Raw genomic sequence first — 57,671 nt, forward strand, 5'->3', positions numbered from 1 at the left:
GATTGTAACAATGTTCAACTGTTTTCCTATGAGTAACCACCAGTGAGTAAATTGTGGGCTTCCACGTCCGTCATGAGAACCTAGAAGTGATAAAACTGTGTAAAACAGAGATAGAGAAGTGGTTAAGTGGCATCGGGTTGCAACTAAAACCGAGTAAAACAAGATTAGCTCATACCCTGAACATACCTGTACTCAGGAAGTCTAGGTACGTCACAACTATCTATGAAAAACGAAAGCATACTTTTACAAATGCAATCACTTACGTTTAAATTTCTTAAACTTCTGATTAGATTGAAGTTTCCTAATGTTAAGGAAATTACAAGCAAGGAATTCGCTCAATTGCTATTAGATTCTGGAAAGCCATGGCCATTAGTGCTAGATGCACGAAGTCAGACAGAATATGCGGTGAGCCATATCGAAACAGCAACACAGATAGATCCTCTTATACCTGACTTAGCAGTACTTTCTACAGTGCCAAAAAACAACCCAATTGTCGTGTACTGTTCCGTTGGCTACCGTAGCGCCAAATTAGCCCAGCAGCTTAATGAAACTGGGATGAAGTGCATTTATAACTTGAGCGGTGGGATTTTTCAGTGGGCAAATGAAGGAAGGCTTATTTTTAGACACAATCAACCTACACAGTTTGTACATCCTTACAATGCAATCTGGGGAAAACTGCTGAAAGCTCGTTACCATGCTTTGGAGCATTAAACTCAAGTTGCAAGTGACTTTTTCGCAGTCGTAAGTAAGTTTTGTAATGGGGATTTAGACCCCGCAAACACATACTTGCGGCTTGATAGAAGCCTGGGACTTAAACCCACCGAGTGAGAGTTCTTCACTTGCGAAAAAGCAACTTTGTTAAACCAATTCGCAAGCTTCAATTCTTGGTGTTGGGTAACTGCCATACTTGGGCTAAGTCAGCAATATCTATCATTTACTAATAGTATCCTGTAATATATAACCCTTGTCGCTTATCCAGTTTTTTTTGCTGCATCAAACAGTTTTGGTGGCGATATCTTTTTATGTATTGCAATGGAATGAATGGCAGAACCGCAAAATTTTTAATTATTAGTATAGCAACCGTTATGGTAACAAATACTTTGTATGAAATGTTTATAAAACGTCTCAACATTGTCCGATTTCTCTTTGGGCTAAAGCCGAACGACATCAACAAGTAGAATAGAGATAACGATAAAACCATTAAATCGATATGTCTCAAGTTTCTATTATCATTCCTACTTTAAATGAAGCAACTAACTTAGGGCGGACATTGCGCCAACTGACTTTACTTAATCCTCCTCCTGACGAAGTGATAGTTGTAGATGGTGGCAGCCAAGATCAGACGGTGACAGTTGCAAAGCGAATTTTTGAGTCATTTAATCAAACTTTGAATGTACAATTTCTTTTATCTCAACAACCAGGGCGTTCTCTTCAGATGAACTATGGAGCATCAGCAGCAACTGGAGATATTATTTGCTTTCTTCATGCAGATACTTGGGTTCCAGATGATCTAATTACCGTCATCAACAAGACTCTGGCAGAACCTACCATTGCCTGTGGCGGGTTCATTTCTCTGATGTCAGGTTCTCAAACAACTCGTTGGGGTATCTCTCTACATAATTATTTANAAAACCTATTACGCACCACTGTTATTTAAGCCTCACCTATTTTTCCGAGGATTACGTCTGTTGTTTGGAGATCAAGTAATGTTCTGTCGTCGGATTGATTTTTGGGATTGTGGCGGATTTGATGAGGCATTGCCGATTATGGAGGATGGAGATTTATGTCTAAAATTAGTTAAAAAGGGACGTATTTATCTGGTAAATCGGATTGTTCATTCCTCAGATCGTCGCGTAGCCAAATGGGGTAGCTTCAAAGCAACTGCAATTTACCTTTATATTGGCCTTTTGTGGGGGATTCGCGTTAATGCAAATTATCTTAAACAGTTTTATCAAGATATTCGCTGATTTAAGCTCCAGTCATAGTGAAGATAGGATATCCGCGTTGAGCCATTAAGGGGATAGTCTGTTTTCAAATAGGAGCGAATGTATTCGGGAACGGAGGGTGCAACCTTTAAAAAATCCTGACGATACCACTTTAAGATTTTATTACAGTAAAGTGTTTTGCTCTCAATATCATAACGGACTTTTTCAGGGTTATTTATGAAACGACGTGCATCTTCATCTAATTGCTGACTGACTTGCGACCCAAAGTAGGCTCCAGAACGTAGTAAAGGACAACCAACCGAAGCACAGACTATCGCAAAATGAATTCGTGGCTCCTGCAATTTGTCCCGTAGAATAGAGTTCTCAATTTTAGCTAAACTATAACTTTCCCCAAACATATAATAAGCGCGACGTTGGAAGAACCACAAAAAAGCTAGCCAGTTGGGAATCCCTAAAATTCGCGGACGAATCGATTCTATTGGGTATCTCTCCAAAATTGTCGAAATGGTGAACGCATTGTAAAGGTTGATCCACAATGCCAATTGTTCGAGATTATTGCTATTAGATTTAAAAGCCAGATTTTTTTGGCTGGCTAACCAATCTACAATTGCTTGGGGTTGCTCTTTTTTCCAAGCTACATAGTCTACACGACCCTGTTGATCAACATACTGACGCAACAAGCTGTCCCAAGGTTCAAAATCAATCATTATCGCCCTAGTTGANGTGTTAGCTGTTNTTTGAACCTATTGGGCGACTACCGTCTATCTCTAGAGTATCTGAAGATAGAAAATTACTTTTAGCGATCGGACGTTGACCGTCTATGTCAATAACAGNTTCAACCTCTAAATCNCTAGGGTCAATTGGACGCTTACCGTCTACAGTTAGCATCTCATGTTCTTGAAAAGCGCTNTTCNCGATCGGGCGTTGACCATCTATATTAATTGTTTTATCATAATCGNTTTCATTTTTCCCAATTGGNCGCTCACCATCTATATTAATTATTTCTTTAATTTCAATATTACTTGGATCGACTGGACACTGACCATCTATATTAATTGTTTTATTTGTCTGTATCAGTTCCTTAAATGATGAATCTATATCAGTTTCATCCCCTATTTCCTGCTGACCCACTTTATCTTTAGTAATATCAACTTGCTTTGTGTTATCCATATTTGCCATCGTGATTCTAAGATTATTTAGCTACTACCAATATTACCTGAAGAATTGTATTTTTTTTCAAAAAATACACTGGAAATTAGCTAGAAAGCAGAAAAATTATGATTTTTTTTGCAATTCTTTTGTCTAATCTAAATAGAGTACTCATGTAGGAATAAAAAATCCTCTATCACAGCACATAATGCATCTATGACTTAAGAGGTAAGAGGGATTTGTCGTCTCTCAAGAAACATACAGCAGGAGAGAAATGGGGTTTTCTTACAGAGGCTACGCTTTGCTTTAAGAGCGATGTCTACGACGGGCTGTCCGGTGTCGCTACTTCCTCCATCCCCAGATTTCCTTACCCAGCAACCCAACTTTTAACAGCCCAGCCATGCCCCAAGACTTTTCCGGTCAAAATCTCAGACGTCGTTCTTTTAAAGGTCAAAACTTGGCTGGGGCAAACTTTAGTGATGCGGATATTCGAGGAGCAGATTTTACGGATGCTATTCTAAGAGGGACTAACTTTAGCAATGCAAAAGCTGGACTGCAAAAGGGTTGGGCTAGTTTTCTAGTTTGTGTTTCGTGGTTGCTCTCTGGAATTTCAGGATTTTTCTTAGCCATCACTGGAGGCTTGATAGTTTCTATATTTAATAGCTCAACTTTAGAGACTAAGGTTTCAGGCTGGACTGCCTTAGTCGTTGCCCTCATTGGAGCCGTCGCCGTCGCTTTCACCGTCGCCCTCGTTGTTGCCTTAGCCTTAGCCTTGGATTTGGCCAGGGCCTTTTCCTTCGCGGTCGCCTTAGCCTTAGCCGTTACCTTAGTCGTTGCCGTCGCTCTCGCCTTTTCCTTCGCCATCGCCTTTTCCTTCGCCATCGCCTTTTCCTTCGCCATCGCCTTTTCCTCCGCCATCGTCTTGCCTTTCGCCATTACCGTCGCTGTTGGCCTCGTCGTCGCTGTCGCATTAGGACTGGACAAAGCCAAAGCCTTAGCCTTCGCCATTACCTTGGTCTTCGCCGTCGCTGGAGCCGTCGCTGGAGCCTTAGTTTTCGCCATTGCCTTGGTTTTCATCTTAGCCAGAAGTGGAGCCGAATCCATCGTCTTCCTCGGAGCCGGAGGTTTGTCCTTCGTCGTCACCTTCGCCATCTCCTTTACTGTATTTATACTTAGTACTTACATTGCTAGGAGGGCAATGAAAGGAGATGAAAAATACGCCATTATTCGCAACATTGCTGTTGTTTTTGCAACCTTTGGTGGTACTAGCTTTCGCAACGCAGATTTAACTGATGCTAATTTTACAGGAGTCATACTTAAAAGTACGGATTTTAGAAAAGCTATTCTGACTCGTACTTTTTGAGCGAGAATACCCATAGTTAAAGTTAAGTTCTGTATCTGTAACCAGCTTCTCGTTTTAGAAGTTCCCGTGCGCCAAAAATAGGGCTAATGCAGTTATTTAATTTGCCAAATATGTATAGTACTATCCTCATTGCTACTAGCAAGGGTTTTACCATCCCGGCTCAAAGCAAGCCCTAAAACCGAACTGGAACCATCTTGAAAGGTATGCAACGGCTTTAAAGTCTCTAAGCTCCACAGTTTAATACTGCCATCATAATTGCCGCAGATGAGAATTTTTCCATTCGGGCTAATGGCAAGAGATTCAACTGAATTAAAATTATCACTAAAGTCATGCAGCAGTGGGAGCAATGCGATTTTACTCACAAATCCTGAGTGTGCAGGAATGGTATCAAGCAGCTTAAGCGTGTGTAAATCCCAAAGCTTGATTGTGCCATCGTCACTGCCACTAGCAATCAATCTACCATCTGAACTAATCGCAACGGTTTCTACTGGTTGGGTATGCCCACTGTCGCTATTAAGCACAAGAAAAGTGCGTAAATCCCAAACCTTCATTGTTGGGGTGCTTATCCCAGCAGTTACAATCCGCTTGCCATCTGGACTAATCGCAATCGAAGTGACACCATCTGAGTGAGCTTCTAAACTACGCAGCAATTTTCCGGTACGTAAATCCCAGAATTTAATTGTATTATCTCTACCTGCACTAATCAGGGTTTGCCCCGAAGAGCTAATCGCAACTGCTCGAACACCAAAAGTCACTTTTTTATGTCCAGTCAGTGTGTGAACAAGTTGAATCTGTGGTTGGGACTGAGTAATTGTACTCTTGTCTATGGGAAGATTTGAACTGGAAGAATCTACATTAATAACAGTAATATTTACTACAATTGCTAAAACTATAATGACTGGTCTGGATTTGAGAAAATGCAATAATTTCATGGTGCCCAGGAACGCAATTACATAACATGGTTCCCATTGGATGGGACGCGATCGCTTATAAATAGAGCAAATCAAATCTTAGTTAATCAATTGGTTCTTTGGTGCAATGTAGATAATTTGAATTAACCCATCCTGACAAACCATTAATTCTAGTATTGGGCCCTTGAACGACACTTACATAAGCCCAGATCCCCTCTTGTTTCTTCAACAAAACATTATTGCCATTATCAAGACCTGCCCTAGATTGTCCATTCGGGCTATCACGAAGTGCCAATTGCCCAGATGTAATATTCACTACATCACAATAAGTTACACCCTTGAGAGTTCCTACATTTTCAGTTGTCTCTACTAGTTGACGGCGTAATATCTGCTTATCTTTGTTGTAAATATTCAAATACATTCCTTCATTGGCATTTTCACGCCAGGAAACTGAATAAGTATAATCGCCATTTTCCCAAGTAATACCCCGATAACCATTATCACGCCAAGATGTTCCATTTTCTAAATTTATACATTTCCCCTGAGCATCACAACCTCTGTAGGTTTTGCCATTTTCTCCATAATCCAAAGTAATTGTAAATTCTCCAGCAAGGTAAGTCTCCGCTTTTGCATAAGTAGCAGTTACTCCAATAAAGAAAACAGTCAAAATTGCAGTCAAAAACAATCCTTTTATGCGTTTAATCATATTTACCTCTAGAATTTTCTAAAAATCAGAAAAACTTTTCAAAATTAGTATTTATCTTGTAATCTGGTAGGTTTTTTCTCTTAATTAAGCGGATGATTACATCTTTAATAGCATTTTATTTATCAAAGTATGAAATTTATCTATTTTCAATAATGGGATTATAAATAAAACGTAAAAACTAGATAATACTAATAACACTATAAAAACCATTTAAATGAACAAAATATTACAATTTAATTCCCAAACAGGTTACTTATACTTGTCCTTGAATAATTTGAGTTAATTCACTGCGGCTGCGATTTGCTTCTGACCAAAAAGCTACCCAAAAAATCATTAGCATCAACATCGGCATACCTACAAATAGCGCAGCCATATAATTAGGCATAGCCCCTGTCAACGTTATCGGAATGACTGCACCATACCAGGATAAAAACCAGAATCCTAAAAATGCCATCACAAAAGGATGTATCCTCATTTGTACATGAATCAAGGTTTGGTGAGATTCTACTTCAAAGCGTCCTCGAATCACTGGTAAAAACGAGTTCCGATAGTGAATTATGCGACTGATTTGAAACCCTGATTCCGAAATGGTTCCTTGATAAGGGAGGTGTTTCTTAGAGAATCTAAATACTTTTGTCGGTTCAACTTGTGCATTCAGCCGTTGCAGAACTAAAGGCAGTTCATCAGGTGTCAAAATCGTAAAGCTATTGTCGGGTAATACTTTCATGTTGATTGAGGTTGCTGACTGAGAATAAAACCTTGATAATTTGTAATATGAATCCTCTTAGTTTATTCAACACAGGGTCTTACTTTAAGTTTTCCCTTAACAGTAGCTTTTCTAACACAAAAGCTCCCCAATAAAGATCCAAGGAGTATGAAATAGTTGTGACTATAACTCAATACGGTTCAGTTAAGCCTCAAAGTCATGTAAATTGAGCATTGTTCCCAAGAATGGAAATTAAATGTGGTGCATCTGAGAGATTTTTCGTTGGTGTGTCCCGATATACAAAATGGTGACTTGCTTAAAGCAATCGAGATGGCTATTCCAGCAACGGCAATTGAACAAGCGATCGCTAATACTCAAAGCGAAGAAGAACGCAAGCGGTCTCTACCAGCACAACTGGTGGTAAGCCTTGTAATAGCAATGAGTTTGTGGTCAAAAGATTCAATGCGGGATGTACTTAAGAACTTGATTGATGGTTTAAGTGAGGCATGGATTAAGGTTGGGAAATACTGGCGAATACCTTGTAAGTCAGCCATTACACAAGCCCGACAGCGATTAGGGGCAAGGGTAATGAGCCAATTATTTCATCAATTAATACGGCCAATGGCGACACAGGAGACATTAGGAGCATTTCTCAATGGGCTAAGAATTGTAGCCATTGATGGCACTTGTTTCGATGTCCCAGACAGCGATGAAAATGCGAGAGTTTTTGGTCGTCCTGGCAGTCGTCCTGGGACAGTAGCAGCTTTCCCAAAAGTCAGATTAGTAATCTTAATTGAAGCAGGTACGCACTTAATTTTTGATGCTTTGATGTGCCCATATCGTATGGGAGAGCGTGTACGAGCGTTAAAGTTGTTACGCTCAGTCACCACAGGAATGTTATTGATGTGGGATAGGGGCTTGCATTCTTATGCAATGGTACAGGCAACAGTTTCCCAGGGATGTGATTATTTAGGCAGAATACCTGCCAATGTTAAGTTTCTCGTAGAACAACCTCTCAGCGATGGCTCCTATTTGTCTAGGATTTACCCATCAGGAAAGCTCCGAAAAAAGGGTTCTCAGCCAATACTAGTACGAGTGATTGAGTATACTATTGAGCATCCAGAAAACCCAACTGAACAACTTACATATCGCTTGATTACTAGCTTATTAGATATTGAAAAATTTCCGGCAGAGTTGTTAGCTAGAGAATATCATCAGCGTTGGGAAGTAGAAAATACCATTGATGAATTGAAAATACACCTTTTAGGGCGAAAAACTCACGTTCGTTCCCAAAAACCACGCGAAGTAGTGCAGGAAATATATGGCTGGTTGTTGGGACATTGGTCAGTAAGGGTGTTAATGTTTCAAGCCGCAACTACTGCCGGGGTTCCACCATTACGTCTGAGTTTTACAGGAGCATTACGGGTCATTCGTCGTGCTATTCCTAAGTTTCAACGCTTACAGCCAGAAGAATTCCCCCTTTTTTCGATTGGTTAACCGTAGAGATTCTGGATACGTTGTTACCCGAACGAATTCACCGTACTAACCCCAGGGTTGTGAAAAAACCTGTATCAAAGTTTTGTTCTAAAAAGCCAAAACACAGAGGTACTGGAAAACGAGTAGAAGCTCCGAAGTTTCACATCACTAATAAGCTTCTTACCCTTAACTGAACCGTATTGGACTATAACTTGTGTGAGAATAGCGGTTCAATTTGCATTTGGTGTTTGTTCGGTTGGCAAAGAGCGAATCAACTCTCGAATCACATCGGTTGCTGGTCGTCCTGTGATTAAACAGTATTTTTCTAATCTTTCTGCTTCCCCTGATGCCAGATTAATTGTGAGTCGTTTAGTCGCCCATTTCTTATTCACTGATTTAATCAACTCAAATTAAAACTACTTCTCTAATATCAATCATTCAAACTGTTATCACAATGATAAAAGTAATGATATTAGCCTCAAGAAGCTGTAAAGTAAATACTAATAAGTGTAAAGCCGTAGTGAAGAGTTTAAATTTAGTTTAAGTGATGAAGATTAAGTAATTTAAAGGCAACAATTATAAGTAGAACATAAGCTAAAAGTTTTTCTGTAATTAAGCATTCAGTGTAAATACATGGTAACTAGCAGCTTACCGACTGCATTGCTAGGGGCAATTTTGAACCAACCGGAGTTAAACCAATTCGCAATTACGTTTTGTAACGGGGATTTAGACCCCGACACAAAACGTGCTGCCTATATTGCTGGGGACTTAAACCCCCAAAGTTCGTTAAGTTCGGGAGAATAATACTGGGAGCAATGCGAAAATGTGAGATCGGGGTTTAATTATCAACTACATCGCCATATTCTCAATAAAACCAGGTTTATTTCGTTGCGATCGCATCCCGAAATACCTATTTCCGTTCTCGGTTTTAGCACCTCACAAAATCGCATTGCTCCCATAATACTTTCGTTAAGCCAAGCACGATAGCTTAACTGCCTGCTGTAGGCGATCGCTATCCTTTTAACTCATTGGCACAAGGCTTTACACCAACACGACTGCTATCAATCCAATAGCCAATGTCAGGGCGACTGGTGATAATCTTGGGTGCTTCAATTATCTCTGCGCTCGCCTCCGGCAGGCGGTTACGGTATTGAGCCGAGATACAAGTAAAAAGCAGCAAGATGGTCTGAAAAGCCTTGCTGTATATAATTTTGAGCATTTTTGAAACGAAAGTAGGATTTTGCCTGAAGATACTTGCAGTCCGAGGGTCAATAATTGCTTTTCGCCTACCAAAGAGAATTATAAATACTCTGTGGTAGAAGGCTAATATTTTGGACTATAATCCTTTGCCTGTAGGAGTTACAGACAATTTATTGCGAAAGATACTCAAAGTCCTTGCTGTAAAACCTGTAAATAAAATTAATAAATACTCGCCATTTGATATCAAAAATGATATTGATGATTGTCTCATAGAATGGCACAAGGAGCGATGGGCGTTGGCGGAGTCTCTCTTTGAGAGAGCAATGCTTTATAGCGAGCGATCGCTTCTGACAAGGTTAAATACAAAAAATTACCGTTTTTATCAAGTATTTCGTATTCAATTTCAAACTCCCCAAAACCCTGACCAAAGCACTTCGCACTGCTTCACGAGAACGTAACATGGGTGCCCATTGGACTTTTTACCGAAGAAAGGCAGAGGGCAGGAGGCTCAGTTGGCAGAAGGAATAAAATATATACTTTGCCCTCTGCCACAGGGTTTAAAGCCCCTAAATTCATTTATGAAAAAAGAAGAAAATATGTATTTCGAGATGCGTAGCGCATATTTACTGCGTCAATTGTTGAATCCCCTAAATTTATTTATGGGGATTACCTTCTGCCCTCAGCATAGCAGCATAGCTGCCTTCTCAATTGTTCCACCATTCTCCCTGCACCGTAAAAGCTGCCCATTCATAAGGACTACGCCCGTCTTGCCATAACTTCCTTTGGGCGGCACGCAAAGACTCCGCCGGGGTTTTTCCTTGCTGTAACATCTGTTTATAAAATTCCTGCATTAATACTGATGTGCCTTCGTCACTAACCTGCCACAGCGACACCACAACCCGCGCTGCACCTGCATACATAAACCCGCGTGTCAAGCCGACTAAACCCTCACCGTTGACATTTTTACCAAGTCCAGTTTCACAGGCACTCAAAACAATTAACTCGGCTGGATAATCTTGGTTAAACAAATCAGCCAAGCGCAAGTAGCCGCTGATGGGGTTGCCTTTTTTATCAAATAATGACAGTACAATCCCAGATAACTCTGGTTGGTCTTGATTGACAAAACCGTGGGTGGCAAAATGCAGAATACGGAATTGATTTAAGGCGCTGCTGGTTGCCCAATTGTAGTTAGCATCAAAATCAAAGACTTCCACGCTGTTTGTTGAAGGTATCAGTTTTAAGATTTCTTGAGCTTCTGTTGCTGTGTTTTCTAGTCTACCCCAACCATCGGGTTTGAGGCTTCTGGCGGAACGTTCCAGGGCAGAACGTTCCAGTTCTAATTCCGAAGGAAGTTGGTTTTTTACGGGTTTATTTGCCACTCGTGGGTCGGTAGCACTATATACTGGATCGGCGAGAATAGCCAAAGCTTTCGGTGCTTTTTGGCGATGAGCGAGTTGTTGGCGTTGAAAGGCGATAGTTGAGACTGAGGGTAAATTGACAATTTCATGGTTTAGCATCAGTGGTTGGTATTTCACCTGTCCACCAGCGCCGCTTTTTGCTTGGGGGATGATGTCAGCTAAAGCCGCAAAGGGAATGGTTTGCAGCGCACCATCAGCCACAATTACCAACCGCTTTTGGAGTAATCGATCGGCAACAGGTGCGAGGATGATTTGACTAAGTTTTTTGGCGCTGGCAATGGATAAATCACTGGCTGTTGGGTGCTGCAAACTTTGATGTAACCTTGTGGCAATTTTTTCTATCTCTTCTCGTCCGGGGAGTGTGTAAGCTTGCATTGAGCTAGTTGTTACAGCCCACAAATAGCTGCGTTCTTCTCCCAAGGAATACTGCAATAGCAGGGTATCTTTATCGAGTTGTTGTTGAATTTGCGGTAATTTAAGAATGTCCTTTTCGGGGTCTGGATTTGTCAATTTCGCGTATACTGGGCTAGTAGTACGAATTTTGGCTTGGAGTTGTTGGTATTGGCTCAGGAGATTTGTGATTTCTGTAGCTAGTTTTTGAATAACTGCTTTGGTGTTCGAGTCGGTGTTATTAGATGAGGTTTCTAAATTTCGCCGCAGCGTATCTTGAGCATCAATTTGCTGTCGTAAACTGCGTTCTTGTTGTATGAGTTCTGGATTTGCCCCTTTAAAGATTTTGGCATTAGCTTCGTTTAACAACTCTATGAGACTTCTAGCGCGGGAGCGTTCGCTATAGTGCAGGGCTAATGCATCGTATCCAAGGGACGGGTCTTTTTTGTGTAGTTCCATCAGCAAGTCGATGTAGAATTTATAAACATCCTGCTGGGTGGCAAAATAGGAAGTGCGGAGTTCTTTGCTGTCAATTTTTGTGCGTAATTCTTCAATAATTTTGATAGCTGCTTCTACGTAGGTACGAGATGCTTGCAAGTTACCTCGACTTCGTTCTGAGTAGCCGAGGTTGTAAAGGGTAATAGCTTCAAGTGCTTTGTCACCGACAACTTGACTCAAAGGCAGAGATTGATTGTAGTATTTGAGTGCCTGCTGCTTATCTCCTAGTGAGTAGTAGACACCGCCAATATTGTTGAGGGTAGTAGCAAGCTGTGTTTGATCGCCGACAAGTTGACTCAAAGGCAGAGATTGATTGTAGTATTTGAGTGCCTGCTGTTTGTCTCCTAAATCATCGTAAACTAAGCCAATATTGTTGAGGGTAGTAGCAAGCTGTGTTTGATCGCCGACAAGTTGACTCAAAGGCAGAGATTGATTGTAATATTTGAGTGCCTGCTGCTTGTCTCCTAATGAATCGTAGACACGTCCAATATTGTTGAGGTTAATAGCAACGCCAACTTTGTCACCGACAAGTTGACTCAAAGGCAGAGATTGATTGTAGTATTTGAGTGCCTGCTGCTTATCTCCTAATGAATTGTAGACTAAGCCAATATTGTTGAGGGTAGTAGCTTCAATATCTTTGTTACCAACAAGTTGACTCAAAGGCAGAGATTGATTGTAGTATTTGAGTGCCTGCTGCTGATCTGCTAGTGAGTAGTAGACACCGCCAATATTGTTGAGGGTTTTTGCCTCCTGTGCTTGATCGCTGACAAGTTGACTCAAAGGCAGAGATTGATTGTAGTATTTGAGTGCCTGCGGCTTATTTCCTAATGTGTCGTAGACTAAGCCAATATTGTTGAGGGTAGTAGCTTCAATATCTTTGTTACCAACAAGTTGACTCAAAGGCAGAGATTGATTGTAGTATTTGAGTGCCTGCGGTTTGTCTCCCAATGAATCGTAGACTAAGCCAATATTATTGAGTGTAGTAGCAAAGCCAGCGTTGTCGCCGATTTCTTTTCTCAAAGGCAGAGATTGATTGTAATATTTGAGTGCCTGCTGCTTATCTCCTAATGTGTCGTAGACTAAGCCAATATTGTTGAGGGTTTTTGCCTCCTGTGATTTATCCCCTGCCTTTTGCCACAATACCAGCGCTTGAAGCCATTTCTCTATCGCCTGTCTAAGTGATTCTGCTGTACCTTGTTTGTAAAGTGCTATCCCTTCATCAAAGACTTTTTGTCCTGTGGCGCGGGTAACATCTTGCTCCCTTGTGGCTGGCTGCTGTGCAATTTGCGTTTGTTTGAGTGTGGCTTTTGCACCGACTGACTCAGATAACAATAGGACACTGAGTAAGCAGATTAAACTGTAAAACTTCAACTTTGGTTTTAAATATTTGAAAAAATCAGCTTTTACCGTTTTATTTTTCATATTCAACTTGCTATAGGACTCCTATTTGATTTTTGAAAAAGATTACGAGATAATACTGAGATGCATAAGTGCAATATCGGACAATTATAAACTAGATTTACAAACTACAAGACTCCTTGTTGAAGCCACCCAAAGAGCGATCGCCCAGGTTTGGGAGAAATCAGGTTTTTGTTTGGTGGCAAGTGGTGAACCAATATCCAAGATTGATTCGCAACGCAAGCGATGGCGTAACCGCTCTTTCCGATGGCGATTGCAGTCGGAGACAAACGCTGTAACCCCTATTCTTCCATTCTTCTTTTTTCTAACCGCCTAGAAAATGAGCTTTCCTCTCCTCTCTACGAGACGCAACTATTAACAGGGTTCCCAAATTCCGTTTAATGCCATCTCGAAGATTAATGAGCATTACTCATATCACAGCAAAACAAACGTTATCACCCTTTATATCAAAGCTCCAGAAGTCTAGCTATTGCTTGGGGATAATCGCCTGTCTATATACTAGTGTGGTAAAACTTACTAGAGAAGACGACTCTCTAAATTAGCCAAGTAACCCTTGGGGTCTTTGCGAAATCGATACTGTTCAATTCTGGCAATGCGTGGTGTTTTTGCAATTGAGAGCGTAATTCGAGCCAAGTATGAATATCAACTTGTGCTAAATCAGATGCGGTAAAGGAATGAAGCTTAGAGCCTGTCAAGAAACAACTTTTACAATTTATTATCTAGAAAGCTTACTGAGAAAGCATTTCTAGCTCAAAAGAGGCAAGGTTGTTACATGACAAGCTCTTTTTATACCGCAGACATGACTTATTTTGACATCGACGAATTTTTAGCTGTAGTTCTACTACCCCATTTAATGTTCTTATATGTCGAGGATTATTGTATTCATTCCACATTGCTTGACCGCACGAGGGGCATTTTTTTTGAACACAATCGAGTACTTCAAACGATGTTGCCTCTGGTTTTAAACTTTTTCTTGCCAAGTTTTTGCACCATTATTTCGCTACAAGGTCAAGATTACAGGATTTCCGCTCTTCTCTAGTAAGTTTTGCCACGCTAGATTTTATCTCAAACGTCAAAACCCTTTCAAAAAGTATTCTTTGTCTGACGTTTCATTATTATTGATGAAAGAGAAAGAACGACTTTCCAAATTTGGCATTGATTTAGAAAACCCGGAATTTCCACTTTTAGGGCGAGAATTACCAGACTATCTCTATGAAAAAACAGGCTACAAAGTGACAAAGTGACAAAGTGACTTTGCGAACCTTGTACTTAAAAGAATGTCACAAAAAGCGGCATAGTTAAATTATGAATTTGGTGTCACTAAAAAGTACTCAAAGCCATACAGGATGGGTGTCATAAAGGAAGTGGCAGGGTTGACGAAAAAAAATAGGGATGAAAAAAAGCCCTGTTTTTGGGGCTTTTTTCTGAAATGGGATCGAGAGTCATTGTTCTTCTGGAGCTAGTAGGTTCTCAACGTTTAAACTTTGTGAGAGGATTAACCCAGTATTTAAACTCAGCTTAAACATCTTGTTCTGAAATGTGATCTAAATTCATCACCACACAGGAGTGCTTAATCATGGCGCAGGACGAACTAAAGAACAAAGTAGCTTTGATTACTGGTGCAAATAAAGGTCTGGGGCTGGAAATGAGTCGTCAACTCGGACAACATGGATTGACAATTCTGATAGCAGCTCGTAACTTAGATGCAGCTAAAACAGCAGTGAGTAACTTGGAGAACGAAGGAATAATAGCTCACCCAATTGCCCTAGATGTCACTGATAGTAATCAAATTGAATCTGCCGTTCAACAAATTAGTGACTCTTTTGGTAGACTTGATGTCTTGATCAATAACGCGGGTGTGTTTTTAGATGGTGACTGGTTAACTAGTAATGCTAGTTCTATTTCTGTAGATATTATTCGACAGACATTTAACACAAACTTTTTTGGTTTAGTGGAATTAACTCAACGAGCATTGCCGTTAATATTGAATAGCCCTAGCGGTCGAATTGTAAATATGTCGAGTATTGAAGCCTCGTTAGCACTTCATGCTGACCCCAATTCATTCATCTATGATTCCAAACCATTTGCTTACAATGCTTCTAAGGCAGCAGTGAACTCATTCACGATTCATTTAGCTCATGAGTTACGCAATACTCCGGTGAAGATTAATAGCGCTCATCCGGGTTGGGTAAAAACGGAATTAGGTGGTGAAGGTGCAATGATGGACATCGCATCAGGTGCGAAAACTGGTGTTGAATTAGCGATATTGCCAAATGATGGCCCCAGTGGTGGGTTTTTCCATCTTGGTGAACCAGTAGCTTGGTAACTTATACCACGATTTGAAGCAGTGGCATAAGTTATTAGTCATTACGCAAATTTCTCACGATTTTCGTACACTCGATACTATTGACTATTGACTAAGACGGTAAATGGCGATTTATCCCATTCCTTCAATGTATGGGATAAATCGCCGTCTTTTGTAAAAAGTTGAGGATTATTCTTCTAACTCGGACTTTTCCATTTCTGGTGAAAAGTTAGCTCTACACTGCTCAAGTCATCTATTATTAGAGGCACTTCTCAGTATGTGGGCATCGACTTAAGCATTGGATATTGTCTCCAACTGTTGCTTGAGAATTACAATTTCGATTTGATATGCTTCAATTTCAGTTTGAAGTTCAGCGCGTAATTCGCTTGATGTAAGCGGGGAAATTTTTTGCTCTTCTAGATGAGACACTTCTGAAAAATCGTTATTATTTAGCACAGCATAACGCCAAGATTCGGTACACAAGCCAGTCAATAAATTATTGGGTGGATAATACTGAACCCCTACAATGATCCCCTGCTTGGTTCTTTGCCCTAACGAGTATTTTGGTGATGTCCAGTGATTTGGGATAGTGACAACTTTTGAAGTTTCCATACGATTTCAATTATTGTTGTTTTGACTGTGTTTGTACTACTCGCTGCTGCCTTTTCTCTACCAAAACCTGACCAATAGATCCCCCAGTACCCAGCCCAAACATTAGCCTTCTTTGCATGGCTAACAGCTTGTGTATGATTGTCAAAGGTTTTAGTTGAAGGAGATGCCCAGGTTGTTTTCAAAAAGCCCTGCTGACCAACGTGAACATCCACAGCACCATCTGATAATTCGGTAGTCTCTATTTTGTAGCCGCCATGTTTGGTTTTGTATTCTTTCATTACTGATTCCTTCTCTAAAATTTATCTCGTTGAATACTAAAACTTGCTCCGACTAAAGAACTACCCAAGAAGACGGAAAAACTGACCAACATTGCACCCAGGCAGATATTTTTCTGTTGCTCCCAACCAGAGATGATTATATTGGGATTATTAGTCTCGATAATCTCCAGCCCCCAACAAGCCATTGCTCCAACTCCCGCAAATCCGGTAAAAAGTAGAGAGATAATTGCAGTTGTTTCTATGGTGCGATCGATTAAAATCCTGGGGTTGAATCTTCTCCTAGTACGGCGGCGAAGAACCAATTTACTCTTGTGGTCTAATTGAGATTGGTAAACAATTTGTTTGTGGTTAGTCATTTTGCTTCGTCCAACTCCACAAAAAATCCTGCACCTGTATTTGTCACTTTTACCAGCTTGCGATTCACTAATGTTTGTATGACACAGAGGCTAAATTTGATACTACATAATCGAGCGCTTCCCCCACAACGACGGAGATACTGTAAGCACAGTGAGGACCGGTCAGTAGTGGTGGGGGAAGTGGATTTTTTCGGCATGATATTTTTTTATTGGTGTTATGAGAAGAAATGTTTACTTCAATTAAGTTCAGGTAATTGTGCAAGCGCTCCCTCCATCCATGCTTGAATCGCTTCCATCTCAGAAACACCTCGCAATAGAGCATCGATTACGTGTCTCTGATAAGAATTAACAGCATGATCGGGATATCCAAACTTATTACCAGCCCAAGCCAAACACATAGTTTTTACTAGTTCATCAATTTGAAGAAAATCAAGCTCACTTGGACTCGTAACATTTCGAGAATGCAGCCACTCTTTGACTAAATCGAGTGGGTAATTTAAAAGTGTGCGAACTTCTTTGACTCGTAAATCTTTTGGGCTGATTGATGGTGCAGTTACAGCTTGTTTTGCTTGCTGGACTCTAGGCTGTTGATTGTCTTTGCGGGGTCTAATATTATTCTGTGGTTGCTCTGTTTTTTGAGGAGTAGTTGCACCTTCAGCATCATTATCTTCATCTGCCGTCACCGATAAAATTGCACAAACTGCATATCGTCGTGCATAAGTTAATGCTGCACCAAACTTCTGAGAATCATTAATTTCGGGTAGAGGATAAGTGCTGGTGATATTTTCCCCAGATTCGTGAAAAATATGAGTCCGTAGCACTGTTTTACCTTCAAGGATTTCGGTAGTTTGAATTATTACCAATCCATGTTTACTGAGTCCGGGCGTGACAGCATCTAATACAGCATCTAGTGTTGCATATTTGCGCTTGTAGTGAGGATTAGTACCGTCTTTCTGAATGGGATTAAACTCTGACTTTGCCTTTATTAAAGCTTTGATTAGTTCTTGCATTGTCCGGCTCCTCTCACCTTACCAATCGTTTTCATTGATATCGCCAGACACTTTTTTGCTAGATTTAGCCTTAGTAATTTGAAACTCTGAGGCTTTTAGCACAGGCATCGCCGCTTGTTTTACCGAAGTTTTGGCTTGGTGATAGAGGAATTGGGTTATTCCATCCGCGTCTTCCCCATCCTCGACTTGCGCCCATAGAGAACAACCCAGTTCTAATGACTCATAGTCACCGAGATTGAATTTTCTTGAGTAGCTAACAGATACAGTTGTGAATTTCATTTTGGTTATCAATTTTCTTCGTTACTATCAACCATTTGAATGCTGAACATTAAACACAAATCGCTAGCTTTCACACCAATAATTCCTGGTTCAATTTCGGTAGATAATTCCTCAATGATTGAATGGAATCCAGGGTCTTCATCATTAATTTCTACTTCAATTAAACCTGTTTTGTTTGATATAACAGTTGCCCAACTTGGCAAAACTTGAGGAATACTGTTTGCGTAGAGTTTCATGATTTTGTTTCCTGATTAAACTTGACCTCAACGACTTCTTCAACACAACTCATCGCCTCGTTCAAATAATGCAGCACATCTCCTAAATGAGTTGCTGCTTCTGGATCAATCTTCTTGTCTGCAATCAACAAAAGCCAGTTTTCATCTTGGGCGATCGCCTGAATCTTTTGGTAGCAGAAGTTGAACTCTTGTAGTATCTCTATGGGTGACATTGCTATATTTGTTATGTAAGTAAAACAGTCTTATTGAGGAAGTGGGCAGCAACGCCCACCCCTTTCTTTACGCTGTAACCAAATGTTTTGCTTGTGGAACGTACTTCCTTAGCCGTTCCCACTCGTCACTCGTCAGTGCGTCAAATTCTTTATCGAATAATTCCTCTTCCGTGGGTGGTTCTCCCGTAGCCGTTGTTGATACCCTTGCCACATTCATGAAGTCGTCTAACCCAACTGCTGCATCAACCGGCTTGGCGTATCGAATCTTATCTACAGCATTCGACCAGTGGGTGATGTGCTGAAATATCACCCCAATCATGGAATCGCCTTTGTACACTCGATAGTTTCTGGGGCAGGCTCCGTCAGCGTAAACCAGCTTGTAGCCAGGAATCTCTTGCACCTCTGCATTGGGGTCTGTTGGAGGCAGGAGTATTTTCTCTAGAGGATTATCCGACTGGGCTTCTTGAAGAGAAAGTGTGGTAATCATATTTCATGTACCATGATGATTTCGATTGTCTAAATTTCGGTTGAACGGCGATTGCATTTCTCTTGGTATGCAACCGCCTTTCTCACTTTCAGTACCAGGAATTTCTTTCACCTCTGCATTCCTGTCGCAGGTAGGAGAATTCTCTTGGCAGTCATAGAAACCCGGATCTAAAAGTGTGATGTTACTTGCTGTGCTATGTGCAATGATTATTTGTAATTGCATATAGGAGGCGATTGCAGTTGCTTGGGAAGCAATCGCCCTTTCTACCTTCAGCAACTTACGCCGCTACTGCCGTTCGGACTCCCAGCAATGCAATCACATCTTTGGCACTGCCAGCAACCCGATTTACCCCGTACTGTCTTGGTCGAGCGTACCAACCTTGTTGATTGCACCCGACGAAGCCAACAAAGTGCCCGTCTTGAAAGAGTTTGGTGCTGAACGAGAGCCAGTCTATCTCACCGTGATATAGACCAAAAACAGTGCAGGCTTTTTCTAATTCATCGCTCAATCGTTCGTTGCGCTCCAGGGGTGTTTCCGGTAGAGTCGCTTTAACCTCTGCAACTCTTGTAGCGAAGCAGTTGCGGTCGAAGGGTAGTCGTCCGCCACCGACTAATTGCACCCATACTGTGATTCCGCCTTCTATCCAGATGGTACGCACTGTTTCGGGTTCCACTTCGATAATCTCACCAATGATGCGGCGATCTCTGTTGGTGAGAGGGTCTTGGGTTGGGGCTACAGCTTCGGCTTGGGTTTCGAGGTGGGTGTAAAGTTCTGCTTGGGCGAGGGCTTGCTCATCAACAGAAAAACTAGGACTTGCTTGCTGTGTATGTGTTATGTAGGTCATAATATTGATCTCCATTCAGTTGGATAAAAAGTGATCGCTTACTTCTTGGTCGGAGGGGCGATCGCTTTTGTTTTCTGACAGAGTGCTGTATTGGGAACAAGGCACTCTAATAAATTCAGCTTTGCTGCAAATAAGATTTCTAGACAGGGTGATTAGCAAATAACCAGTTTTTTAAGACTTGGTAGGTCATCGAGATCATCTTCGTTGGCTTGAGCATTACAAGTTTGGCTTCCGGCTGCTAGTCCCGGTGGCACTTGGTTTTGTGGTTAATTGAAATTAGTTAAGTTTAATAATTTGCAAACCCTTTTTGCGTTCGGGTGCAGGCGGTTGCATTTCCTTGCCCTTACACCTATAATATAAACCATTAGCTAATGGTTGTCAATTGCTCAGAACATCATTTTTATGCTTGATTTTTATAAACCATCAGCTTATGTTTTATAGCAGATAGCTAATATTTTGATGCTTTAGCTAAAGGAGGTGAATTCAGCAGCAGTTCTTACCTTGGCATCATTATTAATCTCTGAAATTCCATAAACCATTAGCTGTCAGTTGTCAACCAACAACTAATAGTTAATGCTTCAATCAAAGGAGGTGAATTAGGAGATGGAAGTGAAAGTAACGATTACGATTGATGTTCCAGGGTTAGAGAATGATTTAGCTGAGGCAATGAAGCAGAAGGGTCTATCTTTTCAAAAACTTGGTGAAGCCGCAGGTGTTACAGGTACGGCTGTCTGGCAAATAACCAGCAACAAGAATAAATCTATTAAGGTGGAAACTCTCGGCAGAATCGCTAAGGTACTGGGAATTGAGTGTCAACCCAATATAGAATCACTTGCGATTGAAGAGGTTAAAAGTGCATTTGGCGAAACCTCCTAACTAAAAGCGATCGCCCACCGTCCAAAGTTTGCGATCGCCCCAACTAAACCCTGAAAAAAGGAATAGCTATGTCTAACCTATCAGTTTTTAGGTTTGAGTCTCAAGAAGTTAGATTTGTTGGTACAGCAGAAAAACCAGAATGGGTAGCTGCTGATGTGTGTGCTTGTTTGCAATTAAGGGATACAAGTAAAGCACTAGAGACTTTGGAGCCATCCGAAAAGGGTACGAAGAATGTTCGTACCCTTGGTGGTGATCAAGAAATGTTGACTGTCAATGAACCAGGGCTTTATCGTCTTGTATTTAAGTCCCGTAAGCCAGTTGCCAAACGTTTCCAGTACTGGGTGTTTCATGAAGTCCTGCCCTCTATTCGTAAGACAGGTGGATACTCGGTTCCCCCAGGAACCATGACCCAGATTCAAATCCTTGCTGCAATGGCCCAACAGATGGCAGAACAAGAGCAAAGGCTATTGGAACAAGAACGCCGTCAAAACGAAGTACTGGCAAGACTAAAAGCGGTTGAAGTTGAGCAAGATCGATTCAATAGCCCATGTGGTCACAAGTACAGCGTTATGGGTTTTGCTAAACTTCGAGGGCTTGAGATATCACTCTCACAAGCTGGCAGCAAGGGAAAGAAAGCTAGCGCGTTATGCCGCAAGCAGGGGGTAGAAGTAGAACAGATACATGACCCAAGGTTCGGCTATGTGGGTTTATACCCTGAAAGTATTTTAGATCAAGTCTTTTCCAGCAATTCAAAAGATAAAGCGACCGCTCGGCACTAAACAAAATGCGAAGTAGTTTTTAAGGAAGCATATTCACAAATAGTTCAGGGTTCTAACTCGGTGAAGTATTAAGTCTGCACCGTCAATATTTTCATGCTCAAAACCCAATGAAGGATGAGAACAAAGCATAGAGGGGAAAATGAGTAATTCTGTTGTAAGCAATCGCAGTGATTTTGCAATAGTCGTTCCGTCGTTTCTAGATGACTATGGGCTTAATCCTCAAGAGTATCGTTTGTATGGACACATAGTTAGACGAGCAGGGAAAGACGGATGTTTTGAGTCAATTCCTAACATGGCAGCAATCTGTTTAATGAATGAAAAGACTGTCAGGAAAACCCTACAAATCCTGATTGCGGCTAGGTTTATCAAAATAGCCCAAGAACGAAAAGGGAAAACCACAATTTATGAAATCACCCATCATTCCCAATGGATGGCATCAAAACATCTAGAAAAAATCAGACAACAAATCACTGGTGGTAAATCAGGTAGTACCAAATTAGGTGGGGGTAGTAATACCAAATCAGGTAGGGGTGTGGTACCAAATCAGGCAGGGGTAGTGGTACCTGAAATGGTAGGAGTACCCCTACCTGATTTGGTAGACGAAGGAATTACCATTAAGGAATTACCAATTAAGGATCTCCCTTTAAGGGATCTCTCCCTTAATCCCTCTCAAACTGACATCGACTCACAAGAAAGAAAAGAAAAAAGAGAATTTGGATTTCAAGTCCAAGAAGAACCCAATTCAAGTTTCTCCACTTTGTTGCCAAAAAAATTTGAGACTACGCAATCAACAAGTCAGTCTCTCATGAAGGCAAATGTTCCGCCGCCACTGCCCGACCCATTTTTGAAAAATCAACGCAAAAAGCCCAACGATGTGATTTGGGATTGGCTACCAGATGGCCCGTGGCGTAATGAAGAGGGCAAGCTTGATGCAGAATTTCAAACCGCCCTCGCTACTCGGTGGATGAAGGAGTATGGCGGGGACTTACACGCAAACAAAGCCAAGGTACTGAAACACTTCCGCAATGAACTGACTAACTTAGCGATTGAGTGGGAATGGTATCAATCGACTTTCATTCATCGCGTTGTCAACATCCAAACCCGCAAGCAAAACGGGCTAGACACCACCCAAGATGAGGAACAGATAGCGCTTCAAGCCAGAGCAGCAATACCATTACCTCAAGAAGTACGTGTAACACAAACACCCACGTTAACCAAAATGGTAGAGCAAGTAGCAGACTATGCCTTGCCTACTCTAATTTCTCAAGAGCCACCCAAAGATGAATTTGGTTGCATTAATCCTGGGGCTTACTTGAATACACCAAAACAGTCAGACAGGGAATTTTGGGCGAACTTCACACCTCATGTTCTGCCAAGTCGCAAAAAATCACCTGTTGCATCCGTTCTAGAAACGGCAAAAACAGCTATCGAGGCTTTGAAAGTTGAGAAAGTAGAGCAGTTGAGTGAAAAGGCTCCTGTGGGAGAAGCAGAGGAAGAGGTGGGAGGGTGGGAAGATATTGCCTCCCACACAACTCCCGCAAATAGCTCTCTGCCCCTTGCCTCTTCTAAGTTGACTGCGATCGCCGTTATAGTTCAGCCTCCAGTTTTAGATGAAGAAGCTGTACTACAAGACATGAGGAAATATCTTAATTGTGGCAGTGACGTATTGAGGCAAACCGCAATTGATTGGGCCTGCGATCCTGCTAATCAATGCGAACTCGTGATTGTGTCAGGGCGAGTGGTTGATATCAAATGGGTTGACTTTTAAGCAGCAAGCTCAAAACAAAAGTGTCTTATGAAATACTACAGGCAGAACAAATACGTACAAACTTGGAATTGTCAAGATATTCCGGGTGAATATAGCTTCCACCAGCTTATATGTCAAGAGGTAGTTAATCAGGAGAAAAAGGAGTGACTATTTTTACCTCTTACTATGCAGGAGAAATCAGAGGTGAAGCCGTTTCCATCTCTCTATATCCTCCAAAAAGCTTTCAAGGCAAGCATTTACCTTTATTTGCTCCAACACCAGAGCTACTGAAATGGTGGAAGTCTTCAGCGTCAGATACTAATGCTGAACAAGAATACACCCGCCAATTCCATGAAATTTTGCTTTGTAGGCAGCAGCTGATTGATATTTGGGTTGCAAAACAGCAGCAAAACTCACATGACATGACATTGTGCTGCTACGAAAAAACTGGCGATTTTTGCCATCGGCATCAAGTTGGACGTGAAGTTATCCAACGGTATCTGCCTAAACTTTGGGGCGGGGAAGTTGGGTTAGGAACTGTTACGAAGCAGAAAATGTCCACAAATTGTGGACAAAAAATCATACTCCCAGCGACATACCCGCCCCAAGTATTGAGTCTGATCGAGAAATGTCATGAGTTGGGGTATCCTGTAAAATGCGATCGCTTAGAGTGCGGATACTACCAAGTTAGCCTCAATGGAGAAGACTTAGGTGTGTGGTCAGAGTTGGGTGTGCTTGGTGTATTGTCCGGGTTGCAGGAGAAGTTTTACCGTGAGCGCCTAATTCCGTCAGTGGCTATGGCTGCAAAGGCAAGAGGTAAGAATAATCAGCAAGATATCAAGATGCCTTCATGGGTTTTGGTTCGGGATACTCAGTCAGAGGTTTTAGCCCCAGTGGGGCAGCTAGCAACAGAAGAGTTAAAGCCATCCCGTGCAGAAACACGTATTGTTGAGCAAATGAGTCTGCTATGACTATTGTTGCGCGGTTGGGATTGCATCTGGTGTTGATTGAAAAACTGAATTTGGAGCGATTTTAGAAAAAACTCAGGTTTCAAGTATTTGCTCTCGTGTTGGGATGATCCAGCGAAAGCAGATTGTAATTAAAAAACTGTTGTCTAAATTTCCGCAGGGGGTTATTGAGTATGTAGATGGGGTGATGATTTATTGGAACGAGTAGTAATCATTATGTAAATCACAGAAGTTTATCGTAAAGTTGGATTTTTTATACTTGCCTGAACTATATATAAACTTAACTATAGATTAAATGATTGGTACAGGTTCTGTAAAGCTTTTAAGTATATTTTTAATCTCTGAGTCAATTTCACTTTCTTTCATTAATGATGCTAGTCTCGCAGAGTCTCTTTCCTTATTGAAGCGTACATCGAATAACTTACATAAATTATCTAATAAAATATCGCCTGGGACTAAATTTTTCTTTTTAGTCTCCCAAGAGTTTTCTACTAGTTTAGTCTGCTCTTCAATTATTGTTTGTAATCCCTTCTCTAATTGCGTCAACTTCTCCTTTTGAGAAGCATACTCATCTTTTAATCTTTCAAATAAGGAAATTCCAGAATCAGAGTTTAGAACAGCATTGCGGTTTGGATAAATAGGAAGACAAGTAATTTTTGCAACTCGTCGTTCTATAGCAACATACTTTAATGCATCAGCACACGTTTCAATAGCTTCCTCTATTTTAGTTAGATCAACAATTTTGTCCTCTTTTCCTCCTGTAAGTTGATATTTAAGCTCAATAAATTTAGCGATAGCACTTGGAGATAAAAGATAATTCTCAAGTTCACGTTTTTTTAAAACTACTAATTTTGCTTTATCTCCAAGCTGAGTAAAGAGACGTTTGACTTCATCCTCCTCACGCTCGTCACGATCTAAAATAAAAAATACTGATACGCGTCTTTTACTAAGAAAATTAATTGTTGCTTCTGTTGCAAAGTGAGCTAAGTTTCTTACACCACCCATAGGTACAAATCCCACACTCGCTTGTGCTAGATTTATGCCTAAGATAGAAGCCCACTCACGGATTACATCTTCATCACTTGGACCTTCAACAAAAACTAGTCTGTCAAACATAAAAAGAGAGCTTAGTCTAATGCCAAGCTCCCGTGGAATACTATTCTCTGCTTCCTCCGCATTAATAAGTTGAATAGTTGTTGAATTCTCACGAGATGCAAGATAAACATTACGCATTTCTCCTGTATCTAAAAAGTTGGTAGAGTGAGTTGTGATAAAAATTTGGCAGTCTTTTCCAATCGTCTTTAAATATCTCATCATGCTTGTCTCCAGAGCAGGATGCAGATGTATCTCAGGCTCTTCGACAAGAAGTATATTAGGACGGTTAAGTTCATAATCTAAGATTAATCTTAATGCCTCACGAATTCCAGCGCCATTAACTTGAACAAGAAATTGATCTACATCAAGTTCTGCTTCTGGCTCTTCTCCTGGCATTGTCTTTACTGCTCGAAAGGCATCAATATCGACTCCTAAAAGGGCTGATACAGTATCTTGAATTGCACGGAGTTTTTCTGGACCTCCTCGTGTAACTTTAAGCTCAAGCAATTGTGCAGCTTCACGTTTTCCTATTGGCTCTCGTCGTTCAGTAAGATACAAAACATTCATTTTACTAATTTCTTTTAGTAAATTAAGTGCATAAGTTGGGACAGAAGATTCTTTTCCTGAAAAACTATCAATTCTGTGTAGGATTGGTTCTGAGCGTAAGCTAATTTCTTCTTTTTGCATACTCTCTGCTAAAGAAGAAATAGCATCTATGCAATCATTTTTTGACTCGCTAGACTCGATGAGTTCCTCAAGTTTAGTTAATAAAGTGCTTGATGGTTTCAAACTACGAACCATTCGGCTTGGCAATGAAAAGATAAACCGTTCTGTAAAATTAGGTGGATTAGATTTAAGACGCTTCCAATCATCTTCATCTAAACGTCTAAACCTCTCAGTAACAAAAACTTTAATCTGTTCAATTTCATTTTCCAAGTCTTGTACGCGCTTTGCTTTACTCACTAATTCTTTAGCAGCTTCAGAATTGATTTCAAGAATAGTGCGAACCGCTCCTTTCTCAGGGGTTAATAAAAAACCAGGTTTACATAGTACTATTCTTTGAACGTATGCAAATGCTTCAGGCGAAGTCATTACTTCCAAAGTAACGCCCAATCTTAATTCTGGATCAATTCCCTCAACTGAATTTTTTACTTGTGGTGATTCCGAAACGATATTTTGAATTAAGTTATCTCTTTCAGCAAGTAGAAGCTGAAAAAACATCGTAATTTTAATAGGTACATCAAGCAAATTTTTATAGTGATCAATAGTTTGATTAAGTGATGGATTGAGTACAATATAATTATCTTTATTTAGTGATTTAAAGAATGCATTTATAGCTATAAGAATATTGGATTTCCCTACATTATTTTTTCCAACAATAACATTAAAACCACCGCAATCTTCAAGAGTTACCTCTTGAATACTTCTAAAACTTTGTATATTAATTGCTTCTAATTTCATATTTTCAGTAACTTAAAAATTTTAATACATTAATTTTAATACTTTAATACAGTATTATAACAATAAAAAAATATTTTGGGCTGACTCATATCTAGGTAGGTATTATATAGCAATTCTAAATCATTCGTAAACAACAAGAATCATGGTCTATCTAAAATATCGGGAGTTGGAGACTTTGATTTTTAAAAATTAAATTTGATTTCTATATTAACAAATTTTATAGATTCTGTATGTAATTTTTGAATATTGCACTAATTAATTTATACTTTATAACATTTTTTTAGATTTAGATATGGGAAACATACCGTAAACTCAGCGTATATTTATGATTTGTTATAAATATACAAACATTTTCTCCGTAATCTCTATTTTAGGCAAAATATAAACTCTTTATATCTAAAGCATGGAAGAGGAGGAAGACTCGCCTACGGCGAATGACTGTACATCGCTAACGCTTGTGGAAGCTGTACAGGGTGAATCTGCTCCATTGCTGGCTGAAAACCAGAATTGTGGTGTTGAACCGAGAGACTGTCATGGAGGCGATTTTTCCGCCACGCCCGTTGCTCAAAATGAAAAATCTCTAAATTCTGCGATCGCTAATCAAACACCGGGGCAAGTAGAACAGGGTGAATCTGCTTCCTTATCGGGAGAAAACCAAGTCTTTGGTGTTGAAGTGAAAGCGGATCAAGAAAGCGAAAGTTCTGCGCCGCCCGTGTCACAAACTGAAAAATGGTCGCATGAGGCGATTGTTGCGAGGTCAAATATGCGACCAGAACGTATGCAGAAACTCAAGGTTGCAACGAATTCGGGCGAGAATCCGGAGTTTGAGTTCTTGCAAGAGTGTTGGCAGGATGATCCGGCTTTGCAGATTGTGATCAAGAAATTGCTGGTGAAGTTTCCGCAGTGGGGGATTGCGATTGTGGATGGGGTGTTGGTTGATTGATTGAGGTAAATAGCGAGCGCATTCACCAAGGACAGGAATCTGCTGTTGTAGAGTTGAGCAACTGTTCGGTTTGCACTTTGCAAGCTACCCACCCTTTATTTCAAAAAAATTTAGATTGAACCGACAGCAAATCACTCAACAAGAATAAAAAACAAGAGTAAAGGGCAAAAAACTAAGGTATAAAAAAAGGCTACCGAATAATCCTTTCAATCGCGCAGACTATACGAAAACCAAAATTGTAGCTGAAGCTATCTGGGTTGAGCTTGAAATCGCGGGACGCGGAACGGCACATTTCAGGATTGTTGAGCCAGGAACCGCCTCGCAGCACGGCACCTCTGCTTTTTTTCTGAGAAATATTATCAAACCAAGCACTGCCATCTGTGGGCGCTCCTTTATAGTTATCGTGCCAATCATCCAGACACCATTCCCATACATTTCCGTGCATATCGTATAGCCCAAAGTCGTTAGCTACTTCAAAATTGCCCACAGGTGTAGTCACCGCTGTGTACCTTCCTTTTACACCTTGTCCATAAACTTTATTGGCTCTGTAGTTTGCTAATTCTGACGTAATTGTTTCGCCAAAATGGAAAGGAGTAGTCGTTCCAGCACGACAAGCATATTCCCATTCGGCTTCACTAGGGAGGGCATACTGTCTTTTTGTATGGGCAGCAAGGCGATTGCAAAACTCAACCGCATCGTACCAGGAAATTTGCTCTACAGGTCGTTTATGCCCTTTGGAATTCGATGGGTCAGCTTCTAGCTCAATGTTTACCTGTGGTAGTCCTACTATTGCTCTCCACTGTGCTTGGGTGACAGGATATTTACCTATGCAAAATTGCTTGATGTTTACTAAATGCTGAGGGCTTTCATTCTCACTACGCCCTAGTTCATCTTCTGGTGAACCCATCATGAAGCTACCGCCAGGAATCAACACCATATCTAGCTCAATTCCATTGCCTAAGTCTTCTACATAGTATTTGCTTGTTTTCTGTGTCCGGGTTATAACTATTTTGGGCATTTATTACTAATTGCTTAATTTTGTTTGTAATTGGATATTGCTTACAAAATATAATGTGTTTCCCTAGATTTTAGAAAAATTATCACGGTAAACAATGTATTTCTCAAAAAAAATTAGATTGCTCCGCTAAAAAATAGAAAAAAAGAACAAGTGTAAATGGGAAAATAAAGTATAAAGAGCTACTAAATAATTCTCCCGACCGCGCAGACAATCCGAAAACCAACAATGTTGGTCAAGATGTTATTCAACCCCCTATTGCTGACGTAACGGGATGCAGAACGGCAGTATGAAGGAATGTTATACCAGGAACCGCCCCGCAGCACAGTGCTTCCTCCATACCACAGGGGATCATTTTTTTCTCTCCTTGTATACTTATCCAACCAAGTACTACCATCTATTGGCGCACCTTCATAATTGTTGTGCCAATCATCAAAACACCATTCCCATACGTTTCCGTGCATATCGTATAATCCAAAGGCGTTTGCTACTCCAAATCTGCCCACTTCTGTTGTTTCTTCTCGATACGTTCCTTTCACACCAGCACCATAAGTATCGTTAGCATTATAGTTGCCGAACTCTGATGTGATTGTTTCGCCAAAATGGAATGGTGTTGTTGTTCCAGCACGACAGGCATATTCCCATTCTGCCTCACTGGGTAGGCGGTAGCTTTTACCTATATGATGGGAGAGACGGGAGCAAAACTCAACTGCATCGTGCCAAGAAATTCTCTCTACAGGTCGATTTGCACCTTTGAAATAGGATGGTTCAGGCTTTAGTTGTCCTTTTTCCTTAGCTATAGAAGCGACAGCTCGCCACTGTGCTTGGGTTATAGGGTACTTACTCATGAAGAAAGTGGGAACTGTGACTTCGCGTTGCGGACGTTCCGAGTCCCTACTATATTTCTCCGTTTTTGGTGCCCCCATTGTAAAACTACCACCGGGAATTTGTATCATCTCCAGTACTATTCCATTCCCTAAATCTTCAGCAAAACCATAAGCTTGCTGACGATGACGGTTGATTATTAATTCCGTATTGTGTTGGAAAAAGCCTGATTTTTTCAGTTCGATGCTAGCTAGTTCAAATTCAAAGGGTTGGAGGTTAATAGCTAATTCTGGCTCATCCTCTATTCCCTGATCCTCAATAGCGACATTAGCAATTTCAAAATTAAAGGTTTGAAGGGGTGGAAAATTGTCAAATTCTCGACTTTTTAGGTACTTAGAAGGTTTTTGCTCTAATTGTTCTGCTAAAGCTGCATATTCTCCACCTAAACGACGTAAAACCTGGGAAGCAACCTCAGCAAAGGGTATAATCTCCTCTTGGATTTTTTCATTCCAGTTAGCATCAGGGGATAACAGGGCTGCAAAATTTTTAATCGATATACCAGCTTTGCGAGCAATATACTGAGATACTACCTCCAAAACTGTATCCACATCCGGTGTGGGAACGGAATCAATTAATAACTCCCGAACTTGTTCAACAAATTTATAATTAACAATTTCCCCTTTGAGAGATGTATTATCACCTGCGACTGGCTTCAAAAGACCGCTCATAAAGACTTCAGCCAGATGCACCTGCATAGAGTCCTTTAACAAAGTTTCCTGAATCAGATGAACTACAGGCAAACTCACGGGAACTGTTGCCATTAAACCAGCTAAACGTCTAGCTGTTGGGGATGCAGTTGCTCGAAACCGATTTACCAATTCGGCTGCGGATAATTTACTGGTATCTTTTGTATCTTTTTTATCTATTGGTAATTGTGATTGTTCAGGAATTAAAGAAGTATCTAATAAAACACCTGTTGTTTGCGTACTTCCTAGCCCAGATACTACCCGCGACCATTGTTGCAAAGAATCAGGCTCTAGTGTAATTACAGGTAAAGTAATAGCTTTATTTATATCTACATCTTCCCAAACAGGCAACCCATCAATTTGAAGCTTTGTGTTAGGAACACCAGGTGCTAGTGCATTTAATTGTACTGGATAACCAAAACCCATACCAGTTCTCATCCACAACCGTTCAGGGAATAGTTGGAGAATCGCCACGGGTCCAGAATTAGACCAAAGCTTTAAAAGGTCGTGAATTTTACCCCGATGCCATATATCAGAAGTACAATCGCTAGCTAATAATACTAAACGCCTACCTCCTGAGTCTAATAATTCCTTGGGACTGCGGGAATTCTGGTGATTTTGGGAAAGATTTTGCTGGCAAAAAAGTTTAATTTCGCCTTTTTCATCAGTTTGCAAACTCCAAGTAGAAACAGACCGAAAAGCACCTTGGAGTTCAGTAAGTTTTTGAAACTCGGTTATTATTTCTTGCCAAATTACTATCGAACGAGATTTTTCAACTACTAAAGCTAGGTCTAACCAACGTTCGGGTGCTGGTTTTAGTACTGGTATCAAAATTCTATTTTCGGCAAATTGTGTTACAGTTTCTTCTTCGTCTAAAATCTTTTTAGTTTGAGAAGATACCTTACGCATTAGTGGACGCAATGCCCTTGCTAAACCCAGAGGATTACGCAATCCCGGAGCGGTGGGAGCTTTAAATGGAATACCTTCTGGTGCGTTTTGTGACTGAGTTTTATGATCAGCTCGAGGCGGTAGATAGGCGTATGCTTGAGGTTGTCTAGGCTCAAGATTCGGAGATAGTGGTGGTGTTAATAACTCAGTAGTTTGTTTAATCTCTGTTTCTTCAATTTCAGCCTGGGTTTCTTTAAGTGATGGTTCTGTGACAGGAGTTATTTCAACCTCACCCATCTGAACTGCCAACCAGAGGAGGTCTGCAATTTCTTCTCCATCTAATTCAAGTTGAAGCTGTTTTAACAAAGCAGATAGAGAAGCAATACCCAAAGAATTAGTCATCTACTTTATCATCTATCTTCTGAACTGTTAAGGATTTTTAACAATTGCTTGACTAATTCATCCTTTTCTTCACCTATAGGTGCGTTTCTGCGAGTCATTAAGTAAATTGCATTAAGTAATTGGTCGGTTGCTAAATCTCCTTCTTTACGCTTTTTTAGAAATTCGTTTATTAATAACTTAGCTTGTGCAGTTACATTTTCATCATTACCCAAATGAGCTGCAACAATTTTCTCTAACTCAGATTCATCGGGTTCTTTGATATTTAAACGAAGACAGCGACGTAAAAATGCTGGGGGGAAATCGCGCTCTCCATTACTGGTAAGGATAACGAAGGGAAAAGCAGTGCATTGTATCCGTCCTTGCTTAACGGTAGCTCTAATATGTTTGTAAGTATGCTCTGTTTTATCTTTATAAGCAGTTTGTACCTCTACAGTTTCCAACTTTTCTGCAATCCGAATCAGTTCAGGGATTTCAAATTGCCCTTCTTCAAACACATGCAATAAATCATTGGGTAAGTCAATATCGCTTTTATCAATCTCGTCAATTAGTAAGGCTCTAGGTCGATTCGATGGTAGTAAAGCTGTTCCTAATGAGCCAAGTTGAATATATTTGCCAATTTCCTTGACTTGATCTAGATTATTTGAACCTTGTTGTGAGGTATCCTGGAGACGAGCGATCGCATCATAGGAATAAAGTCCATCTTTGAGGGTTGTACGAGTTGTGATAGGCCAGTACAAAACCTCTCCTAAATTTAACTGATAGGCAACAGCATGGGCTAGGGATGTTTTTCCCGTACCTGGTTTCCCCGTTACCAGTAAAGGTCGTCGTAGATACAGTGCTGCATTGACTAACTCAACCTCTTGAGAGCGAACTTGAAAACTAGCACCGCGCTTTTTCTTTTCGGCATTACTTTCAGAATCATTGCTATCATCGCTAAATTTACGCCAGCTTGGTGCTTTTGGCAACCGATCAACCCCATCATGGGGAGTGCAATTATCACCTTGAAAAATTTTCCAGTCACTCATAAATGTTACATCGAGTAAATTACATAGAGTAATCAATACTGGGAGGTAAGCGATAAGGGTCTTCCCATAATAAGGAAAGATGATGACCGATGTGGCTATTTTCCGGCTCTAGAAGTGCTTCTAGGCGTTTCTGTGCTATTGCTTCAGTCAGTTCCTCGATACAACATTCTAGTAATCCATCGACTTGGTGGTTGCACTCTGGTAGATGACATCTCAACCATAATGCAACTGGAGTAGCCGTACTTAAGATTACTGCAAAAACACTTCCTTTCCCAGTTTTTATAGGAGTTTGTTGTAATTTAATCCCGATGGCATTTTCCTTTCTTAATTCAATAGATAACTTCTTTAAATCGTCATCATTCCATAACACAAAAGCACTAAGCACTGATGTTTTAATTATCTTTTGTAATGTTTGCCATTTTTCTTGCCAAAATCCTTTATAACGACTATAAGTTGGGAGCAATCTTTCAGTTGAGCGCACTACAACCTTGTAGTCCCTATTTAACTTTATTTCTTCAAGCCCAAATTCATTCTCTATTTCCCAACAATCAACTGCTTCGTTGATTAACTCAAGGGGTAGAAATATCTCAATTATTAGTTTAGATGAAGAATATTCTCCAATTTGATTGAGAAAAATATTTATAGCTTGGGGGATTTGCTTCAAAGTTAAAGTTTCTTTGTTTTTAAGTTTTGATTGTTTTGTTTCGATGACATTTTTGGGATAAAAAAGCTGTTTACAACCTGAATTATTTTGAGAGTTATAAGTATTCGCGTCAGGAATCAGCCAAGCATTAAGAAAGTAACAATCTTCTTTATTAGGATTAGTCAGAGAATCTTGCTCGCTTCGACGTATAGCAACAATCAGATAAGGTGTTTTATTTGTTAACTCTTGGATTTGAGTTGAAATTAACTTTAAAAGTTCTGAATATCCATTGATATTACTCTTAGCCCATATCTTTAATTGCTCAGAAAGTGACTGAGGTATTTCGGAATCTATGACTAACCGAGCTATGAATTTTTCAATAACCGTATATTTCGATTCTCCTTGCGGCATTTTTTTGAGTTCTACCAAAATCCCTTCTAGCTTATCTGGTAGTGGATTTTGCCAGTCATCGGGAGAACAAGTCTGATATATCCTCTTAACACAATTTGATATTTTATCTTCATAGGGAATTAATAAAATTAGTAAAATTTGAATATTATTTTCTCCCTGTTCTGGCTGCTGAAGCTGATTCATTTCTTTCTCAATAGCATTTATTCTTTTGGCAATATCATCAAGCTGTAATTGCAAGTTGTTTTGTTCTTGAGGGTTACTTTCTCTTCTCTTTTTATCGGCTACAGCTTTATAATCATTCTCCAGCTTCTCTAAATCCTGATTGAGAGTTTCGAGGCGGATTGTTCTGATTCTACTCATACTTATACTCTAACTCTGACTCTGAGTCTGACTCTTTAAGCTGTTGTTCGATAACCTCCATTTGGTTGGTGATATCATTAAGCTGTAGTTGCAAGTTATTTTGCTCTTGAGGGTTACTTTCTCTTCTTTTTTTATTCGCTACATCATCATAATCTTTTGCTAGTTTGTTTAAATCATGCTTTAAGTTATCAATTTTGATTTGAGTAATACGAGGTATTTGAGGAGGTTTATTTTCCTCTTTCAATATTTTTCTATCTGCTGCTCTAACCTGATTAATTACAACATAACAAGAATCTTCAAAAGCTTGCAATTGTTGTTCAATTGCATCCAACTTGCCACCAAGTTCCTTCAATGTGCGTTCCTCTGACTGAAGCTGGTGTTCATATTGGAACTTGCGGGATACATCTGTTTCAATAACCAACGCTGTTCGTAGATTTGCAACTTTTTGGCTTTGAAGGGTGTAAGCCTTTTCAATTGAGTCTCTTTCAGAAAGCAATCGCTCTCTTTGATTCTGTGATTGGACTGAACTACCTGATACCGCCGTCTGCTGCCCAAGGTGAATGTTGTAGATGTCGCCGCCAATTCGCCCCGCATTCACAGACTCAGCATTAATCAACCCACCGCCAAACTGGGCATTGCGTAAGTCACTACTGGAGACTTGCTTTGGGTCTTGTGAGTCGTGCATGGGTCGGTTTGGGCAGGTTTAAGCGTTGTTGTGAATATTACCACCTATTTGTTCTGAGTTAACTATCTCGCCATTCAACTCGTCGATTGTCTATTCTTACTCATCTAAACGTCGTGCGATCGCCTTTGATAATTCGTCAAAATCTGACTCACTGTGAATATCTGGAGTTAGTGTATTCATGTCTCTGAGCAGGTTGGTGAGTTCAGCAATGGTATGACGAATTTCGGTGTATAAATCTATTTCTTCTCTAAATCCTTGTAAATTAGCGGCGGAAACACCTTTCATCGCTTTGTCTAATTCTTTAATTTGGTCTTCCCAATATTTAATATATTTAATTCTTTCAATCGGGTTATAAATTTGGACATCTGGTAACATAATTGGAAAAATTCGGTCATAAAAATCACCATTCTTAGCAATTTGCACCAATTCAAACATACAGTTTGGCGATTTTAAATACTTATCACTAATCACAGCAATGACGCATTTTCCGCGTCCAATCTTTTCCATGAAAGCTTTGATTAGTCCTTTGTAACCCAAGTCTCGTTTATCTCGAATGATGGCGATACCTTTAGATTGTAAAACTTCGTCTAAGTGATTTACATAGGTTTCGCTATCTCCACCCCAAGCATAGGAGATGAAGATTTCTTTCTCATATTTAGCTGTTTCTGTTTCTTGTTTCTTTGGTGATTGTTCGTGCTTATCTTCCTCTTTAGTCTGAGGAAAATCATTAGCTTGCAGATATTGTTCCATTGCATCCAACTTGCCAGCAAGCTCCTGCAATGTACATTCTTCAGCCTGAAGTTGTTGTTCGTATTGAAACTTCCGTGATGGGTCTGTCTCAATCACCCATGCCTTTCTTATTCTGTCAACTCTTTGGCTTTGCAGTACGTATGCTTTCTCCAGCGAGTTTCGTTCTTGCTGCGATTGCTGTTTTCGTTGCGGTGACAGGGAAATATTATCTGATGTTACTTGCTGCTGCCCAAAGTGAATATTGTAAACATTCCCACCTATTTGCCCAGCGTTCACCGTGTCAGCATTAATCAACCCGCCACCAAATTGGACATTCTGTAGATTATTGTTGACTTGCTTTGGTTTTTCTGAGTCTGGCATAGGGTTGGCTTGAAGGTTATTAAGCGTTATTGTTCTGAATACTAGCACCTATCTATTCTGCATCAACAGTTTTAGCATTTACTATACAATGCCAAAACTGTCAGCTAACTAAATTGTGATTACTATGTTGTGCAATTTTCACGTTTAAAATTAGCAAGGATATGAAATAATTCAATTACTCAAATAGATACTTTTAACAGGGAGGTTAGATGAGGTTCCAATTTGCACATTTAATGAAAAAGTACCACTTACTAGCCCTGTACTTTCTGTAAGTGGAGAAGATGGTTCAAACACTGAGTTATCACCTCCAATAATAAATTTTCCTATGGAAGATTTTCCTTCTACAGTAAAACTCCCTTGAATTTTGTTCCCTTGTTTTTTTAAGGTTCCTCCACCTTCAACTCCTAAAACTCCCAAAACATTTTCGACTAATTTAGGAAATTTTGAAACAGAGGGTTCGCCACTTATTCTTGGTTTAACTCCAATAACCTTAAATGGAATAGTTAGATTTTCATTTAAAGGCGCACTTAAAACTATACCTACCTGCCTACCTGCGATATCTAGAATTAGTTCGCGAGTAGATGGATCGTAACCTCCAGCAACTTCACTGACGCTCGTTCCTACAGAAACCGCAGCCACATTACTGTTTTTAATACTACCAGAGCCACTAATAACTCGTAAATAGTAGCTTGAAAAAGGAGCTATTGGAGGTAGTTTCAAAGCAGTCCGATTGTTAGCTATTTGAGTTGCTATTTCCTCTCTAATATTCGCTGGAAGATTAGGAGCAATAGATTGTTTTGGGTCTAAAAAACTTTGAATTTCAGTAGATTTAGCAATCTGCTTAGGATCTATATTTGCGGTTGCATTGTTTGCTACAGAATATCTTTGCCCTGCTTTTATGGGAATTCCCAAAGTGTTGTTAATTGATGTAATGTAAATTGTTCCTAGTAAGACATCAATAAAAATATCACTTCCAGTATCAATTCCTCGAATTAGAGTTTGTCCATTACCTGGTCTAATAATTTGTTCTCTTGGCGTATAAACATTAAAAGCACAGTCACTTAATTCTTGAGATATAACCCATTTTGTTAAATCATCTAGTAAATTGCTCATTTCAGAGCCATTAGAATGCCGTCTAATTGGCCCTTTTGAGCATAATAATTCCGCGTTTAATTCTAGATCGTTGAAATTCCATTCGCCCATACTTGCAAGAGTACACTCACTTCCTCCGTTTTCTGACACACATTTTTCGATAGTTTGCTGACAACTATCATCTGTAATATTTGAGTCAGTTACAAAAAAACCAGATTTTGAGTTAGCACCACAGTAGAGTACGGAATCGTCATTAGCAGTTTCAGTTTGCTTAACTGATTTAGTCATTGATGCAGAATTAAAAATATTTAAAAAAGGTAATAGAGAGCTTTTCACAGAACTAGTTCCTATTCTTACCCCTGATGCACATCCTCGATCAATATTTTCTCCTGCATCCCGCCAACCTAGTGTAAATGTTCCTCCGCTAACTCTACAGGGAAATCTATATTCAGATGGTGTTGGTTTTGGAAGAGTGCTTACTCTATAACCAGAAGAGTTCCATTCATTATCTTGCTGAAATAGAAAATCTAAAGTAGCTATTAGGTTTTTATTAGCAGGTATACCAAGAACATCTCTATATGTCAGCACTTCTGATATTCCTGGAACGTAATTCCTTATGCTTCTACTAGAACCTTCACGTCTAACAGTTAAAGAACGGTTATTAATAGTTTTACCTTGGACTTTATAAATACTTGCACCATCAGGAATTCTAGAACCCCCGTAGCTTTGCTTAATTATTAATAAGCTAAAAATAGGAATAAGCAATTGTATAATTACATGATATGTTAACTTAATCTGAAATAAATTCTTATTTTTTAACATATTTCTTAATCTTTATTTAAATGGATTTTACATTCTTCAAGACGTTGTAAAGGGATATCATAGGGAGGTGTAAATATTGTATAAATTAGCGATTTTGAATCTAATTCATCACACGCTGGAGCAGATATTTCAGATATATTACCATACCAACCACATCTATTTTTTGTCTGATTTCGCCATAATTCTTCGATTTTCTTTAAAATTATACAAGGAATTCGACTAGCTTCTGCTTGATCTAACAAACCATTGCTATTGACATCAGCTCCGAATCCAAATTTGGTCATTAAAATTTCATACGTTTTCTTTATAGCGCCATCTGTATAATTATTCTCTAAATTAAGATAATCAGATATTTGGTTTTGATTATTTTCAAAATATTTGTCTCCTGAATTTAATTTTGAATGCTGTTTTTGTGTTAATTCTTCTAGCGTTTTTAATCTTCCAAATTTTCCTTTCTTCATATCTTTTTCTATCAAGAAGAATCGTTCTTTTAAAATAACACCAGTCAAAGAATTTAAAGTTTTTATCGAAATAGATTTAATTTCTTGTCTCACCTGTTCTAAATTTAAGAATTCTTGAGAATTTTCTGCAATTCTCTTCTCAAGATTAGTTGTGCTTTCCAAAATAGCATGATAATATCCAATTGACAAAGCTATATCTTTTTCATTTCCTTTATGCTGACTAAGTTTATCTGCCTGTTTTAGATAGCTAGGTAACTTATTTAATAGTTCTAATGTAGGTGGCTCAACACCAAGCATAAAAGATTGAAGTGATTGTTCAGCTTGATGCTGTTGTAGCCAAGCAAACCCTCCAGCCCCTAGTGCCATAATTGCAAATATAGCTGTACTGGTAGCCCACCTAGTTTTTATTTTTTGCTGTTTTAGTTCTTGTTGTATGCGTTTTTCCTTTTCTTTTTCTTCATATTCTCTTTGTGCTACACTCGCTTGTATATACTCCTGTTCTGCATACAGTTTGTCTTGATTTATCTCCCACCAGTTTTCAGCTTCAAGTAATGCCTTCCCTCGTAATAATGCTCCTTCATCTTTATAATTTTTCTGCCATTGGTATTTTGAAACCCGCAACTGTTGTTGCCAAGCTCGAAATTCACGATCTGTTTTCATCCATTGCCGCAATTTCTCCCAATTCTGAATCAGCACTTCATGAACAACCTCTACTGTCTGTTCACCACTAGCATTGTCACTTGTTACTATTAATCGCGCATCTGCCAGTTTCGTCACTAATTCCCAGTTTGCCTCACCGAGTTCTGCTTTTGTCGCCAGTCGGCGCGTATCTTCTATACCTTCACCAGGTTGCACTAGTTGGATAAAAATTTGGCGTACCTTTTCCTGCTCAGTAGTAGTGAGATTGTCATATTTTTGATCTGCATAGCTGGCTAACGCACCTTCTACTTTCCCAATGTCCTCATAAGCTGTATGAGTTAATTGTTTGCTCTGGTGCTTTTCCCACAGCAATGTCAAAGCAAATTCCAGTACAGGTAAGTTCCCTGGTTCGGACTTTACATCATCTAAAATGCGTTCTATCAACCCATCTTGAAATGTTACTCCCAGCTTTTGTGCAGGTTTGGCAATTACATCTGTTAATTCAGATCGATTCATTGACCTGATTTTGATGTCAGATTTCAATTGGTCTGCAAATTCTGGATATAAGAGTGTGTAACTTAAAAAATCCACACGCATAGTTGCAACAAATACTGCTGATAGCGATTTGCTAATGGGAGATTGAATAAAAGTTAGCAAACAGTCTAAGAATTTATGACGAATTTTTTCATCATTGCATAAGGTAAATAACTCTTCAAACTGATCTGCAATTAGTAACACACGATGGTGAGGATGGTTTTGCTTAATTTTGGCAATAACATCAACAAGAAGAACATCGTCATTGGAGAAATAATTGGACAACTTGCGTGTTTGGGCAATACGATCCGTATCATCTTTTTCAGGCGTGTAAAGTGGAACTAATGCTTCAGCCAAACCGTAGAAAGGGTTAGAACCAGGGCGAAAATGAGTAAATAACCAGCGACCTTGCTGTTGGAGTTTCGGTACTAAACCTGCTAACACAACAGAAGATTTACCGCTTCCTGATGCACCCAGCACAGGGATAAAATTTCGAGTTTGAGTTGCCTTAAACAATTCCTTTATGAATACTTCTCTACCAAAAAAGTATTCGGCATCACCTGGACTAAAGTGATATAAGCCGCGATAAGGGCATGGAAGTTTTTCATCACTAAAAGCATTTGACACAAGTTGAACAGCAGCTACTCGAATATCTTCACGGTAAGAATAATTGGTGATGTGGATATTTGAAGTATTGTAGATGTCGCCGCCTATGCGCCCTGCATTCACAGACTCAGCATTAATCAACCCGCCACCAAACTGGGAATTGCGTAAGTCGTTCTTGGAGACTTGCTTTGGGTCTTCTGAGTCCGGCATGGGTTAGGCTTGAGCAGGTTTAAGCGACATTGTTGTAAATAATATCACCATTGTTTTTTAGGACAATAGATGCAAATTTTTTCTTAATCTCGCTTGAAATCCATTTGTGCGAAGTGGTCTTGCAGCAGTTTGTGGATGAAGCGGTAGCGGCCGCCGACACGCTGGAGTAACATACGCTCGGTGCAGTAGTCGAGAAAACGAGCGTAGTTCCAGGGGATGTAACCGTTGAAGTACAGAACGAGACGTAAAGAGAAGTGTTGGATACAGGCTTCACCACAGAATAGTCCTGTAATTACCCCAAACATTACCCCTATATGCAGTCCAAAAATTAGCCATCCAATTACCCCAAATAATAGGGTTAATAAAACAGCATTGATACTAGATTTCCAAATGCCTTGATTAGGAATTAATTTTGTTTCTATAAACGAACCAGACTGCTCTCCAGCAAGACCAAAAACTAGTCCAAAAAACAACCCCAAAACTAATCCTAAAACCAACCCAAAAACCAATCCTCCAATTACCCCAATAATCAACCCAAAAATCAGCCCTGTAATTAGTCCTGTAATTAGTCCAATGAGCTTTCCCCCTAGCCCTCCAACTACTCCTAAAACTAATCCTGCAAGCATTCCTCCAGCCAATGCTCCAACTAGCCCAAAAACTAGCCCAAAAAATAAAACAAAATCTAGCAATTCATAATTGAAATTAAACCAAGCGATATTTTCTATAAGTGTAATTTCTTGCAAATTACGTACATAAATAGAATTAAAAAATATTTCCAATATTAGTACTCTTATTACTCCCCAAAGTGGAATCCCAATTACTCCTCCAATCAGTCCAAATAATGGAATTCCACTTAATCCAGCAATTAATCCAAATATTAATCCAAATATAAATTTGTATAAATTTTTACTGTTTTTACTAACTAACCAATATGGCTGTATTTGTTCAATCAATAACTCAGTTTTTGAATCTTTTTTAAGTTGTTGAGCTAGCCAATGGAGCCAAAATATAGTTTGTTCTTTTTTCGGAAAGCTTAACTTTGCGTATGTTTTAATTTTAACTTCACGCTCTAACATTCTTGATACATAGGTATTCAGTAAATATTGTAAGCGTGCTTCCGTATTTAAAAGATACTGCCATTTCTCAAGAGATATATCTTCCATAGCTAGTACAGTAATGCTTAATAATAAAGGTGTTTTAACTAGCTCTAGTAAATCGGACTCGTTGCTAATAATTGCCCATAAGTCTATTCGCTTAATATTAAAAAGGTAATTATAAATTTGGTTATTATTAAAAGGCTGTAAACAAACAGCACCATTGAGTTGAACCTGATTAGAGTAATTATTGTATTCTTCACTTCTACTACATATAACCATATAAGATGGACGCTCTTGGCTTAGTAAAAGCTGATTAATTCTTTGAACACAGATTTCTTGACGCTGTGGTTTTAGTTCATCGAGAGCATCTAGAAAGAGTAATAGCTGATGGTTTTCTACCCACTGTTTACCAAGTTTGGTTGAGACACCGTATTTCAATTTAAGTTCCGTCAGTAACCAATCAGTTAAAGTTTGGCGGTTATCTTTCCAAGAGGATAAATTAAATAAAACTGGAACAGGATAATCAGGCTGTTCTTCTGCTCGTTGAATTAAAGCTTGTGCTAGTTCTAATTGTGTTATTGTTTTCCCAGAACCTGGATTACCCAAGATTAAAAGTTTACCTGCTATTTCTTGAGAATCAAAAATATCTAAAATTGTTGTGCTATCTGAGAGAACTTCAGCAGGCTTTAAACCAATTTTTATTTCTGTATCCCAAGGTCGCTTTACTTGTTGCGGTTGTAACTCCTTTCCTAAATTAATCAGTAGAGTATTATGTAGAGACTGGCTTAACCGCGCTGTAACTTCTTGTTTGACTGTGGCTAATAGTAAACGCTCATTCTTTGGTCTAGCAGGATTGCCTACTGGTGTTACTGTTGGCTGTCCCAAGAAGATATTCCAAATATCTCCGCCAACTCGTCCAGCATTCACTGTCTCAGCATTAATCAAACCACCGCCAAACTGTGAATTGCGTAAGTCATTACTGGAGACTTGCTTTGGGTCTTCTGAATCGGGCATGGGTTTGACTTGAGCGTTCTTAAGCGTCGTTGTTCTGAATGTTACCACCTATCTGGTCTGCGTTGACAGTGTTAGTGTCCACCATGCCACCTGCAAACTGTGGATTTTGAATATTGTAGTTAGAAACTTTCCGTGGATTTTCTACCAGTGCTTTTTGTACTGAACCTTGCTGTTCCACTATGTCAAATAGGCGGTTAATTTGTGCTTCCTGTTTGGAAATTAGAGTATCCTTATCCTCAAGCCTTGCTTGGTACTGCGCCTCTAATGTTTTAGCTGCAAATTCATAGCCCTGCATAAAGTCGTTGTGGATTTTTGCTTTATCTGCATCAGGGGCAACTGCTACTCGGACTACAAGAATGCCATCGCCTTTCTTCTCAATGCTTTGGACATCTAGTTGAGCGCCTTGGTTTTCAATTTCTAGCTTTTTGAAGGAGTAGGCGAAAGCATCCCAGTCGATGCCATTGTTAAAGATTAAGTCAACTGTTTCTTGAGCTTTTTGAAAAAGTTTGGTGAACTCACCAGGGGCAAAGTTACCATTGCTGGGACGGCGTTCACTAAGATAATACTTGCGTTCCTCAGACCAGTCTAGTTTGAGGTAAACATAATCAGACTTCACGCCCTCCAGTTTCGTTGTACTATTTATATTCCAGTCCTGTATACAAGCTCCGGTAAATGTAGCGTTTTTGAAGTCTGTTCCCAGTGCTTGGGTTTCTATTAAAGAGGCTTCTGTAAGATTAGCTCCACTTAAATCAAGATTGTTAAGATTGACATTATCAAGACATGCTCTAGCTAAATTTGCCCCCTTCAGCTTGGTTGGTATTTCTCTTCGTTCATAGCGGTAAGGCTCTATAAGAACTTCAGCTAGATGCCAATTTGAAGACTCAATTATCAATTCGCCAAGCCTAGCTCCACTGATGTAAGCTCCGCAGAGGTTTGCCTCAATCAAATCTGCCCCACGCAAATCAACACTTTTTGGGTCGCGCTCTGGATATGAGTCATCTAAGTTGCTAAAGGAAAGTCCACTTAAGTTAGCTCTACGCAAACTAGCCTGAGTAAAATCAGCACTACTGGGATTGTAACCCTGTAATTTTCCATAACCATTCTCATCAGGCTCATCCAAATCACTATCACCAACAATCTCAGCACCTTGCATATCTACATAGTCAAGATTAAACATTCCAAAATACATCCCTCGCAGATCAGCCTTTGTTAAATCTGGTATGACTTGTGGATTTTCCTCTCGCCAGCGATTCCAAATTTCTCTGCCTTTTCTTAGAATCGCCAAATGCTCTTCATTCGCCATCACCGGCTAACCCCTCTGCTTCATCTGTTGTCAGCAAACTACTCCGCATCCTGCCACCCTTCTAAAGTTGCCAAAAGTATATTTACAAGAGGATGATCCACTAATTCCTTTAATGCCTCAGTTCCACCAGCTTTCAATGCACCAATTACCCGCGCTTTCAATGTAGGATTACTATCAATTTGCTTGAGCGCTTCTGTCACCGCTATCTGTTTTTCTAGTGGAGTGTTAGTAGGGTAAGTCTGCCCCAATTGGTTGAGAAGCTGCTGAATCTCTGCTGCGGCTTCTGCGAGATTCTGCTTTTGTTCGGGGTTGTAGTTGGTGATGTTGCCGCCGATTTGGTGCGCGTTTACGGTGTCTGCGTTGACTAGACCACCTGCAAATTGAGCGCCTTGTAAGTTAAAACTAGAATTTTTATTACTTACCTTTTGTTGGTTATTTTCACCCTGAACATTATTAATATCGCCATCAACTGAACCACCAACTGAAAAGCCACCGGGATTGTTTGTCATAAAACCTACCTGTTCAACATTTGAATAAAAGCTAGGGCGTTGTAGTGCTGTCACTACCATATTCTGTAAATCAGCAATTCTGCCATCCTTCTCAGCGATGAGTGCTTTAACTTCTTGTTCTGCCAAAGCTTTTAGCTGATTATAAGTAGCAAAATACTCTGCACTCAGTTGCGATTTATCGGCTGCGATCGCTGTTTTGGCACGGAGCAGAAAGTTGTCCTCACCACGCACTTCCATCCCAACAATCTGCAAATCTGCTTTGGGGTGATTTTCGGCTAACTGCTTGAACGAGATGGCGATCGCTCTTGGATCAACCCCTTGGTTTTGATACAGGTCGAGGGTATCGAAGATGGGTTTGATAAAATGATTTTGTTTAGCGGCGAAACCAAGAGTGAAGCCCACGCCACAACCAAACTAAAAATTGAAAAAATCTGTACAAAATACCTAAAGGCGTTTTTGGTTGAGAAAGACATTGAATCTTAAAATTGCAATCTGGCACTACTGGAGTATTTAATCCCATTGTCTGATACAGTTTGTGGGCATTACGATAAGCATCCAGTGCATCTAATTTTCGATTGACCATTTCTAACGCTCGACCTAAATTAAACCAGGCATTTGCTTTTCCTCGAATATCGCCTATATCTCTTTTGATTTGCAAAGACTGCTGAAAAAACTCAATCGCTAGTTGGTATTGCCCCAGATCAGTGTAAGAATTACCCAAATTATTTAAACAAGCACTTTCCCATAGACGATCACCAATTTCTCTAGCTATCTCTAACGACTGCTGGTGGAACTCAATCGCTAGTTGGTATGCTCCCAGTTTATAGTAGGCATTACCCAAATCATTTAAGAAAGTATGTTCGCTTTTCGGATTATTTATCTTCTTAACTATCTTCAAAGACTGCTGTAAGAATTCAATCGCTCGTTGACACTGCCCCAACTTGTAGTAAATATTACCCAAATTGCCTAAAGTATTAGCTTCCCCACTGCGATCGCCTATTTCCCTTTTTATCTCTAAGGACTGATGGTAGAACTCAATTGCCTGTTGGTGATAACCTATACACTCAAAAGCATTGCCTAAATTGTTTAAGGAATTACCTTCTCCTTGACGATCACCAATTTCTCTGGCTATCTCCAAAGACTGCTTCTGTAATTCAATTGCTCGTTGATACTGCCCCAGAAAGCTACAAGTATTGCCCAAACCGCGTAATGCTCTAGCCTCTTCGCTGCGATCGCCAATCTCTCTAGTTATCTCCAAAGACTGCTGCTGAAATTCCATTGCACTTTGGTACTTCGCCAACAATCTATGAGCAATACCCAAATTGTTTAAGGATTGACCTTCCAACTGACGATCACCAATTTTCCTAGCGATGGCTAAAGACTGCTGGTGGAACTCAATCGCCTGCTGGTACTCTCCCAAAGACTTGTAAGCATTACCTAATGAAGTGAGAGAAGCCCCATATTTCCAATTTTCTTTATCTCCAATTTCTGCCCAATTACTGACCAACTGCCCATATAATTCTACTTTGTCTATGTAATAACCCCGCAAGCTTAAAAAATCATTGCAAACCCAAAGCGCATCAAAGGCAGAGTTATAATCTTGTAATTCATAACAGTGATGAAAGATTTCCAAGTATTCTTGAACATCATCTTTTGTTGTCCAAGGTGTTTGTTTCGCAATTGAGCGATAGTAATCAATAGCTCGTTGATGTGCTTCCGTCTGTTCGCCTGCTTTGTAACGCACATATTCTAAAATCACTGGCTGAAATTCAAAACGTCTCTTGCCATTCAGCTTTTCTTCCAACAAAGAACGCTTCGCCAGATTCCGTAATTCTTCTTCAATCTCTGGTTCTAAATTTCCTGGCAACACAGCTACTGCTGCGGCACTGTCAAACACACCACGATAAACACTAATATTCTGCAATAACGCTTTTTGTAACTCATTCAAACGATTAAAACTGGCATCCAACACCAAAACGATCCCGACATTTTCCCTACGATGCACACCTTTCACTTTGGGATCTGTTAACAACTGCCGCAAATTCCCTAAACCCAAGCCTGCTAATCTTTTTAAATCGGGATCTTTGGCATATTCTTGTTTTAATAAGTCGGCGACTAATCTCAACAGTAGAGGATGTCCATCTACTAATTCGACAAACTCTGCTAAATCTCCGCGAATGCCTAATGCAGTTAACAAGGCTACTCCTTCCTTTACTTTTAAACCCCTCAAAAGTAGCCACTCAAAGCCTTTTAATTCTGGTCTTTCTCTGGTAGTGACTAACACTTTACTATTACCACCAAATTCCACCCATGCTTGGAAAAAGTCTCCGTAAAATAGGCTTCCCCATTGCCTATTACGTTGTAATACGCTTTCTAGGTTGTCAATGATGAGTAAAAATTGCTCAGAGCGCAAGCACTTAACTAAGGCTTCCACTAACTGCGTTTCTTGTTCTGGAACTCGGAAGCCAAATTCGGTTAATACTTGTCTGGCTAAGTCGGTAAAACTTGCGCCATTACTGACGTTAGCCCAAAATCGTTTGGGAAAACCTGCAATTTGATTATAAATCTTCGCCGCCAGCATGGATTTACCTATGCCACCGATGCCTTCTATGCCGATTAAGAAGGTGTTTTCATCAGTCAACAATTGCTGTATTTGGGTAATTTCTGATTCTCTTCCTTGCCAGTAAGCCAAGCTCTTACCGGGATTTCCAGCTTTAACTACCCCTGGTGATTCTGGTTGATGAATTTCTTGAAGCCGTTCTAATATTGGTTCTATTCGGTCAACAATATTTTTGACTTCTGTTGGTATCTGCTGATTAAAATCGATATTAATATTGTAGACATCACCGCCAATCTGCCCAGCAATCACCTTGTCAGCATTAACAAAGCCTCCAGCAAATTGGGCATTGCGTAAGTCATTGTTGTTGGCTTCCTTTGGGTCTTGGGAGTCCGGCATGACGTTGGGGTTAGTGGGTTGAGAGTGATTGTTATAAATGCTTATTACCTATTTTTCCGTCAACAGTGTTTGTATCCCCTTTGCCAGATGTAAATTACATTTATAATGAATTGAACGCTATTTTAAGTTAATTTTTTTCATCCTTGCCTAAAGTTGTGCTAATGTATTTTAGCTTTTATAAATTCTAAATCTTTGTCGATTGCTAACCATAAAACAATATTGTCAAGAATCTTAGCTATAGCAATACCAAATTCGAGTAAAAAGACAGCTTCTGAAAGTCGTCCTTTCTTAGCTATTTTCGTTCCTTCAAACCACAAATCATTAACTAATGAAAGTGCCTCTTGATGAGTACTACAAGAATTGACAACTGCTTCAGGTTTCAATTTTTTCAGTTTCTCGATCATATTTGCAGTAATATCAGTAGAAGTATTTTCGTTATCCGGTTCTGGCGGCTCAAAATAAGAATCTGCTTCCTTAGTTAATTTTTGATTATGCTCATGTCCTTGTGTATAATTTCTTGTAGCTTGTAACTGTTGTTCAATTGCATCTAGCTTTTTACCAAGCTCCTTGAGTATGCGTTCTTCTTCCTGAAGCTGTTGTTCATATTGAAACTTGCGGGATGGATCTGTCTCAATTACCCATGCGTTTCTTATACTAGCTACTTTCTGGCTTTGGATTGTGTAAGTTTTTTCTAGTACATCTCTTTGGGATTGCGATCGCTGCTGTTGATTTGGTGATGGGGCTGGACTATCTGATGCCTCCTGCTGCTTTTCAAGGTAAATATTGTAGATATCTCCACCAATTTTTTCAGCATTTACAGACTCAGCATTAATTAAACCACCACCAAACTGAGAGTTAGGTAAGTCGTTATTGATGACTTGATTTAATTCTTCTGAGTCTGACATAGTTCAGTTTAGGCAGTTTTAAGCGTTATCATTGTCAATATAATCACCAATACCTTGTACGTCAACAGGTGCAAAATCTGGCTCAATCCCGCCTAAACTCCATTTGGGCGAAGTGGTCTTGCAGCAGTTTGTGGATGAAGCGGTAGCGACCGCCGACACGCTGGAGTAACATACGCTCGGTACAGTAGTCGAGGAAGCGGGAGTAGTTCCAGGGAATGTAGCCGTTGAAGTACAGAACGAGACGTAAAGAGAAGTGTTGAATGCAAAATAATCCACCAGTAGCTTGCCAGCGAAATATACCGAGTAGTAAGCCAAAAATTAGGAACAATTCAGTTATAGTGGTAGTTTTCCAAATTCTATTAATCCAAAAAAGAATCATAAAGCTGAGGCAAGTAAAAACAGCAACTAATCCAGAAATTCTTATTGATTGCTTAACGCTTTGATTGAAGACTGTTTTATTTTCTATATCTGGTTTCTCAAATATCCCCGAACCTGAAATCAATAGATTAACTATGATAAAAACAGAAACGAAAATCAATCCACCGATTACGGTTTGCTGAAAAGCAGAAATTAAAAAGCAACAAATTAAAACTCCTTGCCCTAAATTAATTAGCAATATGTTGAATACTTTTTTAAATGACCAATGTACATATCCTATCGGTGAAATAGGTTCATCAATATTAAATCTAAAACTATCTCTTAATAAAACTGACGAATAATCTAATACTCTTTGTCTAACTTTGCCTAAATTGTAAGTGTTGCTGTTGTATTTAGTAAAAATAAAATTAGAGAAAGATGAAGAGATTAGATTAAAAGTAACTATAAAAGCAAAAAATAATCCTAACGCTATACCCTTAAAAAAGCCAAAACTTATACTTCCAAATACAAAACCAATTACCCCTGAAGTTAGCCAAATATTTAGCATAAATATGATGCGATATACCCATTTTTGGATATCTTTATTTAAGCAAGTAGGCTGAATACTCTCTGAAAGAAACTCTGTTTGTGCTTCTCTGTCTAATTGTTGAGCTAACCAAGTAAGCCATAATTTAGTTTGTTGAGTTGTAGGGAATTTCTGATTAGTATATACCTTGCTATCAATATCCCATGCTAGCATCCGGCGGATATACGATATTAGTAAATATTGAAGATTGAAAGAATCGATGGATTGCATTTTATCCCAGGCTTCGGCAGTCATGCTATTCCAACGTTCCTCCGTCATATTTTCCCATGAATTTATAAATATCTCTTGGTAAGCTAAGACAACAATACTTAGCAACAGAGGAATCTTAATTAATTCTAATAAATCTGGTTGTTTGCTAATTAAAACGTGTAAATCTGCATGATTAACCTCAACAAGATACGTGTAAATTTGATTGGTAGTTAGAGGCTGTAAGCATACAGTCCCATTAATTTTAAGGCGAGTTTTATAGCTAGTATACTCTTCGGTGCGGCTACACACTACTATAAACTGAGGGCGACATTCTCCCTGTAGCAATTTATTAATTGCTCTAATGCAAGGTTCTTGCCATACTGGCCCAAGCTCATCTAAACCATCAAGCAATAGTAGTAATTTTTGGCTGTCTATCCACTCTTTACCAAGTTTTGCTGAAACACCATATTTAGATTTAAGTTCTGCCACTAACCAATCAGCTATAGATTGTCGGTCATCTTTCCAAGAAGACAAGTTGAATAAAACAGGAACGAAGTAATCAGGTTGTTCTTCTGCACGGATAACTAAAGCTTGAGCCAGTTCTAATTGTGTAGTCGTCTTACCTGCCCCTGGCGCACCTAAAATTAATAGTTTACCTGCAATTTCCTGGGAGTCAAAAACTGATAAAATTGTTGTGGTATCTGGGAGAAGAACAGCAGGCTTTAAGCCAATTTTTATCTCAGCATCCCAAGGGCGTTTTACCTGTTGCGGTTGTGATTCTTTCCCTAGATTAATCAGCACGGCATTGTGTAGAGATTGCCTTAACCGTAAGGTCACTTCTTCCTTAACTGCGGCAAGTAGTATGCGCTCGTTCTTTGGTCGAGCAGGGTTGCCTACTGGTGTTGTCTGCTGCCCAAAGAAAATATTCCAGATGTCTCCGCCGATTCTCCCTGCATTAACATTCTCAGCATTGATAAACCCACCACCAAACTGGGCATTGCGTAAGTCATTGTTGTTGACTTGGTTTTGGTCTTGGGAGTCCGGCATGGGTCAGCTTGAGATGTCTTCAGTGTTATTGTTTTGAATGTTACCACCAATTTGCTGTGCATCAACGTTAATAGCATCCACTATGCCACCTGCAAACTGCGAGTTTGGTTGGTAGTAAATGGAAAGTTTATCACCAGTCTGAGCTAGTAACTTATTTTGCAGGTTTATTGTGGAGAATAGCTGATTGATTACTTTATCCTGATCTTCCAGTCTTGCTTGGTACTGTGCTTCTAATGCTTTAACCGCAAATTCATACCCCTGCATGAAGTCGTTGTGGATTTTAGCTTTGTCTGCATTAGGGGCAACAGCTACTCTAACTAAAATAACGCCATCGCCTTTCTTCTCAATGCTTTGGACATCCAATTGTGCGCCTTGGTTCTCAACTTCTAATTTTTTGAAGGAGTAGGCGAAAGCGTCCCAGTCGATACCGTTACGGAAAAACAGATCAACTGTCTCGAAAGTTTTTTGAAATACATCATTAAACTCGCCTGTTTTAAAATATCCACTATGCGGTCTTCTTTCTTGATGAGCTAATTCAAGGTAGACGTAATCGCATTGAACATCTTTAAAATTCGTCTCAGGACTAATCCCCCAATTTTTAATACAAGCTCCAGTTAGACTTGCTTCAGCAAAGTCTGTGGCTAATGATTGCACTTCGGATAAATTTGCATTTTCAAGATGAGCTTTATGTAACAAAGTTCTACTGATATCTGCTCCGCTTAAATTAGCATTACTTAAATCTACACTTATTAAATTAAGGTTACTAAGGTTGGTATAACTATAATCCTTTCCTTTGCCATTTCGACTGGCGCACAATTCTATAACTTTAGAATCAATAGAAAATTTGGACTCAGATATATTTGCACCTTGCCAATCAACATAAAATAATTGTGCATCTGAAAAATCAGTTTTTTTCAAAACTGCATCAGTAAACTTTGCATTAGTTAAATTTGTTTTATTGAAGTAAGTTCCACTTAATGAGCTTCTCAAACTTTTAAAAAAGTTTATTGAAACAAAACCAAAAATTACAAACCAAATTACAGAGTTTATACCTAATGCAAAAACGTTAATTTGAGTATAACTGTTATCAATGATGGCTTTTTGCCAACTCCGTGCAAAATCAGCACTATCAACAATTAAGAATATGAACAATATTGTATTTTTTATAGCAAAGTTTATAATTTGTTTAGAAGTCTGTCCTCCTATAGCTTTTTCAAAATTAGCTTTTACTAAGGTTGCCGAAGTAAAATCACAACCTTGAATATTACAGCCGCTAAAGTCTGCTCCTGTAAGGTCTTGACCTTTGAAGGAGCGATTTCTTAAATCCTGTTTAGCAAAATTAAGGTTAACCACTTGCATTATTTTTTAGGAAAGGAATCGCCTCTTGCTGTTTTTTTTTAATAAAAAAATAGTAAACAGTAGAGCATCAGCTAACGCTGCTACTCACCTACAAACCAACAAACTACTCCGCATCCTGCCACCCGTCGATTGATGCCAGCAGTATATTCACTACAGGATGGTCGATTAGTTCTTTAAAAGCTTCCGTTCCCCCAGCCTTCAATGCACCAATAACCCGTGCTTTCAATGTTGGGTTACTCTCAATCTCATCCACTGCCTTAGCCACAACTGTCATTTTCTCCGATGTCGTTGCAGTGGGGTATGTCTGGCTCAGTTGGTTGAGAAGCTGCTCAATCTCTGCTGCGGCTTGGGCAAGGTTCTGCTTTTGCTCAGGGTTGTAGTTGGTGATGTTGCCGCCGATTTGTCCTGCGGTTACTGTGTCTGCATTGACTAGACCACCACCGAATTGAGCGCCTTGTAAGTTGAAGTGAGATTCTTTTTTAGGACTTTGTGACATAGTATCTCCTTGATTACTGTAAGTTTGAGCATAAAATTTAGGGCTTTGCAGTGCCGTAACCACCATAGTCTCTAAGCTACGAATTCTGCTGTCTTTTTCTGAGATGAGTGCTTGTAATTCCTGTTGTGCTAATGTTTTAAGTTGATTATAAATTTCAAAATATTCTGCGCTCAGTTCCGATTTATCAGTCATAGCTGCGGTTTTGGCACGAAGCAAAAATTTATCTTCGCCTCGTACTTCCATTCCTACAATTCGTAAGTCAGCTTCTGGATGATTCTCAGCTAACTGCTTGAAGGAAATTGCGATCGCTCTTGGATCAACACCTTGGCTATGGTAAAGGTCGAGGGTGTCGAAGATTGGCTTGATAAAATCTCCAAACTCACCCGGAGCAAACACTTCGTGCCTGTTATCTGGTTTACGGTGCGGGTTGGGGTTGTCTGTAGTGGGCAGGCGCATATAAACGTACTCACAGCAAACTCCATCAAATTTTGTATTAGTGGTAATGTTCCAATCTTCGATGTATGCACCTGTGAGAGTTGCGCCTGTAAAGTCAGTACCATTTAGTTGGGTTTGTACTAGCTTGGCTCTGGATAAATCTGCTTCTTGTAGGTTAGCATGGCTCAATTCTGTACCGATGAAGCTGGCATCTGTTAGGTTTGCTCCTTTGAGGTTAACTCCACGTAAGTCTTGACGGTCAAAAATTTTTTCCTGTCCCTGACCTGTAACTAGCACTTCACGCAGTTGTTCATACTTGAGATAAGTTATACCAGGACGGATGTCATTAATTTTTCTAGCTTTGTGCCAACAGGTATCAATGAGTATTGAGCTTCGCAGATCAGTACTTTTGAGCAGAGCTTGACAAAATTTAGCTTTGGTTAGGTTAGCATTGCGAAAGCTTGTGCCTCTTGTAGTTGCAAAGGTAGTTGCAAATGAACTAATCCATGAATCTTCTTGAGATTTTTTAAAAGCAGACCAGCCAATATAAGAGCTGAATACAGCAATGGCTCCAGCAACATACCCAGGAATATTTCCATTTATTACAAAAGACCCAGCTTGAGCTACAGTGGTTGCGGCGATAAAAGATGCGGCAATAGCAACAATGACAGCAATAAACCCTCCAATAAATTCAGCAACAGACATTGCTAAGGCAACAGCAAAGGCTTTAGCAAAAGCTCCGATTGCGGTAACAGATGCGGTAATAACCCCAACACCTATAACAGCACCAAAACCTGTTTTAGTAGTAACTCCAATAATAGCCCCTATAATAATTCCAGATGCTAGTCCTGCTCCTAAACCTAGTACTAAGCCTTTGCGTATAACCGTAAAGAAAAAGATGGTAACTACTATTAATGAAGTTAGTCCAGCACTGAAATTTTCAGCATTTTTACGATCAAGTATAAGTGTTATAAAATAAGCACTATATCCTGAAAAAATACCTGAAATTGCTAACAATAAACATGAGGTTATAAGCAATCCAACTATCCATCGATGCTGCAAACCAGCTTGAGCATGGTTAAAGTTTGCACTTGTTAGCTCTGCACCAGTAAAATCTGCTCCTCGGATATCTGCGCCGCTAAAGTTTGCCCCAGCAAGGTTTTGACCTTTGAATGAACGACCTCTGAGATTCTGGCGAGAGAAGTCTTGGGACATGGCTAGCCTTAAAAAAGCGAGGGGTTATATTACATACAGCTTCAGTATGGGCTTTTACGGACTGTAACACAAGATTTCTGTTGAAGTTTATGTGTTCAGCAATCGCCTACAAGCAGAATATTGAGTCGGCTTTTGCTGTTGTTGCGCGATCGCGCCATCGCAGTTTTGGCTAAATGCAGAGATTGGGCTTACAGTCGGGCGGTTCTGGGACAAAGTTGGCAAAAACAATGAGTCCTTAAAATTCCTTTAAGGTTTCCTGTAAGGTTTTTTAACCTCTTGTCAGTAGTGTAAGAGTTATAGTATTCCAACTTACCTTGTCAACTCTGAACTTGTGTATAGGTAATTTTGGCAGTTTTTACGAGAAATCTTGTCAACTCTGCTTTTAACAAAGGTATTGAACCCTCAAATAAAATCTAAAGTTACCATGAACAAACAATCGTTTAACTACAAATACCCAATTATTCCTCTATTAGGTGCAATAATAGTTACCAACGGATTTTTCTCCAAAGTATCGGCGCAAAATATTTCTGCTCCAGAGACTACTGATTCTGTTGCTGTCAGCGTCAAAAACCAAGAGTTTCCACAGTGGGGATATTACATGGTGCGAAGAGATTTTCGCAAATGTGCTTCTCCAGTATGCGGTGGGTATTTTATAAAGCAAGTCAACTTGGAATCTACTCCTTGCTTAGATGGTGTTTTTCGCTCCGAATGTTATGTGTCTGCAATTGATTGGAGTTCGATGAAAGTCTCGCTTGACGAACTAATAAAAATTCAAAATGATGATGGTAGCCGTGTGATTCTCAGAGGTAACATCATTCCAGTCACATTTCCTCTCTTTGGTGAGTTTGGGAATTTGAGAGTAAAAGAAGCCTTCTATGCCGCGACAAATGCCCCAGCAAAAGGTACTTTTGTGGCATTAAAAGACAATGGCATTCGTTGCATCACAACTCCTTGCTTCTCCACAGATAATCTGGTTCTAAATAAAGCTAAGACTGCTCAAGTTTCGTCAATTGATTTGAGTCAAACCGGTGCAACACAAAAACAACTTGACGCAGCAACAAACGAAATTTTTGATCAAGGTTTGATTGCTGTAGGTAAAACTGAGGTAGTAGAAAACGTAGATACTAAGTTTGTGGCTACACAATTTTATTTGAGAGTGGAACCGAACTAAAGAAATAAGGTTATTTTTGCCACTGGCTCATTCTAAAACTGTGCGATAAGCGAAGCTTAAGCCTTCGGCTATCGCCTATCTCAAAGAAGCGTTACGCACTTGGAAGGGAGTCAAGTCAACGGAAGCCGTGTTTGTGGCAGCTTGCAAGGAAGGGAGGAAGCCGGAGGCACAACAGGCCAAGTCTACTGTGATGGCGCTGTTTCGCCCACCGTAGATGTTCGCTCCCTTTGAGTGGGCGAGGTGGCAAAGGATCGTGATTGCGCTGTCTGGGAAAACTGTGTATACGCCTCAAGCTAATGCAGTGGAATTACTCTCGATAATGCGGCTGTATCCGATGTGGGCGAGACTGCTGCTTTTTCAGCGATTACAAAGCATCCGTGCGATGTATGGATTCAATCAACTCCTCAACTTCTTCTTCGTCCAGACATTGTTTCACTTGGGTGGTGAACCACTCAAATTCTTCCGGTTCTGTGTCCGTGACTCGGTAGACCAGTAATGTTCCTGCAACACGGGTAAGAGTAAGAGGTGATGGAGAAACGTGGCTCAGTAGATCGCACGCATTCTGGTATATTTCCATGACTGATAATTCGGACAAAGGAGATCCCAACTGAGCAGAAAGCTGTTTTAGATTCTCCTGAATAGATGAATGGAAGTCTGGATCTTCGGGATGGGAAAGAGGGTTACTCATAATTGTCGTTCAAATGCCATTGAATTGGGAGTCAAAGCAATGGACTTGGAAACTCAGCAACGAGACGATTACGTACATCATACCCCCACTTGGAAGCTGCGCCATTCCATCACCTTTGCCTGGGTGACTCTAACTCAGGGTAGTTCAATCTACTCATCACGCCATGCAATAGGATTCCACTGTTCTTGTAAGGCTCGAATCAAAATGGCATTCGAGACTATTTTGTATGGCGTTAACGTGCCAGAAAAGATTGACTCAACCAATATCCAATTGTCGCAAATATAATTATTGATGTTACAGGTATAAACCATACCTCTAAATTGGGATTTTCTGTAGTCGTTAGATGGAATATTTGCCATTCAATGTAAACAAATATCCAAACCATCTCACTTTTTAACCAATTCAGCATTGAACAAGCAATTTGATACTGCCTTAAAGCGTTTTCTTCAGTAATTACAACTGGATAATTAAATGTATTGGGATAACGACTAATAAATGTTAAAAGTCCATAAATTGCTAAACCGATAATTGGTAACAACCACAGAACTTTTTTGCTCCCCCAACCATTAGCTTGTCCATCAAATCCAAAGTGGACAGGTATAGTATCCGGTAATCTTGACCAAGCATAAATAGCGATGCCGAATAATCCTACAAGTCATACCAGTGCGCTCAAGTTTAGCATCTGTGCCGAATCGAATCCAGGAATTACAATATCAGGTCTAGCATAAATAATCCCAAATAAATTTGGCTTATTCGCTTATATCCACCGAATATAATTCGGGGGTTTTACGCTCAAAGTTGCGCCGAATTCGGGGTAGAATCTGGGGTTTGACTTCTTGCTCTCGTGCTGGAATGACAATCCGGCGCTGATGATAATAATCAAGAAATTGCTGGTTAAGTTTCCGCAGTGGGGAATTGCTTGTATTGATGGGGTGCTGATGAATTACGAGGAGTAGTGAATCTGTACAATCAAGAAGAGTTTGGGCTTGCCGTTTAATACCCAGATCCCCTTGTCTAGAGCATTACCCTGCAATGTAGTTAACTTGATGATACCTCAACGACATTTTCCGCAAAGCTCTTATAAGCATTGCCCATTTGTTTAGCCATCGAGTCAGGAAAGACGTGAAAATCCCCAGCTTTGAGAGCTTTTATTATCCCGTCTGCCACAAGTGCAGGTGGCTCTGCAACCTCAGTCAGTCCTGCCGCATTGCCCATATCCGTGGCAATCGGGCCAGGGTGAACACTTAGCACAAGCGTGCCTTGCTCACTCAATAGTTCTCGTAATGCCTGGGTGATTGAATAGGCCGCAGCTTTTGAGGCACAGTAAGTGGCAGAATCGGGGAAACCCTTGAGCGAAGCAACAGAATTGATTTGGGCAAAGACACCACCTCCATTGGCTTTGAGTACCGGGGCAAACGCCTGAGCCATGTAGATCAATCCATATACATTGATCTTCATCTGAAATTCGAGAGCGGCAATCGCATTCTCAGCTAAGGGAGTTCCAGCTTGAAAAACTCCTGCATTATTGATAACAACTTGCACATCTGGGGCAGCTTGAGCAGCAGCAACAATAGATTGGGGATCACCTAAATCAAGCTGAATTGGTACTACCTGTAAGCCGTATTGCTCAACCAATGAGGAGACACTGTTGAGCTGACGAACAGCCGCATAGACTTTGGTGGCTCCGTGTTCAATAAACGACTCAACTATCGCCTTGCCGATGCCGCGATTTGCGCCCGTAACCAAAATGGTTTTGTCTTTGATGTCGTAGTTCATTTGGATTTCTGGTTATGGTTTTCCATGATCTGAAAAACCTTGGACAATCGCTTTAAGTTAGGCAAAGAAATTTAGCTGCTCTCTTGAAGAAAGACTGCGGCTTCCACCGCTGCTTCTAGGATGGTATCATCATCTATCATCCGAATCTAGCAACACCATTTTTTTAGCCGTCTTTGAAGTTTGTGCTTTTAGACACCTCTTCCCAGGCATTTAAAGTTGTTGTTAGGGACTGAGGGCTAAAACGTATTTGAAAATCGGTGTTGGTTGATTGGAATGAATAGCGATGTCTGCGACGGGCTACGCCTACGCTTTCAACTACTCGCATATTGCAGCACTTGTTCTCACTCCCAACGCCAAGCAGTTTCTACCAATATTTCTTTGCCATTGGTGATTTGGTATAGAT

54 protein-coding genes are annotated in these 57,671 nt (G+C 39.9%); 16 read left to right on the plus strand and 38 right to left on the minus strand.

The window, feature by feature from the left end; all coding sequences use genetic code 11:
• Positions 1 to 222 precede the first annotated feature (222 nt).
• From CDG77_RS10330 to CDG77_RS37465, 3 genes are all read left to right on the plus strand, one after another.
• Entirely contained in the window at positions 223 to 711 is a 489-nt protein-coding gene (locus CDG77_RS10330) for a rhodanese-like domain-containing protein (RefSeq protein ID WP_223269766.1), read from the plus strand.
• A 499-nt stretch (positions 712 to 1,210) separates the two neighbouring features.
• Positions 1,211 to 1,657, plus strand: a complete 447-nt coding sequence (locus CDG77_RS37460; protein ID WP_223269767.1) for a glycosyltransferase — start codon at positions 1,211 to 1,213, stop codon at positions 1,655 to 1,657.
• A gap of 49 nt (positions 1,658 to 1,706) precedes the next feature.
• Positions 1,707 to 1,967: a hypothetical protein gene (locus CDG77_RS37465; RefSeq protein WP_223269768.1), complete on the plus strand. Its 261-nt coding sequence runs from the start codon at positions 1,707 to 1,709 to the stop codon at positions 1,965 to 1,967.
• On the opposite strand, the gene CDG77_RS10340 is transcribed toward CDG77_RS37465, so the two are convergent.
• Positions 1,952 to 2,653 carry a DUF547 domain-containing protein gene (locus CDG77_RS10340; RefSeq protein WP_094329300.1) on the minus strand — a complete coding sequence of 234 codons (702 nt, stop codon included), beginning with the start codon at positions 2,651 to 2,653 and terminating at the stop codon, positions 1,952 to 1,954. The two genes, CDG77_RS37465 and CDG77_RS10340, sit on opposite strands and share 16 nt — an antisense overlap.
• A gap of 842 nt (positions 2,654 to 3,495) precedes the next feature.
• On the opposite strand from CDG77_RS10340, the gene CDG77_RS36400 reads away from it, so the two are divergent.
• Entirely contained in the window at positions 3,496 to 4,458 is a 963-nt protein-coding gene (locus tag CDG77_RS36400; protein WP_094329301.1) for a pentapeptide repeat-containing protein, read from the plus strand.
• Positions 4,459 to 4,550: 92 nt separating this feature from the next.
• On the opposite strand, the gene CDG77_RS10355 is transcribed toward CDG77_RS36400, so the two are convergent.
• From CDG77_RS10355 to CDG77_RS10365, 3 genes are all read right to left on the minus strand, one after another.
• Complete coding sequence (locus CDG77_RS10355) at positions 4,551 to 5,390, minus strand: WD40 repeat domain-containing protein (RefSeq protein WP_094329302.1); 840 nt, start codon at positions 5,388 to 5,390, stop codon at positions 4,551 to 4,553.
• Positions 5,391 to 5,472: 82 nt separating this feature from the next.
• Positions 5,473 to 6,075, minus strand: a complete 603-nt coding sequence (locus tag CDG77_RS10360) for a hypothetical protein (protein ID WP_094329303.1) — start codon at positions 6,073 to 6,075, stop codon at positions 5,473 to 5,475.
• Positions 6,076 to 6,328: 253 nt separating this feature from the next.
• Entirely contained in the window at positions 6,329 to 6,802 is a 474-nt protein-coding gene (locus CDG77_RS10365) for a hypothetical protein (protein ID WP_094329304.1), read from the minus strand.
• 309 nt (positions 6,803 to 7,111) lie between these two features.
• On the opposite strand from CDG77_RS10365, the gene CDG77_RS10370 reads away from it, so the two are divergent.
• Positions 7,112 to 8,278 (plus strand): IS4 family transposase, encoded by a 1,167-nt coding sequence (locus CDG77_RS10370; RefSeq protein ID WP_094329353.1) that lies wholly within the window; start codon positions 7,112 to 7,114, stop codon positions 8,276 to 8,278.
• Positions 8,279 to 8,487: 209 nt separating this feature from the next.
• Here the strand turns inward: CDG77_RS10370 and CDG77_RS10375 are convergent, their stop codons facing one another.
• Positions 8,488 to 8,658 carry a CopG family transcriptional regulator gene (locus tag CDG77_RS10375; protein ID WP_190233948.1) on the minus strand — a complete coding sequence of 57 codons (171 nt, stop codon included), beginning with the start codon at positions 8,656 to 8,658 and terminating at the stop codon, positions 8,488 to 8,490.
• 424 nt (positions 8,659 to 9,082) lie between these two features.
• Here CDG77_RS10375 and CDG77_RS36405 point away from each other — a divergent pair, with 424 nt between their 5' ends.
• On the plus strand, positions 9,083 to 9,244 hold the full coding sequence (locus CDG77_RS36405) for a hypothetical protein (protein ID WP_190233945.1): 162 nt from the start codon (positions 9,083 to 9,085) through the stop codon (positions 9,242 to 9,244).
• Between the two features lie 25 nt (positions 9,245 to 9,269).
• Here the strand turns inward: CDG77_RS36405 and CDG77_RS10380 are convergent, their stop codons facing one another.
• Complete coding sequence (locus CDG77_RS10380) at positions 9,270 to 9,476, minus strand: hypothetical protein (RefSeq protein ID WP_094329306.1); 207 nt, start codon at positions 9,474 to 9,476, stop codon at positions 9,270 to 9,272.
• A gap of 112 nt (positions 9,477 to 9,588) precedes the next feature.
• Here CDG77_RS10380 and CDG77_RS35345 point away from each other — a divergent pair, with 112 nt between their 5' ends.
• Positions 9,589 to 9,915, plus strand: a complete 327-nt coding sequence (locus tag CDG77_RS35345; protein ID WP_143856996.1) for a hypothetical protein — start codon at positions 9,589 to 9,591, stop codon at positions 9,913 to 9,915.
• Between the two features lie 246 nt (positions 9,916 to 10,161).
• On the opposite strand, the gene CDG77_RS10385 is transcribed toward CDG77_RS35345, so the two are convergent.
• Positions 10,162 to 13,185, minus strand: coding sequence for a CHAT domain-containing tetratricopeptide repeat protein (locus tag CDG77_RS10385; RefSeq protein WP_094329307.1), 3,024 nt, complete (start codon positions 13,183 to 13,185; stop codon positions 10,162 to 10,164).
• A gap of 104 nt (positions 13,186 to 13,289) precedes the next feature.
• Complete coding sequence (locus CDG77_RS36410; RefSeq protein WP_181154439.1) at positions 13,290 to 13,451, minus strand: hypothetical protein; 162 nt, start codon at positions 13,449 to 13,451, stop codon at positions 13,290 to 13,292.
• 852 nt (positions 13,452 to 14,303) lie between these two features.
• Here CDG77_RS36410 and CDG77_RS38480 point away from each other — a divergent pair.
• Both CDG77_RS38480 and CDG77_RS10395 read left to right on the plus strand, forming a co-directional pair.
• On the plus strand, positions 14,304 to 14,426 hold the full coding sequence (locus CDG77_RS38480) for a hypothetical protein (RefSeq protein ID WP_262985147.1): 123 nt from the start codon (positions 14,304 to 14,306) through the stop codon (positions 14,424 to 14,426).
• Between the two features lie 332 nt (positions 14,427 to 14,758).
• Positions 14,759 to 15,508, plus strand: coding sequence for an SDR family oxidoreductase (locus CDG77_RS10395; protein ID WP_094329308.1), 750 nt, complete (start codon positions 14,759 to 14,761; stop codon positions 15,506 to 15,508).
• Positions 15,509 to 15,778: 270 nt separating this feature from the next.
• On the opposite strand, the gene CDG77_RS10400 is transcribed toward CDG77_RS10395, so the two are convergent.
• The 10 genes from CDG77_RS10400 to CDG77_RS10450 all read right to left on the minus strand — a co-directional run bounded on the left by CDG77_RS10400 (position 15,779) and on the right by CDG77_RS10450 (position 19,801).
• Positions 15,779 to 16,099: a hypothetical protein gene (locus tag CDG77_RS10400; protein WP_094329309.1), complete on the minus strand. Its 321-nt coding sequence runs from the start codon at positions 16,097 to 16,099 to the stop codon at positions 15,779 to 15,781.
• A complete protein-coding gene (locus CDG77_RS10405; protein ID WP_094329310.1) occupies positions 16,039 to 16,377 on the minus strand; it encodes a hypothetical protein in 339 nt (112 codons plus the stop codon). Before CDG77_RS10405 ends, CDG77_RS10400 begins: the two co-directional genes overlap by 61 nt.
• 14 nt (positions 16,378 to 16,391) lie before the next feature.
• Entirely contained in the window at positions 16,392 to 16,733 is a 342-nt protein-coding gene (locus tag CDG77_RS10410; RefSeq protein ID WP_094329311.1) for a hypothetical protein, read from the minus strand.
• Between the two features lie 236 nt (positions 16,734 to 16,969).
• Complete coding sequence (locus CDG77_RS10420; protein WP_094329313.1) at positions 16,970 to 17,743, minus strand: ERF family protein; 774 nt, start codon at positions 17,741 to 17,743, stop codon at positions 16,970 to 16,972.
• An 18-nt stretch (positions 17,744 to 17,761) separates the two neighbouring features.
• A complete protein-coding gene (locus CDG77_RS10425) occupies positions 17,762 to 18,022 on the minus strand; it encodes a hypothetical protein (protein ID WP_094329314.1) in 261 nt (86 codons plus the stop codon).
• Positions 18,023 to 18,030: 8 nt separating this feature from the next.
• A complete protein-coding gene (locus tag CDG77_RS10430; protein WP_094329315.1) occupies positions 18,031 to 18,258 on the minus strand; it encodes a hypothetical protein in 228 nt (75 codons plus the stop codon).
• The gene (locus CDG77_RS10435; RefSeq protein ID WP_094329316.1) at positions 18,255 to 18,470 is read right to left on the minus strand and encodes a hypothetical protein; all 216 of its coding nucleotides are present in this window, start codon (positions 18,468 to 18,470) and stop codon (positions 18,255 to 18,257) included. Before CDG77_RS10435 ends, CDG77_RS10430 begins: the two co-directional genes overlap by 4 nt.
• A 67-nt stretch (positions 18,471 to 18,537) precedes the next feature.
• Entirely contained in the window at positions 18,538 to 18,957 is a 420-nt protein-coding gene (locus CDG77_RS10440; protein ID WP_190233946.1) for a hypothetical protein, read from the minus strand.
• Between the two features lie 3 nt (positions 18,958 to 18,960).
• Entirely contained in the window at positions 18,961 to 19,233 is a 273-nt protein-coding gene (locus CDG77_RS10445) for a hypothetical protein (protein ID WP_094329317.1), read from the minus strand.
• Position 19,234: 1 nt separating this feature from the next.
• Positions 19,235 to 19,801 carry a hypothetical protein gene (locus tag CDG77_RS10450; RefSeq protein ID WP_094329318.1) on the minus strand — a complete coding sequence of 189 codons (567 nt, stop codon included), beginning with the start codon at positions 19,799 to 19,801 and terminating at the stop codon, positions 19,235 to 19,237.
• Between the two features lie 603 nt (positions 19,802 to 20,404).
• On the opposite strand from CDG77_RS10450, the gene CDG77_RS10455 reads away from it, so the two are divergent.
• From CDG77_RS10455 to CDG77_RS37480, 4 genes are all read left to right on the plus strand, one after another.
• Positions 20,405 to 20,677: a helix-turn-helix domain-containing protein gene (locus CDG77_RS10455; protein ID WP_094329319.1), complete on the plus strand. Its 273-nt coding sequence runs from the start codon at positions 20,405 to 20,407 to the stop codon at positions 20,675 to 20,677.
• A 68-nt stretch (positions 20,678 to 20,745) separates the two neighbouring features.
• A complete protein-coding gene (locus CDG77_RS37470) occupies positions 20,746 to 21,456 on the plus strand; it encodes a BRO-N domain-containing protein (protein WP_223269769.1) in 711 nt (236 codons plus the stop codon).
• Between the two features lie 139 nt (positions 21,457 to 21,595).
• Positions 21,596 to 23,224, plus strand: a complete 1,629-nt coding sequence (locus tag CDG77_RS37475) for a helix-turn-helix domain-containing protein (protein ID WP_223269770.1) — start codon at positions 21,596 to 21,598, stop codon at positions 23,222 to 23,224.
• Between the two features lie 143 nt (positions 23,225 to 23,367).
• Complete coding sequence (locus CDG77_RS37480; RefSeq protein WP_223269771.1) at positions 23,368 to 24,174, plus strand: DUF488 domain-containing protein; 807 nt, start codon at positions 23,368 to 23,370, stop codon at positions 24,172 to 24,174.
• A 288-nt stretch (positions 24,175 to 24,462) separates the two neighbouring features.
• On the opposite strand, the gene CDG77_RS10480 is transcribed toward CDG77_RS37480, so the two are convergent.
• On the minus strand, positions 24,463 to 26,727 hold the full coding sequence (locus tag CDG77_RS10480) for an AAA family ATPase (RefSeq protein ID WP_094329320.1): 2,265 nt from the start codon (positions 26,725 to 26,727) through the stop codon (positions 24,463 to 24,465).
• Positions 26,728 to 27,184: 457 nt separating this feature from the next.
• On the opposite strand from CDG77_RS10480, the gene CDG77_RS10485 reads away from it, so the two are divergent.
• Entirely contained in the window at positions 27,185 to 27,670 is a 486-nt protein-coding gene (locus CDG77_RS10485) for a hypothetical protein (RefSeq protein ID WP_223269772.1), read from the plus strand.
• A 190-nt stretch (positions 27,671 to 27,860) separates the two neighbouring features.
• Here CDG77_RS10485 and CDG77_RS10490 read toward each other — a convergent pair whose 3' ends face one another.
• The 16 genes from CDG77_RS10490 to CDG77_RS10570 all read right to left on the minus strand — a co-directional run bounded on the left by CDG77_RS10490 (position 27,861) and on the right by CDG77_RS10570 (position 53,633).
• On the minus strand, positions 27,861 to 28,688 hold the full coding sequence (locus CDG77_RS10490) for a formylglycine-generating enzyme family protein (RefSeq protein WP_094329322.1): 828 nt from the start codon (positions 28,686 to 28,688) through the stop codon (positions 27,861 to 27,863).
• A 182-nt stretch (positions 28,689 to 28,870) separates the two neighbouring features.
• The gene (locus CDG77_RS10495) at positions 28,871 to 31,546 is read right to left on the minus strand and encodes a formylglycine-generating enzyme family protein (protein ID WP_094329323.1); all 2,676 of its coding nucleotides are present in this window, start codon (positions 31,544 to 31,546) and stop codon (positions 28,871 to 28,873) included.
• Positions 31,547 to 31,554: 8 nt separating this feature from the next.
• Complete coding sequence (locus CDG77_RS10500) at positions 31,555 to 32,571, minus strand: AAA family ATPase (protein WP_094329324.1); 1,017 nt, start codon at positions 32,569 to 32,571, stop codon at positions 31,555 to 31,557.
• Between the two features lie 19 nt (positions 32,572 to 32,590).
• The gene (locus CDG77_RS10505) at positions 32,591 to 33,985 is read right to left on the minus strand and encodes a VMAP-C domain-containing protein (RefSeq protein WP_094329325.1); all 1,395 of its coding nucleotides are present in this window, start codon (positions 33,983 to 33,985) and stop codon (positions 32,591 to 32,593) included.
• On the minus strand, positions 33,978 to 34,670 hold the full coding sequence (locus CDG77_RS10510; protein ID WP_094329326.1) for a hypothetical protein: 693 nt from the start codon (positions 34,668 to 34,670) through the stop codon (positions 33,978 to 33,980). Before CDG77_RS10510 ends, CDG77_RS10505 begins: the two co-directional genes overlap by 8 nt.
• Positions 34,671 to 34,766: 96 nt before the next feature.
• Entirely contained in the window at positions 34,767 to 35,780 is a 1,014-nt protein-coding gene (locus CDG77_RS37485) for a toll/interleukin-1 receptor domain-containing protein (RefSeq protein WP_223269773.1), read from the minus strand.
• A 171-nt stretch (positions 35,781 to 35,951) separates the two neighbouring features.
• A complete protein-coding gene (locus CDG77_RS10520) occupies positions 35,952 to 37,694 on the minus strand; it encodes a hypothetical protein (protein WP_094329327.1) in 1,743 nt (580 codons plus the stop codon).
• A 5-nt stretch (positions 37,695 to 37,699) separates the two neighbouring features.
• On the minus strand, positions 37,700 to 40,075 hold the full coding sequence (locus CDG77_RS10525) for an nSTAND1 domain-containing NTPase (RefSeq protein ID WP_143856999.1): 2,376 nt from the start codon (positions 40,073 to 40,075) through the stop codon (positions 37,700 to 37,702).
• Between the two features lie 152 nt (positions 40,076 to 40,227).
• Entirely contained in the window at positions 40,228 to 42,255 is a 2,028-nt protein-coding gene (locus CDG77_RS10530) for an NACHT domain-containing protein (protein WP_094329329.1), read from the minus strand.
• Between the two features lie 19 nt (positions 42,256 to 42,274).
• The gene (locus CDG77_RS10535) at positions 42,275 to 43,558 is read right to left on the minus strand and encodes a pentapeptide repeat-containing protein (protein ID WP_094329330.1); all 1,284 of its coding nucleotides are present in this window, start codon (positions 43,556 to 43,558) and stop codon (positions 42,275 to 42,277) included.
• A 38-nt stretch (positions 43,559 to 43,596) separates the two neighbouring features.
• Positions 43,597 to 44,469 (minus strand): hypothetical protein, encoded by an 873-nt coding sequence (locus CDG77_RS37490; RefSeq protein WP_223269774.1) that lies wholly within the window; start codon positions 44,467 to 44,469, stop codon positions 43,597 to 43,599.
• Positions 44,441 to 47,023: a tetratricopeptide repeat protein gene (locus tag CDG77_RS10550; protein ID WP_094329331.1), complete on the minus strand. Its 2,583-nt coding sequence runs from the start codon at positions 47,021 to 47,023 to the stop codon at positions 44,441 to 44,443. Before CDG77_RS10550 ends, CDG77_RS37490 begins: the two co-directional genes overlap by 29 nt.
• A 158-nt stretch (positions 47,024 to 47,181) precedes the next feature.
• Positions 47,182 to 47,928, minus strand: a complete 747-nt coding sequence (locus CDG77_RS10555) for a hypothetical protein (protein WP_094329332.1) — start codon at positions 47,926 to 47,928, stop codon at positions 47,182 to 47,184.
• Between the two features lie 82 nt (positions 47,929 to 48,010).
• Positions 48,011 to 50,128 (minus strand): NACHT domain-containing protein, encoded by a 2,118-nt coding sequence (locus CDG77_RS10560; protein ID WP_094329333.1) that lies wholly within the window; start codon positions 50,126 to 50,128, stop codon positions 48,011 to 48,013.
• Between the two features lie 3 nt (positions 50,129 to 50,131).
• Positions 50,132 to 51,487, minus strand: coding sequence for a pentapeptide repeat-containing protein (locus CDG77_RS10565; RefSeq protein ID WP_094329334.1), 1,356 nt, complete (start codon positions 51,485 to 51,487; stop codon positions 50,132 to 50,134).
• 103 nt (positions 51,488 to 51,590) lie between these two features.
• Entirely contained in the window at positions 51,591 to 53,633 is a 2,043-nt protein-coding gene (locus tag CDG77_RS10570; RefSeq protein ID WP_094329335.1) for a pentapeptide repeat-containing protein, read from the minus strand.
• A 424-nt stretch (positions 53,634 to 54,057) separates the two neighbouring features.
• Here CDG77_RS10570 and CDG77_RS10575 point away from each other — a divergent pair, with 424 nt between their 5' ends.
• Positions 54,058 to 54,804, plus strand: coding sequence for a DUF6748 domain-containing protein (locus CDG77_RS10575; protein ID WP_094329336.1), 747 nt, complete (start codon positions 54,058 to 54,060; stop codon positions 54,802 to 54,804).
• 364 nt (positions 54,805 to 55,168) lie between these two features.
• Here CDG77_RS10575 and CDG77_RS10580 read toward each other — a convergent pair whose 3' ends face one another.
• Positions 55,169 to 55,492: a hypothetical protein gene (locus tag CDG77_RS10580; RefSeq protein WP_094329337.1), complete on the minus strand. Its 324-nt coding sequence runs from the start codon at positions 55,490 to 55,492 to the stop codon at positions 55,169 to 55,171.
• 39 nt (positions 55,493 to 55,531) lie between these two features.
• Here CDG77_RS10580 and CDG77_RS35355 point away from each other — a divergent pair, with 39 nt between their 5' ends.
• A complete protein-coding gene (locus CDG77_RS35355; RefSeq protein ID WP_143857000.1) occupies positions 55,532 to 55,777 on the plus strand; it encodes a hypothetical protein in 246 nt (81 codons plus the stop codon).
• Here the strand turns inward: CDG77_RS35355 and CDG77_RS39085 are convergent.
• Positions 55,725 to 56,129 (minus strand): DUF1648 domain-containing protein, encoded by a 405-nt coding sequence (locus tag CDG77_RS39085; RefSeq protein ID WP_094329338.1) that lies wholly within the window; start codon positions 56,127 to 56,129, stop codon positions 55,725 to 55,727. The genes CDG77_RS35355 and CDG77_RS39085 overlap by 53 nt on opposite strands.
• A 401-nt stretch (positions 56,130 to 56,530) precedes the next feature.
• The gene (locus tag CDG77_RS10590; protein ID WP_094329339.1) at positions 56,531 to 57,268 is read right to left on the minus strand and encodes an SDR family oxidoreductase; all 738 of its coding nucleotides are present in this window, start codon (positions 57,266 to 57,268) and stop codon (positions 56,531 to 56,533) included.
• Positions 57,269 to 57,671 lie beyond the last annotated feature (403 nt).

This window comes from Nostoc sp. 'Peltigera membranacea cyanobiont' 213 (genome assembly GCF_002245975.1).
Taxonomy (GTDB): Bacteria; Cyanobacteriota; Cyanobacteriia; order Cyanobacteriales; family Nostocaceae; genus Nostoc.

Coding starts and splice junctions, on each gene's coding strand:
- CDG77_RS10330 (WP_223269766.1), top strand. CDS start 223: ATGAAAAACGAAAGCATACTTTTACAAATGCAATCACTTACGTTTAAA.
- CDG77_RS37465 (WP_223269768.1), top strand. CDS start 1,707: ATGTTCTGTCGTCGGATTGATTTTTGGGATTGTGGCGGATTTGATGAG.
- CDG77_RS10340 (WP_094329300.1), bottom strand. CDS start 2,653: ATGATTGATTTTGAACCTTGGGACAGCTTGTTGCGTCAGTATGTTGAT.
- CDG77_RS36400 (WP_094329301.1), top strand. CDS start 3,496: ATGCCCCAAGACTTTTCCGGTCAAAATCTCAGACGTCGTTCTTTTAAA.
- CDG77_RS10355 (WP_094329302.1), bottom strand. CDS start 5,390: ATGAAATTATTGCATTTTCTCAAATCCAGACCAGTCATTATAGTTTTA.
- CDG77_RS10360 (WP_094329303.1), bottom strand. CDS start 6,075: ATGATTAAACGCATAAAAGGATTGTTTTTGACTGCAATTTTGACTGTT.
- CDG77_RS10365 (WP_094329304.1), bottom strand. CDS start 6,802: ATGAAAGTATTACCCGACAATAGCTTTACGATTTTGACACCTGATGAA.
- CDG77_RS10370 (WP_094329353.1), top strand. CDS start 7,112: ATGGCTATTCCAGCAACGGCAATTGAACAAGCGATCGCTAATACTCAA.
- CDG77_RS10380 (WP_094329306.1), bottom strand. CDS start 9,476: ATGCTCAAAATTATATACAGCAAGGCTTTTCAGACCATCTTGCTGCTT.
- CDG77_RS10385 (WP_094329307.1), bottom strand. CDS start 13,185: ATGAAAAATAAAACGGTAAAAGCTGATTTTTTCAAATATTTAAAACCA.
- CDG77_RS38480 (WP_262985147.1), top strand. CDS start 14,304: ATGAAAGAGAAAGAACGACTTTCCAAATTTGGCATTGATTTAGAAAAC.
- CDG77_RS10395 (WP_094329308.1), top strand. CDS start 14,759: ATGGCGCAGGACGAACTAAAGAACAAAGTAGCTTTGATTACTGGTGCA.
- CDG77_RS10400 (WP_094329309.1), bottom strand. CDS start 16,099: ATGGAAACTTCAAAAGTTGTCACTATCCCAAATCACTGGACATCACCA.
- CDG77_RS10405 (WP_094329310.1), bottom strand. CDS start 16,377: ATGAAAGAATACAAAACCAAACATGGCGGCTACAAAATAGAGACTACC.
- CDG77_RS10410 (WP_094329311.1), bottom strand. CDS start 16,733: ATGACTAACCACAAACAAATTGTTTACCAATCTCAATTAGACCACAAG.
- CDG77_RS10420 (WP_094329313.1), bottom strand. CDS start 17,743: ATGCAAGAACTAATCAAAGCTTTAATAAAGGCAAAGTCAGAGTTTAAT.
- CDG77_RS10425 (WP_094329314.1), bottom strand. CDS start 18,022: ATGAAATTCACAACTGTATCTGTTAGCTACTCAAGAAAATTCAATCTC.
- CDG77_RS10430 (WP_094329315.1), bottom strand. CDS start 18,258: ATGAAACTCTACGCAAACAGTATTCCTCAAGTTTTGCCAAGTTGGGCA.
- CDG77_RS10435 (WP_094329316.1), bottom strand. CDS start 18,470: ATGTCACCCATAGAGATACTACAAGAGTTCAACTTCTGCTACCAAAAG.
- CDG77_RS10440 (WP_190233946.1), bottom strand. CDS start 18,957: ATGATTACCACACTTTCTCTTCAAGAAGCCCAGTCGGATAATCCTCTA.
- CDG77_RS10450 (WP_094329318.1), bottom strand. CDS start 19,801: ATGACCTACATAACACATACACAGCAAGCAAGTCCTAGTTTTTCTGTT.
- CDG77_RS10455 (WP_094329319.1), top strand. CDS start 20,405: ATGGAAGTGAAAGTAACGATTACGATTGATGTTCCAGGGTTAGAGAAT.
- CDG77_RS37470 (WP_223269769.1), top strand. CDS start 20,746: ATGTCTAACCTATCAGTTTTTAGGTTTGAGTCTCAAGAAGTTAGATTT.
- CDG77_RS37475 (WP_223269770.1), top strand. CDS start 21,596: ATGAGTAATTCTGTTGTAAGCAATCGCAGTGATTTTGCAATAGTCGTT.
- CDG77_RS10480 (WP_094329320.1), bottom strand. CDS start 26,727: ATGAAATTAGAAGCAATTAATATACAAAGTTTTAGAAGTATTCAAGAG.
- CDG77_RS10490 (WP_094329322.1), bottom strand. CDS start 28,688: ATGCCCAAAATAGTTATAACCCGGACACAGAAAACAAGCAAATACTAT.
- CDG77_RS10495 (WP_094329323.1), bottom strand. CDS start 31,546: ATGACTAATTCTTTGGGTATTGCTTCTCTATCTGCTTTGTTAAAACAG.
- CDG77_RS10500 (WP_094329324.1), bottom strand. CDS start 32,571: ATGAGTGACTGGAAAATTTTTCAAGGTGATAATTGCACTCCCCATGAT.
- CDG77_RS10505 (WP_094329325.1), bottom strand. CDS start 33,985: ATGAGTAGAATCAGAACAATCCGCCTCGAAACTCTCAATCAGGATTTA.
- CDG77_RS10510 (WP_094329326.1), bottom strand. CDS start 34,670: ATGCACGACTCACAAGACCCAAAGCAAGTCTCCAGTAGTGACTTACGC.
- CDG77_RS37485 (WP_223269773.1), bottom strand. CDS start 35,780: ATGCCAGACTCAGAAAAACCAAAGCAAGTCAACAATAATCTACAGAAT.
- CDG77_RS10520 (WP_094329327.1), bottom strand. CDS start 37,694: ATGTTAAAAAATAAGAATTTATTTCAGATTAAGTTAACATATCATGTA.
- CDG77_RS10530 (WP_094329329.1), bottom strand. CDS start 42,255: ATGCCCGATTCAGAAGACCCAAAGCAAGTCTCCAGTAATGACTTACGC.
- CDG77_RS10535 (WP_094329330.1), bottom strand. CDS start 43,558: ATGGCGAATGAAGAGCATTTGGCGATTCTAAGAAAAGGCAGAGAAATT.
- CDG77_RS10550 (WP_094329331.1), bottom strand. CDS start 47,023: ATGCCGGACTCCCAAGACCCAAAGGAAGCCAACAACAATGACTTACGC.
- CDG77_RS10555 (WP_094329332.1), bottom strand. CDS start 47,928: ATGTCAGACTCAGAAGAATTAAATCAAGTCATCAATAACGACTTACCT.
- CDG77_RS10560 (WP_094329333.1), bottom strand. CDS start 50,128: ATGCCGGACTCCCAAGACCAAAACCAAGTCAACAACAATGACTTACGC.
- CDG77_RS10565 (WP_094329334.1), bottom strand. CDS start 51,487: ATGCAAGTGGTTAACCTTAATTTTGCTAAACAGGATTTAAGAAATCGC.
- CDG77_RS10570 (WP_094329335.1), bottom strand. CDS start 53,633: ATGTCCCAAGACTTCTCTCGCCAGAATCTCAGAGGTCGTTCATTCAAA.
- CDG77_RS10575 (WP_094329336.1), top strand. CDS start 54,058: ATGAACAAACAATCGTTTAACTACAAATACCCAATTATTCCTCTATTA.
- CDG77_RS10580 (WP_094329337.1), bottom strand. CDS start 55,492: ATGAGTAACCCTCTTTCCCATCCCGAAGATCCAGACTTCCATTCATCT.
- CDG77_RS35355 (WP_143857000.1), top strand. CDS start 55,532: ATGGACTTGGAAACTCAGCAACGAGACGATTACGTACATCATACCCCC.
- CDG77_RS10590 (WP_094329339.1), bottom strand. CDS start 57,268: ATGAACTACGACATCAAAGACAAAACCATTTTGGTTACGGGCGCAAAT.